Source organism: Shinella fusca, from assembly GCF_014203155.1.
In the GTDB taxonomy this organism is placed as follows: Bacteria; Pseudomonadota; Alphaproteobacteria; order Rhizobiales; family Rhizobiaceae; genus Shinella; species Shinella fusca.
Genome location: NZ_JACHIK010000004.1, coordinates 53,520 through 108,735 on the forward strand (window position 1 = coordinate 53,520; position 55,216 = coordinate 108,735).

Below are 55,216 nucleotides of genomic sequence, written 5' to 3' on the forward strand. Positions count from 1 at the left end.
AGACCGTTCCGTCCATTGTCCTGCCCGGCCCTTCCCGCCGACAATTTGTCAAATGCCAGTTTGAGGGAGGACATCATGCGCGTTCAGGTCGCGATCATCGGCTCGGGTCCGTCGGGCCTCCTGCTCGGCCAGTTGCTCGGCGATGCCGGCATCGAGACGATCATTCTCGACCGCGCGAGCCGCGAGCATATCCTTTCGCGCGTGCGCGCCGGGGTGCTGGAGGAAGGCATGGTCGGCCTGATGGACAAGGCCGGCGTCGGCACGCGCATGCATGCCGAGGGCCTGCCGCATGACGGCTTCTCGCTCGCCTTCGACGGCCGCGATCACCGCATCGACCTCTTCGGCCTCACCGACGGCAAGCGCGTGACCGTCTACGGCCAGACAGAGCTGACGCGCGACCTCATCGAAAAGCGCGAAGCGGACGGCCGCCCGACGGTCTACGAGGCGGCGAACGTGACGCCGCAGGGTTTTGACGGCGAAAGCCCCTTCGTCACCTACGAGAAGGACGGCATCACGCACCGCATCGACTGCGATTTCATCGCCGGCTGCGACGGCTTCCACGGGGCGAGCCGCAAGGCCGTGCCGGAAAACGCGATCCGCACCTTCGAGAAGGTCTATCCCTTCGGCTGGCTCGGCATCCTCGCCGACGTGCCCCCCGTCAGCCACGAGCTGGTCTATGCCAACCACCCGCGCGGCTTCGCGCTCTGTTCCATGCGCTCGCAAACCCGCAGCCGCTACTACATCCAGTGCGCGCTCGACGAGAAGGCGGAGGCGTGGTCGGACGGCCGCTTCTGGGACGAACTGCGCCGCCGCCTGCCCGCCCACCATGCCGAGGCGATGGTCACCGGCGCGAGCTTCGAGAAATCCATCGCGCCGCTGCGCTCCTTCGTCGCCGAGCCGATGCGCTTCGGCCGGCTCTTCCTCGTCGGCGACGCCGCCCATATCGTGCCGCCGACCGGCGCCAAGGGCCTGAACCTTGCGGCCAGCGACGTGCACTATCTCTTCGCCGGCCTGATGGAGCATTACAAGGACCGCTCGAATGCCGGAATCGAGGCCTATTCGGGCCGGGCGCTCGCCCGCGTCTGGAAGGCCGTGCGCTTTTCCTGGTGGATGACGACAATGCTGCACCGGTTTCCGGATACCGGCGATTTCGACCAGAAGATCCAGGAAGCCGAACTCGCCTATCTCACCCATTCGCGCGCGGCCGAAACGGTGCTGGCGGAAAACTACGTCGGCCTTCCCTACTAGACCCGGTCTTACGCGGCAGGCGACACCCTGCCCGCCACCTCGCGGATCGTCTGCATGAGGATGGAGAGCGGCATGGAGGGCACGGCGTCGGTGCGCATGGTGAGGCCCACCGGCCCCTTCGTCTCGCCCGTCCCGATGGGCAGCGCGGCGAGCTTGCCTTCCGCGATATCCGCCGCCACGACCCCTTCGGAGATGATCCAGATGGCATCGCTCTGGCGCACGAAGGCGCGGCCGAAGGCGTCGGAGACGGTCTCGATCTGGTTCGGCAGGCCGGCAACGCCGTTGGCGATGAGGAAACTGTCGACGAACGGCCGGATGATCGAGCCGTGCGTCGGCATCAGCACGGGATAGGCGTCGAACCCGGCGAAGGCCGCGCCGCCGAGCAGCGGATGGCCGGCGCGCACGCAGAAGACGACCTTCTCCGAATAGAGATGCTCGAAGGAGAAGCCCGTCATCTTTTCCGGCGCGGCCAGCCGCCCGACGACGAGGTCGAGGTCACCGATGCGCAGTTGCTCCAGCAGCACGGCATTCTCGCCCGTGACGATCTTGATCCGCGCGCCCGTCTCCTCCTTGAGGAACAGCATCATCGCCTGCGGCATGATGCGTGTGGAGACGGTCGGCAGCGCGCCGATACGGATCGGCGGGGCGTCGCCGGAGCGCGCCTGCGAGACGGAATCGAAGCCGTGGCGCAGCGCCGCCAGCGCCGCGCCGGCATGCTTGAGGAAGACCTCGCCGTAGCGGGTGATCTTGATGCCCCGGCCCTCGCGCTCGAAGACGGCGACGCCGAGGACTTCCTCCAGTTCACGGATCGTCTTGGTCACCGCCGGCTGGCTGACATGCAGCAATCCTGCCGCCTTCATCACGCTTCTCTGGCGCGCCACCTCGACAAAGGTCTGCAGATGGCGAAACTTGATCCGGCTGTCGATCATGGCTTTCATAACCCCACAGTTAACGGAACGGCATGAAATATCATTTTACCTAACCAGATCAAGGGATCAATCTCAGCGCACGGAGGAGAGAGACGTGCAATTCGCGACCGTCAACGACGTCATCCTGCATCATCAGCTGATCGGCGGACCGGCCGGCCGGCCGGTGATCGTGTTCGCCAATTCGCTCGGCACCGATTTCCGCATCTGGCGCGACGTCGTGGTGCGCCTTGCCGGCGATTTCCCGATCGTCACCTACGACAAGCGCGGTCACGGCCTCTCCGATCTCGGCCAGGTGCCCTATTCCATCGACGACCATGTGCTCGATCTCGCCGCCCTGCTCGACCGGCTGGACGTGAAGGACGCCGTCATCTGCGGCGTCTCCGTCGGCGGCATGATCGCGCAGGGGCTCGCCGCAAAGCGCCCCGACCTCGTGAAAGCCCTCGTCCTCTGCGACACGGCGCACAAGATCGGCACGGCCGAGATGTGGAACGCCCGCATCGAGGCCATCGAGGCGAAGGGCATCGAGAGCCTTGCGGACGCCGTGCTGGAGCGCTGGTTCACCCCCGCCTTCCGCCGGCCGGAGAACGCCGCCTATCACGGTTACCGCAACATGCTGACCCGCCAGTCGGCGACTGGCTATGCCGCGACCTGCGCGGCCCTGCGCGATGCCGACCTCACCGAGAGCACGAAACGCATTTCCGTGCCGGCGCTCTGCGTCGTCGGCGAGGAGGACGGCTCGACGCCGCCGGACCTCGTGCTCTCCATGGCAAGGCTCATCACCGGCGCGCGCTACGAGGTCATCAAGGGCGCCGGGCACATTCCCAGCATCGAGCAGCCGGAAATCCTCGCCGAGATGATCCGCGCCTTCCTCGCCACCCTACCTGCCGGAGACGAACCGCATGGCTGACGCCCATACCTTTTCCGACCACTACCGCCAGGGCATGGTGACCCGCCGCGCGGTGCTCGGCGACAGCCATGTCGACCGCGCCTCCTCCGCCGCCACCGCCTTCGACCAGCCCTTCCAGGAGTTGATCACCGAGGGCGCATGGGGCACGGTCTGGTCGCGGCCCGGCTGGACGAAGCGCGAGCGCTCCATGGTGACGATCGCCCTGCTCGCCGCCCTCGGCCACGACGAGGAGGTGGCCATGCATGTGCGCGCCACGGTCAACACCGGCGCGAGCCGCGACGATATCGCGGAGGCGCTTTTGCATGTGGCGATCTATGCCGGCGTGCCGGCGGCCAACCGGGCGATCAAGGTCGCCAAGCAGGTTTTCGAGGACATGGACGCCGAAAAGGCGGCCTGAGGCAGAGATGACAGATTTTTCCAACCGCAAGCCCGAAACGGGCGCTTTCTTCTCCCGCGACCGGCTCTGGCATCCGCCGGGCCTGACGCCCGGCTACAAGACCTCCGTGCTGCGCTCGCCGCAGAAGGCGCTGCTCTCCCTCGACGGCACGATGTCCGAGATCACCGGCCCGGTCTTCGGCCATTCCATGCTGGGCGAGCTCGACAACGACCTCATCCACAATTTCGCAAAGCCCGGCGAGAGCGCCATCGGCGAGCGCATCATCGTGCACGGCCGCGTGCTCGACGAGCGGGCGCGGCCCGTGCCGGGCGCGCTGCTCGAATTCTGGCAGGCCAATGCCGCCGGGCGCTACCGCCACAAGAAGGAAAGCTATCTCGCCCCGCTCGATCCGAATTTCGGCGGCTGCGGGCGCACCATCACCGACGAGGACGGCTATTACGCCTTTCGCACCGTCAAGCCCGGCCCCTATCCCTGGCCGAACGGCGTCAACGACTGGCGCCCGGCGCATATCCACTTCTCCGTCTTCGGCCACGGCTTTGCCCAGCGGCTCATCACGCAGATGTATTTCGAGGGCGACCCGATGATCTGGAAATGTCCCATCGTCCAGACGATCCCGGACAAGGCGGCCGTCGAGCAGCTCGTCGCCGCCCTCGACTGGGCCAACACGATCCCGATGGATGCGCGCGCCTACAAGTTCGACATCGTGCTGCGCGGGCGCCGCTCGACGCTCTTCGAGAACCGGATGGAGGGCAACTGATGGTGCAACCGCTCGGCTACCTCAAGGAAAGCCCCTCGCAGACGGCGGGGCCTTACGTCCACATCGGCCTGACGCCGAATTTTTCCGGCATCGGCGGCGTCTATGACGCCGATCTCGGCGCCACGATGGTGAACGAGAAGACGCTCGGCCGGCGCATCGCCGTCATCGGCCGCGTTCTGGACGGCACCGGCACGCCGCTGAAGGATGCCCTCATCGAGATCTGGCAGGCGGACGCCAGCGGCCTCTACAACAGCCCCTCGGAGCTGCGCGGCAGCGCCGATCCCAACTTTACCGGCTGGGGCCGCTGCGCGACGGACGGCACGACCGGCGAATACCGCTTCGAGACCGTCAAGCCCGGCCGCGTTCCTTTCAGGGACGGGCGCCCGATGGCGCCGCACATCTCCTTCTGGATCGTCGCCCGCGGCATCAATCTCGGCCTCAACACGCGGATGTATTTCGGCGACGAGGAGGCGGCCAACGCGGAAGACCCGATCCTCGCACGCATCGAGCACCGCGTGCGCGTGCCGACGCTGATCGCACCGGCGGACGGCGACACCTACCGCTTCGACATTCACCTGCAGGGGGAGAAGGAGACGGTGTTCTTCGACATCTGATGGCGTATGGTGAGCCTTCCGCTCATGGATCCTCGGGTCAAGCCCGAGGATGACGAAAGAAGAGAGGGCGAGGCTTTCCGGATGGCCCCGTTTGCCGGACCGTTCAAGAGACCGGCGACATATCCTCCCCTCCGTCATCCTCGGGCTCGACCCGAGGATCCACCTCCGCCCACCGTTCACCTCGAAAGCGCGCCCATGACCGTCTCGCCCTTCGATCACCCCTATCTTTCCGGTCTTCTCGGCGACGAGGAAGTGGCCGCGCTCTTCTCCGCCGCCGCAGAGATCGAAGCCATGCTCGCCTTCGAGGTGGCGCTGGCAAAGGCGGAAGTCGCCGAGGGCATCATCCCGGCCGCGGCGGCGCGCGCCATCGAAAGCACCGTCCGTCGTTTCTCGCCGGATATCGCAAGCCTGCGCAAGGCGACCGCGCGCGACGGCGTCGTCGTGCCCGACCTCGTGCGCCAGCTTCGCGCCGCCGTCGGCGAGCCGCATGGCCGGCATGTGCATTTCGGCGCGACCAGCCAGGACGTCATCGACACCGGCCTGATGCTGCGCCTCGCCCGGGCGCTGCCCATCTTCGAAGACCGGCTGAATGGGCTGATCGGCTATCTCGTCGGCCTCTCGGTGCGTTTCGACGGCCGGCAGGTGATGGGCCACACCCGCATGCAGCCGGCGATCCCGATTGCCGTGGCCGACCGCCTCCGGTCCTGGTGGGTTCCGCTGGAGCGCCACGTCGAGCGGCTGCAGGACCTCACTCTGGAAGGCCTCCCGGTGCAGTTCGGCGGCGCGGCCGGCACGCTGGAAAAACTCGCCGGCAAGGGCCGCGAGGTGCGCGCCACGCTGGCGGCCGAGCTCGACCTTGCCGACACGCCGCAATGGCAGAGCCAGCGGGGCGACCTGCTGGAGCTCGCCGGGCTCCTCGCCGCCATCACCGGCAGCCTCGGCAAGGCCGGCGGGGACATCGCCCTGATGGCCGACCGCGGCGGCGAGATCGCGCTTGCCGGCGGCGGCGGCTCCTCCGCCATGCCGCACAAGCAGAACCCCGTCGCCGCCGAGATGTTGGTGACGCTCGCCCGCTTCAACGCCGTGCAGCTCGGCGGCATGGCGCAGGCGATGGTGCACGAGCAGGAGCGCTCCGGCGCGGCCTGGACGCTGGAATGGATGATCCTGCCGCAGATGGTGGTGGCCTGCGGTGCATCGCTTCGCCTCGCCGACGAGCTCTTCTCCTCGATCGAGGAATTCGGCACGGGCTAGGTTAGTTTCATAATTTCTAAGTTATGAAATTGGCCGATTTTTTCATTTTACATCACCGTTTCATCTGGCAATCTGACAAAAGCTATTTTGGGGCGGCTCGAACGCCGGCGGGAGGCCGGTCTTTCAGGGAGGAAAACATGAAGAAACTTGCATTTGCCGCGCTGGCGGCTGCCCTCATGGGCGGCGTCGCCCACGCCGATACGATCAAGGTCGGCGTCATCGGGCCGTTCTCCGGTCCCTTCGCGCTCCAGGGCAAGAACTTCAAGGCCGGCATCGACGCCTATATGGCGCTGAACGGCAACACCGTAGGCGACGACACCGTCGAGATCATCTACCGCGACGTGCCGACCGCCGACCCGGCGCAGTCGAAAGCCCTGTCGCAGGAACTCGTCGTCAAGGAGGGTGTGCAGTATCTCGCCGGCTTCTACTTCACGCCGGACGCCATGGCCGCAACGCCGCTGCTCGAGCAGGCGAACGTGCCGATGATCGTGATGAACGCCGCGACCTCGGCCATCGTCACCAAGAGCCCCTATGTGGTGCGCACCTCCTTCACCACCTGGCAGACCTCGACGCCGATCGCCAAGGTCGCCTTCGACGGCGGCGCGAAGAAGATCATCTCCGTGGTCAGCGACTACGGCCCGGGCATCGACGCGGAAGCCGCCTTCAAGGCCGGCTTCGAGAAGGCCGGCGGCGAGGTCGTCGAGGCGATCCGCATGCCGCTCCAGACCAACGACTTCTCGCCGATCATGCAGCGCATCAAGGATTCGGGCGCCGACGGCGTCTTCGCCTTCCTGCCCTCCGGCCCGACGACCCTCGGCTTCGTCAAGGCCTTCAACGAGAACGGCCTGAAGGATGCCGGCATCAAGTTCTTCGCGCCCGGCGACCTCACGCAGGAATCCGACCTGCCGGCGCTCGGCGAGGCAGCCCTCGGCCTGACGACCACGTTCCACTACGCCGTCTCGCACGATTCGCCGGAGAACAAGAAGTTCGTGGAAGCCGCCGGCAAGGCGATCGGCAACCCCGCCGAACTCTCCTTCCCCGCGGTCGGCGCCTATGACGGCATGCATGTCATCTACAAGATGATCGAGGCGACGGGCGGCGAGCAGGACGCGGCCAAGGCCGTCGAAGCCGTCAAGGGCCTCGCCTGGGAAAGCCCGCGCGGCCCCGTCTCGATCGATCCCGAGACGCGCCACATCACGCAGAACATCTATCTGCGCGAAGTCGCCAAGGCGGCGGACGGGACCTATTACAACAAGGAAATCCAGACCTTCGAGAAGCAGGGCGACCCGGGGCTGGAAGCGGCGAAATAAGGGGCGGCTGGCGCAGGAGGCGGTGGATCCTCGGGTCCAGCCCGAGGATGACGGTGGGGAGGAAAGGTCGCGCGCTGCATCGAAGGTTGCGGCATGCGGCAACGCCGCCTCGATCCGCGGCCCTCTCTTCTTGCGTCATCCTCGGGCTCGACCCGAGGATCCACCCGCCCGGCTCGCCCTGCACGAACGAACGGCCGCAAGCCCGGCAATACAGGACAGGTCCATGCAAACGATCTTCAGCATCGGTGTCGACGCCCTTGCCTATGGCATGGTGCTCTTCGTCATCTCCATCGGCCTTTCGGTGACGATGGGGCTGATGCGGGTCGTCAACCTGGCGCATGGGGCCTTCGCGATGATCGGCGGCTATATCGCCTCCTATGCGGCGCGCGACCTCGGGCTTGCCTATGCGCTCGCGGTGCTGCTGGCCGTCGCCGGCACCATCCTCATCGCCATTCCCATCGAACGCTTCCTCTACCGCCGCATCTACGGCCAGCCGGAGCTGACGCAGGTGCTGATGACCATCGGCATCACATTCTGCGTCATCGGCATCGCCAACTACGTCTTCGGCCCGACGCTGAAGACCATTCCGACGCCGGATGCGCTGCGCGAGCCCGTCAGCCTCGGCTTCCGCACCGTCTCGGCCCACCGGCTCTTCGTCATCGGCTGCGGCGCCGCCGTGGCGCTCGGCCTCTGGTACTTCATCGAGCGCACCGCCTTCGGCGTGAAGCTGCGCGCGGCGGTCGACAATGCCGCCATGGCCGCGGCCCTCGGCGTCAGGACCGAGATCGTCTATGCCGTCAGCTTCGCCGTCGCCGTCGGCCTTGCCGCCTTCGGGGGCGTCGTCGGCGCCGAACTGCTGCCGATCGAGCCCTATTACGCGCTGCGCTACATGGTGACCTTCCTCGTCGTCGTCTCGGTCGGCGGGGCGGGCTCCATTCCGGGCGCGCTCGCCGCCTGCCTCCTCCTCGGCGCCATCGACACGACGGGACGCTACCTCATGCCGGAATTCGGCGAATTCTTCTTCTACCTCGCGGTCATCGCCATCGTCTGGCTCTTCCCGCGCGGCCTTGCCGGAAGGGCGAAGTAATGGCGCTGACCACCAATTCCGGCGCGGCCTCCCTCACCGGCGGACGGCTGACGCGCGACGCCATCGGCGTCCTCGCCATCCTCGCCGTCGCCGTCCTCGGCTATTTCCTCTTCCCCAACAACCTGGCGCTGCTGACCCGCATCACGGCCATCGCGCTGCTCGTTCTCTCGCTCGACCTCGTCACCGGCTATTGCGGCGTGGCGACGCTCGGCCATGCCGCCCTCTTCGGCGCGGGAGCCTACGGCGCGGGCATCGCGGCCGCGCATTTCGGCATCACCGACCCCATCGCCATGCTCGCCGCCGGCATTCTTGCCGGCGCGCTCGCCGGCCTCGTTTCCGGCGCGGTGGTGCTGCGCGCCCACGGCCTGCCGCAGCTCGTTCTGTCCATCGCCATCATCCACCTCGCCCACGAGGCGGCCAACAAGGCTTCCGGCTGGACCGGCGGCAGCGACGGGCTCGCCGGCATCACGCCGGACGCCCTCCTGGGCCACTGGCAATTCGACCTCTGGGGCCGCACGGCCTATGTCTTCGGCATCGTCCTGCTCGTCCTCGCCTTCGTCATCCTGCGCCAGATCGTCCGCTCGCCCTTCGGCATGCTGTGCCGCGGCATAAGGCAGGATCCCGTGCGCGTCCGCGCCATGGGTGGCTCGGTGCACGGCACGCTGGTGAAGATGTATGCCATCTCCGGCGCCGTCGCGGGGGCCGGCGGAGCACTCAACGCCATCTCCACCCAGGTCGTCGGCCTCGACAGCCTTTCCTTCACGCTTTCGGCCGAGGCGCTGGTCATGCTCGTTCTCGGCGGCACCGGCTCGCTCTACGGCGCGCTGATCGGCACGGCCGCCTTCATGTGGTTCGAGGACGTCGTCTCGGCGGCCAACCCGTTCCACTGGCTCACCATCGTCGGCGCGCTGCTGATCGCCGTGGTGCTCTTCGCGCCGAAGGGCCTCTACGGCTCGCTCGCGGCCGTCTTCGAACGCCGCGGGAGGAAAGCCCCATGAGTGCGATCTTCGACGTCCGCAACCTGAAGAAGATGTTCGGCGGCCTTGCCGTCACCAACGACGTCTCGCTCGCCATGGCGCCGGGCGACCGGGTGGCGCTGATCGGCCCGAACGGCGCGGGAAAGACCACCTTCGTCAACCTCGTCACCGGCAATCTTCTGCCCGATTCCGGCAGCGTGACGCTCGCCGGCGAGGACGTCACGCGTCTCGGCCCAACACCGCGCGTGCGCCGCGGCCTCGTGCGCTCCTTCCAGGTCACGCGCCTCTTTTCCGAGATGACGCCGGAGGAGCACGTCGCGCTCGCCATCCTCCAGCGGGAGGGCCGCTCCGGCGGCATGTTCTCAAGCCACCGCGCCATGCCGGAAGTGATGGACGAAACGCATGCGCTGCTGTCGCGGCTCGGCATCGCCCATCTTGCCCGCCACCCGGTCAGCGAGATCGCCTACGGCCAGCAGCGTCTTCTGGAACTGGCGCTGGCACTCGCCCTCAAACCCCGCGTGCTGCTGCTCGACGAGCCGGCCGCCGGCGTGCCGCAGAGCGATACGGCACGCATCGAACAGGCGATCGCCGACCTGCCGGCCGACCTCGCCGTCCTGATGATCGAGCACGACATGGACCTCGTCTTCCGTTTCGCGAAACGGGTCGTCGTGCTGGCGGCGGGCGAGATCATCTTCGACGGGTCGCCGGATGCCGTCACGAAGGACGCCCGCGTCCGCCAGGCCTATCTCGGGAGCTATGCCGATGCCCGCAGCGTCGCTTGAAATCTCCGGCCTCTCGGCCGGCTACGGCCCGACGCGGGTGCTGGAGGACATTTCCTTCTCCGCCCCCGCCGGCCGTCGCCTCGCCGTGCTCGGCCGCAACGGCATGGGCAAGTCGACGCTCTTCGCCACCCTCGCCGGCCAGACGAAGCGCTACGGCGGCGAGATCCGCCTCGGCGGCGCGGCCATCGAGGGCATCGACAGTGCGGCGCGTGCCCTCAGGGGCCTCGGCTACGTGCCGCAGTCGCGCGACGTCTTTCCCACGCTGACCGTCGAGGAGAACCTCTTCGTCGGCCTCAAGGCCCGGCCGCGCGCGGCCATCGAGGAGGCCTACGCCATGTTCCCGCGCCTCAAGGAGCGGCGGAAGAACCTCGGCTCGCAGCTTTCCGGCGGCGAGCAGCAGATGCTGACGACGGCGCGCACCATTCTCGGCCAGCCCTCCGTGCTGCTGCTCGACGAGCCGCTGGAGGGGCTCGCCCCCGTCATCTGCGAGGAGCTGATGGCCGCCTTCGGCACGCTGGCGGCATCCGGCGACATGACGATCCTGCTCGTCGAGCAGCGCATCCAGAGCGCGCTCGATTTCGCCGACGAGGTGATCGTCCTCGAGCGCGGCCGCATCGCCTGGACGGGCACGCCCGCGGCGCTCGCCGCCGACCAGCATGCGGTGGAAACCCTGCTCGGCGTCGGCGGCCTGCACTGAGTCCTAGGACCGGATATCGATCTCGCCCTGCAGGCGCACGAGCTCGAAATCGCTGATCAGCACGTCGACGCGCAATTGCCACCGGCCGGCGAGCGGAATGACGACGCCGGCGGCGCGCCAGCTCCCGTCCGCCTGCAGTTCGGTCTTCCGGCGCATCGGCTCGACGCCCGCCTGCGGGTTGGAGAGCACGAACGTCACCTCCTTCGCGGCCAGCGGTTCGAACTCCGCCGAGAGGATGACGGCGGAGATGTCCACCGGCCCGGCCCCGCCCGGCGTCACCGTGACCTCCGCCATCGCCTTGTCGGAATGGATATGGATCGAGGCAGGCTCGGCGGCCGCGACGGCGAGCGCGCGCGGCGGCGGCGTGAAGCGCCATGTCGCCGCGACGGCGAAGACCGCAAGGACGATCAGGCTCTCGACGGCGATAGCCCGGCAAAGCCGGCGCACCGCTTTGGCCTCCCCTTTCGCGGCCGGGCCCGTGAGCCTCCAGCGATTGACGGCAACGAGGGCGAACAGGAGGAACAGCAGGGCGATCTTCGCCAGGAGCACATTGCCGTAGGCCGTCGAAAGAAGGGCGGCCGGCTTTCCGACCTGGACGACCGCGAGCACGATGCCGGCGAGGACGAGCAGGCCGACGCAAAGCGGGATCAACCTGGAGAAGCGGCCGAGCGCCTTGCGGCCAGCCTCCCCATCGCGCCGCAGCGCGGAGGCGAGCGGCAGGAGCGCGCCGATCCAGATCGCGATCGTCAGCGCATGCACGAAGACCGCCGGCCGCATCAGCCATTGGGGCGCGGCGGCGCTGGCATGGCCGCTCAGCGCCAGCGCGCCGCTTCCCGCAAGAAGGGCGACCATCGAAGCGCCGCGCCGCATTGCCGGCGAGCGGGATCGTGTTGCGAGGACGGCAAGGCAGAAGGCCGCGGCCAGCACCACGACGGTCGCGCCGAAGCTCGTCGCAAGGCCGGCCTTCCACGCAGCGAGATCGAGAAGGCCGGAAAGCGGCGCACCGAGGGCGTCGAGGCCTTGCAGGCCGAGGGAAAGGACGGTCGCGAGAAGACCGAGCAGCGTGGCCGCCCTTACCGGCGCGGGACCATCGCCGTCATCGGCGATCAGCCAGCGCACGGCGAAAACGCCGCCGATGCCGAAGAAGAGGCCCGCATAGAGCGCGATCCTCGCCAGCCACAGCGCGCCGCGCACCGGCCAGTCGACGGCGTTCGCGGCCGCCTGCGGCGCGCCGCTCGGCGCGCCGATGGAAAAGATCGTGGACCCGCCGACCGGATGCCCGTCCTCCGACACGACGCGCCAGGTCAGCACATGGGTTCCCGTGCCGAGATCGGCGGGAGGCGTGATCTCGAGGGTCCGGTCGCGCAGCACGAAGGTGTCGAGCGCCCGCGCCCGCCCGTCCGGCAGGACGAGCTTCAGAACGAGGGGTGAAACCGGCTCGCTGAAGGAGAGCGACAGGGTCTTCGGCGGCGCCGCGACGACGGCGCCGTCCGAGGGCACCGCGCCCGTCAGCGCGGCATGGGCCATCGCCGCCGCCGTCAGGCAGCACCACAGGATGCCGGTAAGGGCGGCCAGAATGCCGGATCGGCCAGGATTGCGGTTCCGCACGAACACTCTCCTCATCGCGAAGGCTTGGCCGGCGCCAGACGGCGCCGGCCGGAACGGCCTCAGTGGCCGCTCGTGGCTTCGAGCAGCTTCACACCCGGCGCGGGAAGTTCAAGGTCGTCCGCCGACTGGCCTGCGGCCGGAAGCTCGATCCAGCGTTCGGCAACGCCATCCGGGCATTCCTGCACGACGGGGAAATAGAGCGTGTCGCCCGCCTTCAGGTCCTTGGTGAGGTAGACCCGGAGCACGAACTCGTCATATTCGTCGTCGCCGAGAGTGCCGCCGCTCCAGACGATCTCCTTCACGCCTTCGCTGGTCGGCGTGCCGTAGTAGTCGTAGGACTTCGCATAGGCGCCCCTGACCTTTTCGAGCGTCCAGCCGGCCTTGGGCTGCGGCTTGACGGCGATCACGCCTTCCGGGATCTGCACGCGGACCACGTTGGTGGGCTTGCCTTCGCAGCCGTGCGGCACCTGGAAGATCGCCCGGTAGGACGAGCCGACCGGCGCCTCCTTCACCTGCAGCGAAACATGGGCGAAGGCGGTTCCTGCGCCGAGCACGAGGGCGGCGGCGGTGACGAGGGTTCTTTTCAGCATAGTTGTCTCCGATGAAGCCGGTCATCTGCCGGCATGGTTCGGTTGGAATGGAAAAATCGCAAAGGGGGATGCGCGGGGCGCTGCCGGCGGCGCGAGGAGCGGCGTTTGGGGTGAGACCCGCCCTGCCCTGCGCATAGGCGCGGCGGCAGGATCCGTCCGTCATGCCGGCGGCAAGGCCGGTCCGCGGTCAGGCGATTGCCGGAGGCCCGCGCGGGTGGCCGGGAAGATCGTCATGCACCGGCCCGACAGGGGCGGCGTAGCCGTCGGGCATCCGCTGCGACGGCTGGGCAAGCGGATTGAAGAGGATCGCGACCGCCCGCTCGGTGGAAACGAAGCCCGCCGCCATGCCGCAGGCCAGCGTGCAGCAATCGGGCGCGTGGGCACGATCCTCCTTGCCGGGCGCGGGCGGCTCCTGCCGTTCGACGATATGGGTGATGCAGAGCGGATTGCCGAAGGCATCGACCGGCGAAGGGGCGGCGGCGGTTGCGAGCGACAGCGTGCCGAAAAGCGCCTGCAACGCCATCAGGACGGCGACGACAAAGGCCACCCTTCCGATCCCGCGCTGGTGCAATTGCTTTTTCATCGAACCCTCTCGGCAGGAGGCTTACCAATCAAGCCCGGGCGTGACCAGCCTCCCGCCCCAGCCTAATTGTCGCATTGTTTGTCCTGCGGCAATGAGGAGCGGCAAAACATCGGGCGTCCCGATGGCCGCGTTACGCGCTCGTCGAATATCCGTTCCGTTTCGGGAGATATAATTAAGCGAAATCTAACCATATCCATGTTTCATGGGCCACCCACCACAACAGGCCTCTTCCATGCGCAACATCCCGGTTATCGGCAAATTCCTCGTCATCCTCTGTGTCTTCGGCCTCTTCGTGGCCGGCGTGGCCGGCTTCAGCACGTCCCGCATCTCCTTCATCAACACGTCCTATTCGACGCTGCTGGATGAGGATTCCGAGGCGACCCTGATGCTGGCCCGCGCCAGCCGCAGCCTCGTTTCCATCCGCTCCGCGATCGCCGACATCCTGATCGCGCGCACGCAGGAGGCCAAGGACGCGGCATCCGCCGACATGAAGCTGAGCGAGGGTTTCTTCGGCAGCCAGATGGATACCGCCATCGCCGCCGCGCCGTCCAATGCGCGGATCGGGGCCATCAAGGCCGCCGCCCTCAGCGCGCTCAACAACAATTGCGGCGCGCTGATCGCAGACGCCAAGACCGCGCTCGACGAGGCGAACATCGCCCGCACGCAAGCCGATTTCGCCGCCACCTGCATGCCGGCCTTCACCGCGGTGATCGCCGACATCACGGACGAGATCGGCAAGATCACCGAAGCGGCCGAAGCCCACCAGGCCGCCCTGCAGGAAACCGCGCGCAGCACGATCGTGACGACCGTGCTCGCCGTGGTGATCGGCCTTGCCGTCATCCTCGTCGCCGGCTTCCTTGCCGTCCGTGCCTGGATCGCCCGGCCGCTGAACGGCCTTTCCGCAACCATGGCGACGCTCGCCGGCGGCGACCTCGACACCACCGTCGCAGGGACGGAGCGCCGCGACGAGATCGGCGGCATGGCGCGCGCCGTGCAGGTCTTCAAGGACAACGGCCTGCGCACCCGCGCCCTCGAAGCCTCCACCGAGGCCGAGCGCACGGCGGCGGACGCCGAGCGCGAGCGCAACCAGGAGGTCGAGCGCACCCGCGCCGCCGCCATGGCACAGGCGACCGGCGGGCTTGCCGAAGGCCTGAAGCGCATGGCGGGCGGCGACCTCGGCTTCGAGCTGACGCAGTCCTTCTCGCCGGAATTCGAAAGCCTGCGCCAGGATTTCAATGCCGCCATCGGCCAGCTTCGCAGCACCCTGCAGGCGGTCTCGCAGGCGACGGGCTCCATCGACAGCGGCTCGCGCGAACTGAGCCAGGCCGCCAACGACCTGTCGCGCCGCACGGAGCAGCAGGCCGCGGCGCTCGAAGAGACCGCCGCCGCGCTGGACGAGATCACCGCGAACGTCTCCCAGTCCACCAAGCGCGCGGAGGAAGCCCGCAGCAGGGCGCTGGAAGCCAACGGCTCGGCCGATCACTCTTCGAAGGTCGTTTCCGACGCCATCGCGGCCATGCAGCGCATCGAGGCCTCCTCCAGCCAGATCTCCAACATCATCGGCGTGATCGACGAGATTGCCTTCCAGACGAACCTCCTGGCGCTGAACGCCGGCGTGGAAGCGGCGCGCGCCGGGGAAGCCGGCAAGGGCTTTGCCGTCGTCGCCCAGGAAGTGCGCGAGCTCGCCCAGCGCTCGGCGCAGGCGGCAAAGGAGATCAAGGAGCTGATCCGCAATTCGGCCGGCGAGGTCGAGGGGGGCGTGCGCCTCGTGACCGAGACCGGAGAGGCGCTGAAGGTCATCGGCCAGCACGTCAACGACATCAACACCCAGCTCGACGCCATCGCCACCTCGGCGCGCGAGCAGTCGGTCGGCCTTGCCGAAGTCAACGCCGCCGTGAACCAGATGGACCAGACGACGCAGCAGAACGCCGCGATGGTCGAGCAGTCGACGGCCGCCAGCACCTCTCTTGCGGCGGATGCCGACAGGCTGCGCCAGCTCGTCGGCCGGTTCCAGGTCGGAGCAGCTTCCGCCGCGCCGCCCGTCAGGGCGGCACATGCGGCCTCGCCCAGCGTCGCCTCGCCGGCAAGGCGCATGATGGGCAAGCTCGCCACCGCCTTTGGCGGCGGCGCCGCGGCCCCGGCCGCGCAAGCCGGCTGGGACGAGTTCTGAGACACGCGTGCCGGGGTGCTCCCGCGCCCCGGCAAACCCTATCGCCAGGACAACTGGTCCTTCGGCAGCCGCCCGCTCGGGTCGATGACGGTCACCTTGTGGGGCGGCTCCGGCCCCCAGTCCCAGAGCACGAGATTGCGGTCGTCGCTTTCCGCGCCGGGCGCAAAGCTCGGAACGAGGATGCCGGCAATCCCTCCCGCGCGCAGCCGGTCGTATATGGACCAGGAGGCGGGCCGTTCCCCCTCCGCAAGCGCCAGGGCCCAGGCACAGGCCATGTCGTCGAACGCGACGGAATGGGCCTGCCTGCCCTCCCGCGTCGTCAGGTCGGCGATGTCCTCGCAATCGATCTCGTAGGCGCAGAGCACGCAGGGGTCGATACGGTGCGCAAAGCCCTGGTTGGCCTCCTTCACCGCCGTCATGATGCTGAGGGCGAGATAGAGCGCGGGAACGGATTTCGGGTTGAAACGGGCGCCGCGGATCGCCGCTCCGTCACCGGAGACCGGCTTGAAGGACCAGCGCGGATCGTGCGCCCGATAGCAGGTTCCGGCGAACCTCAAGCAAAACCGCCGAGCGCCATGTGGTCGAGATAGTCGCGGACGGCGGCGGCCTTGCCTTCCTTCACCAGCGCCTCTGCGGTGCGCCCGCCGAATGCGGGAAGCGGCTGGGCCCGGTACCAGGCCATGGCCTGCTCCTTGCCGCCCGCCCAGTCGGTGACGCGGCTGATGATCTCCAGCATCTCGCGCAGGCGGCCCTGCGTCTTCGCCGTGCGGCTGCGCTCGGCCCGGTAGAGCGTTTCGCGCGCCAGCCCTGCCGTCTCGGCAAGCTGGGTCTTGGACATGCCGAACCCGTCGGCGAGCGCGTTCACCGCGATCCGGCCCGAGCGATCCATATAGGAAAGGATCAGCGGTCCGTTCTGCGCTTCGATCTTCAATGCTCCGGCGGATGCCCGACTTGCCATATCCAATGCCTCTTTTTACAGGCAGAATATACGACGCCGGCCGGCAAAGTTCAATCCTCGGCTTCGGCTCAGGTCTCCCGCACCCGCATCAGCCGGAAGACCGCGGCCGCGCCGGCGACCACGGTAAGCACGCGCACGAGATGATGCACCACAACGAAAGGCACTTCCACATCGAGGAAGAGCGCGATGAGGCTCATCTCGGCGACGCCGCCGGGCGAATAGGCGAGCACATAGGCAATGAACCTGTCGCCGCCGGCCAGCGACAGGAGCGAGGAGAACAGGAGCGTCGACAGCAGCATGAGGACCGTCGCGCCCGCTGAAAGCACCATGGCCCGCAGCACCATGCGCGGCGAGGCGCCGGCAAAGCGGCAGCCGATCGTCGCGCCGATCACCACCTGCGCGACGGCAAGGGCCGCCGCCGGGAGCTCGAAATCCGTCACGCCGGCAAGATGAAGCGCGGCGCTGACCAGCATCGGCCCCAGGAGGAAGCGGGCCGGCAGCCTGAGGAGCACCCCGAGCACGGCGCCGCCGGCCACGGCTCCGAGGAACCAGGCGGCATCGTCCATCGAAACCGCGGCTGTGCCTGCCGAAACAACGCCGGAGCGGTCGATGTCGAGGCCGGTGAAGGTCTCGATCAGGAAAGGAAGCGTCAGGACCACGAGGAAGATCCGCGCGGCATGGATGAGCGCGATCATGCGCTCGTCGCCGCCTTTTTCCGAGCCGAGCGTGATCATCTCGACGAGGCCGCCGGGCATGGCGGAGAAATAGGCGGTCACCGGATCGAGCCCGGCGATGCGCCGGAAATAGGTGAAAGCCAGCCAGCCGGTGAGCGCGATGAAGACGACGAGGCCGAGGAGCGAGACGATCCAGGCCCCGGCATGGCTGAAGACCTGCGGCGAGAAGGACGTTCCGAGCATGGCGCCGATCACCGCCGTCATCGGCGGGCGGGCATGCCGGGGAAGCGACACGGGAACATGCAGGAAGGTGCAGAGCGCCGTCGCCAGCATCGCGCCGAGCAGCCAGGCGAGCGGCATGTGCACCAGCCACATCAGCAAGCCGCCCGCAGCGGCGATGGCGAGCGTCAGCGCGAACCGCCCCGCCGACCGGGCCGTCGTCATCCGCCTCACGGATGCGCGCCCTTCGACGCCCCCTCATGCTCGGCATCGATGGAGCGCTCCTCGCCGGTGGCGATCATGGTGCGCGTCGCATCGATGGAGGCATAGACCCAGAAGATGCGCATCGGCCTGTCGGTGGGGTTGATGAAGCGGTGCGGCACGTTCGCCGGGATCCACGTTGTGTCGTTCGTGCCGAGACGGTGCTGCACCCCGTCGATCTCGGCGATGGCCTCGCCCTCGATGACCATCACGCTCTCTTCGCAATTGTGCTTGTGGAGGCCGATGGCGGCGCCCGGATCGAAGGCGGTGATGCCGTTGATCATGCTGGTGGAGCCGCATTTGCGGGTGACGAGCGGCGTGGTGCGGGCGCCGTTGCCGCGGTCGTTCGTCGTCAGTTCCCCCGGGCGGAGGATGGCGGGCTGCGCTGTCATGGTCTTTCCTCGCTTTCCGGGCGGGCCTCAGCGGGCCGGGCCGACCCATACCGTCTTGATGTTCACGAATTCGCGGATGCCGTAGACGCCGAGCTCGCGGCCGTAGCCCGAGCGCTTGATGCCGCCGAAGGGATAGCGCGGATCGGAGGCGACCATGCCGTTGATGAAGACGGCGCCCGCCTCGATCTGGCGCGCAAGCCCGTGGGCGCGGCCGGTATCCCGCGTCCAGAGCGCCGCGCCGAGGCCGAATTCCGTCTGGTTGGCAAGCGTCACCGCCTCCGCAGCGTCCTTCACGCGGATGATCGCGGCGACCGGGCCGAAGGTCTCCTCGCAGAAGGCGGCCATGTCCGGCGTCACGTTGTCGAGCACGGTCGGCGGATAGTAGAAGCCGGCGCCGCCGAGCGGCTTTCCGCCGGCCTTCAGCGTGGCGCCTGCCGCAAGCGTGCGCTCGACCTGCCCGTGCAGGCCGGTCATCAGGTTCTCGCGGGCCATCGGGCCGATATCGGTGTCGCGCTCCATCGGATCGCCGATCTTCAGCGCCGCCACGCCTTCGAGGAAGAGGTCGACGAAGCGGTCGGCGACGGCCTCCTCGACGATGAAGCGCTTGGCGTTGACGCAGGACTGGCCGACATTGACGTAGCGGGCCTTGACCGCGACCTTCGCCGCCGCCTCGAGGTCGGCATCGGCCAGCACGATGAAGGGATCGGAACCGCCGAGTTCGAGCACCTGTTTCTTCAGCGCCTTGCCCGCCTGCGCGGCCACGATGGCGCCGACCTCCGTCGACCCGGTCAGCGTGACGGCGGCGATGCGCTCGTCGGCGATGATGCCGGCGACCTTCGACGGCTCGATCAGGAGCGCGGCGAAAAGGCCCTCGGGGCAGCCCGCCTCCTTCATGACCTCCTCGATGGCGAGCGCGCATTGCGGAACGTTGTTGGCATGCTTCAGGATCGCGCCGTTGCCCGCGGCGAGCGCCGGCGCGGCAAAGCGGAAGAACTGCCAGAACGGATAGTTCCACGGCATGATCGCCAGCACGACGCCGAGCGGATCGAAGACCACAAGGCTCTCGCTGGCATTGGAGGCGACGGGCTCGTCCGCCAGGAATTTTGCGGCGTTTTCGGCGTAGAAGTCGCAGTTATAGGCGCATTTCTCGATCTCGGCCTCCGCCTCGGCGATCGGCTTTCCCATCTCGCGGGTGATCATTGCCGCATAGCGGGCCTTGCCGGCGCGCAGCACGCGGGCCATCGCGGTCAGCAGACTGCAGCGCCCGGCGACCGGCACCTTCCTCCAGGCGGCCTGCGCCGCCTTCGCCGCGCCGAGCGCGCGGTCGACATGGGCATCGTCGTGCAGCGCATGGCGTGCAAGCTCCCGGCCGTCGGCCGGATTGATGGAAACGATCATGCTCTTCTCCTGGTGTAGTCCTGCTGCGCACACCAGGCCTGCAGGAAGCCGAGGCTTCCCGCGGTGGCGGCGGACGAGGGAACGAATTCGAAGCCGATGGCGCCATCGAAACCCTGCGCGTCGAGCGCGGCGAGGACGGCCGTGAAATCGATGGCGCCGGTGCCCGGCTCGTGGCGTCCGGGATGATCGGCGATATGGACATGCCCCAGCCGGTAGCCGTTTGCTGCGATCCAGGCGGCCGGGTCGACGCCGGATGCAGCCGCATGGAACGTGTCGAGCAGCAGGGAAACGTTGCCGGGGCCGAAGACATCCTGCACCCGGCAGGCCGCTTCCAGCGTGGAAAGCGCGTAGCCGGGAACGGCCGCCGCGCTGATGGCCTCGATGAGGATCTTCACCGGCGTCCCGGCCGTCCGTTCGACGGCATGATGCAGGTTGGCGAGATAGACGCCCTCGGCCTCGCGCGCATCCTCCGGGCGCGGAATGCCGGCCATCGGATGCAGGTAGGGCACGCCGGCCGCGACGGCGAAATCGAGCGCCCTGTCGAACGCCGCCCGGAACTCTTCCTGCCTGCCGGGAAGGGCGGCAAGCCCCTTCTCGCCTTTTGCCGCGTCTGCGAATGCGAAGGGCATCTGCGCAAGGCGCAGGCCGTGCGCCGCCAGCAGGCCGGCGAGCACCACCGGGTCGAGGGTATCGTCGTGAGGATGCTCGACGGCATCGAACCCGGCGGCGGCGGCCGCGGCGAAACGCTCGGCAAAGGGCAGTTCCCGGAAGAGATAGCCGATATGCGCGGAAAAGGAATTGCGCTTCCCGTGCCTGCCGTCCAGCCTCGCCGTCCGCATGGGTCTCTCCTTCGATCAATAGCCGCCGAAGACGGCGTTCAGTTCGGCGACGTTCTCCGCCGTCAGCAGGCGCTTCGGCGCATCGCGCAGCAGGACCAGCAGCTTTGCGGTCTCCTCCAGTTCCTCGGCGGCATAGACCGCCGAGGCGATGTCCCAGCCGCTGACGACCGGGCCGTGATTGGCAAGCAACACGGCGGCATGGCGGCCGCCGAGCGCCCGGATCATGTCACCCATCCGCTCGTCGCCCGGCTTGACGTAAGGCAGCAGCTTCACCTTGCCGACGCGCATGACGACATAGGGCGTCAGCGGCGGGACGCAGTCGTCCGGATCGGTATCGGCAAGGCACGACAGCGCCGTCGCGAAGGTCGAATGCAGATGGACCACCGCGCCCGCCTGCGGCCGCGTCTCGTAGAAGGCCCGGTGCAGGAAGACTTCCTTGGAGGGCTTGTCGCCCGACACATGGTTGCCGGCGCGGTCGAGCTTGGAGATGCGGGCCGGGTCGAGAAAGCCGAGGCACGAATTCGTCGGCGTCATCAGGATCCCGTCCTCGACTGCGGCGCTGATATTGCCGGCCGAGCCGACCGAGAAGCCGCGGTCGAACAGCGATTTCGACAGGCGGGCGATCTCCTCGCGCAGCTTGTTTTCCGCGCTCATCGTCCAGCCAGCCTTTCCAGCGCCTTGGCGAAGAAATCGGGGGCGCCGAAATTGCCGGACTTCAGCGCAAGCGCCACGGGCCTTTCCCCGCCGGAGAGGAGCACCGGCACGCCCGGATCGATCTCCGCCCCGATGGCGAGCGCGCCGAGATCGAGCGCCGAGACCACCGCGCCGGAGGTTTCCCCGCCGGCAACGACCAGCCGCCGGATACCGGCCGCAACCAGCATGCAGGCCGTCTCGGCAAAGAGGGCATCGAGCGACGCGGCGACGCGCTCGCGCCCGAACCGCACCTGCAGGGCCTCCACCTCCTCCGGCGTTCCCGAGGAATAGGCAAGCGGCGCCCTGCCCCCGTTTGTGAGAAGGAAGGACGCCACGTCCGTGGCGCGCACCGTTCCCGCGACGACGCCGGCAACGTCGATGGCGAGCGTCGGATGATCCCGGCGATGGATCTCGACCTGTTGCCGCGTCGCGCCGGAGCAGCTTCCGGCAAGAATGGCCTCCGGCCCGTCGAGGCCGGCGGCATTCGCGCCCGTGCCGCCCGCAAGGCCGCTCTCGATGAAGTTCGCGGCAAGGCCGATCGCGATGCTCGAGCCGCCGGTGACGAGAGGATGCCCGGCCGCCGCACGGCCGATGGCGGTAAGGTCCCCGTCCGTGATCGCATCGACGATGACGAGCGTGCGGCCCTTAGCGCCGTTCTCCCGCAGGGCCGCCTCGATTGCGACGGGGCCGCGCTGGACGGTCGCCATATCGACATGGCCGACCTCGGTTTGCGTCTGGAGGCGCAGCCAGCGGCGGATATCCGCATCCGTCATCGGGTTCAGCGGATGGTTCTCAAGGCCGGATTCATCGAGGAGCCGGTCCTTCACGAAAAGATGGCCCTGGTAGACCGTCCGGCCGGCACCCGGAAAGGCCGGGCAGGCAATCACGCCCCTGACGCCGAGCGCCTCCGCCAGCGCTTCGGCGACCGGGCCGATATTGCCGGCCGGCGTGGAATCAAAGGTCGAGCAATATTTGAAGACGACCTGCCGGCAGCCCTGGTCCAGCAGCCAGCGAAGCGCGGCAAGCGATTGCTCGACGGCAAGTGCCGCAGCGATGGACCGGCTCTTCAGCGCGATAACGCCGGCCTCGACGGCCGGATCGGCCTCCACCTTCGGAATGCCGAGATATTGCACGGTGCGAAGACCGTCCCCGCCGGTGAGCCCCTTGGCGAGCGTGTTGGCGATGTCGCTCGCCCCGGTGAAGTCGTCCGCAATGACGCCTAGCAGCATTGAATGGTCACTCCCGAAAGAAGGTCAGGCCGCGCCGAGAAGGCGCTTCAGCTTGTCGATGGCCGCGCCCGGGCTCGACAGGACGGGGATGTCCGTCACCGCCCTGACGGCCGGCACCGCGCGCGCGGTGGAGAAATGGGCAAGGGCGATGCTGTCGAAGCCCCCGAGCCGGGCGGCGGCTTCGGCGACAAGCCGGTTGTGCGTTTCGGCGTCGCCGGCGCGCACCGCATCGATGGCGCCCGCGACAAGGACGCTCTCGATGACCGCGGCCGGGTCGATCCGCGCCGCCTCCTCCCGGAATTCCGCCTCCATCCCCTCGCGTGCCGGCGGGAAGGTGTAGAGCATCGCCGTCCGCCCGCCCTTGCGGATCGCCGCCTCGAACATCGCCTCGTTCGGCTTCAGAACCGGGATGTCGAGGGTCGCCGCCGCCGCCTCGATCGCCCGACCGAAGGCCGAGCAGGTGAAGAGCACGGCATCGCTGCCGATCTGCTTGCCGTAGTGCGCGAGCGCCGCGATCCGGGCGGCCAGCGCCTCGGTGATGTCGGCGCTCTTCGCCCGGTCGGGCGAAAGGCTGTCTTCGAGCAGGTTGACGACATCCGCATCCGGCCAGGCATCCGCAAAGGCCAGCCTGATCGGCTCCATGGCGATCGGCGTCGCATGGATGAGGGTTATCCGGGGCTGTTTCGACATGTCAGTACCCTTGAAAGGGGCGACCGCCGGGAGGAGCGGCGGCCGCCGGCGGCGGCTCTAGTGCTGGCCTGCCGAGAACACCCAGACGCTTTCCGAAGGAATGCGCGCCCAGACCGTGCCGGTCGAAAGCTGCCGGGCGCCATGGGCCCTGGCGACGAAATCGCCGCGGCTGAGGCGATATTCCCAGCGGTCGCCGAGATAGATGCTGTCGTCGAGGGTCATCTCCAGCCCGCCGGCTTCCGGCCGATCGCTGACGCTGATCTGCTCGACGCGGATCACCGCCCGCGCATCCTCGGAGGCGGCAAGGCCAGCGGCCTCGCGCACCGTGCCGTCGAGGCTCCAGTTGTCGCCGCCGATGACGGTGCGGCTGCCATCGACGGACCTGACCTTCGCCCTGACGATGTTGTTCGCCCCGAGGAAATCGGCCGAATAGAAGCTGTTCGGGTTGGAGTAGATCTCCTGCGGCCCGCCCTGCTGGACGATCCGGCCGTCCTGCAGGAGAAGGATGTTGTCGGCGGCGGCGAGCGCCTCGCTCTGGTCGTGCGTCACGAGGATGGCGCAGATTTCGAGGTCGAGGATCAGCTTGCGGATCCAGTAGCGCGCCTCCTCGCGCAGCTTCGCGTCGAGGTTGGACAGCGGCTCGTCGAGGAGGAGGACGCGCGGCTCGTAGACGAGCGCGCGGCAGATCGCGACGCGCTGCTGCTGGCCGCCGGAAAGCTGCGAGGGGAAGCGGTCTGCAAGGTGGCCGAGGCCCATGCGCTCCAGGATCGCCTGCACGCGCTTTTCGATGTCGGCGGCCGTGACGCCGCGCAGCTTGAGGCCGTAGCCGACATTCTCCTTCACCGTCCGGTGCGGCCAGAGCGCGTAGGACTGGAAGACGAGGCCGATATTGCGCTGCTCGGGCGGCAGCGCGATCTTCTTCGCGCCGTCGAGCACCGTCTTGCCGCCGATGACGATCTCGCCGATTTCCGGCTGTTCGAGGCCGGCGACGCAGCGCAGCAGCGTGGTCTTGCCGCTGCCCGAGGCGCCGAGCAGGGCGACGATGGAACCGCGCTCCGCGGTGAAGGACGCCCCTTTCAGTATCTGAAGACCGCCCAGCCACTTCTGGACATTGCTGACGACGAGTTCAGTCATGGATTTTTGCTCCCAAACGGAGGGCGAGTGCGAGGCCTGCGCCCGTCAAGACGATGCTGATGAGGGAAAGGGCGGCAATCGTGTTCATGGCGCCGGTCTGCAGCAGCGAGACCATAAGCGAGCCGATGACTTCCGTGCCCGCGCCCATGAGGTAGACGCCCGTGGCGTATTCGCGCAGGAAGATGATCATGATCAGCGCCCAGGCGCCGGCAAGGCCGGGCCGGATGATCGGGATCACCACGTCCTTCCAGGTGCGCCCGATGGTGGCGCCCGTGGTGCGGGCGGATTCCTCCAGTTCCGGCGCCACCTGGATGAGCGTGCCCTGGAGAAGCCGGAGACCGTAGGAAAGGCCGACGACGAGATAGGCGACGAAGAGGCTGACCAGCGTCGGGCGCAGCGGCGTGAGCAACGGCACGAAGAGGAACACCCAGAAGAAGGCAAGGCCGACGACGAGGCCCGGAAGGGCTCGCGGCAGGAGGACGATATAGTCCAGCACCGTGTTCGACAGGCCCCAGTTGCGGTGCCCGGCAAGGCCGACCATCAGGTAGATGGCAACCGCCGCGGCCCCGCCGACGACGGACAGGAGCACGGTGTTGACGATGCCGCGCACCAGACTCGGCACTTCGAGCATCCGGTCGAAATTCGTGAAGGTGAGCTGGTCGAGAAGATTGACGCCCTCGCCCCAGGCATCGACGAACGCCCGGACCGCGATGCCGCCGATGGGCAGGGCGACCGAGACGAAGAGCCAGAAGCCGATGATGGAAAGCGCGATGACCTGGCCGCTCGTGCCGAGCTTCAGCGTCGCCACGCGCGCCCCCTTGCCGCCCATCGCGGCGTATTTGCGGGCGTTGCGCAGCAGCTTGCGCTGCATCCAGACGAGCGGCAGCGTGATGAGGATGAGCACCACGGCGACGACGGCCATGAGCTGGTAGGTCGGCGTGCCGAACAGCGTGGTGAGCTTGTAGATATAGGTGGTGAGCACCATGATGCCGTTCGGATCGCCGAGCACCAGCGGAATGCCGAAGGTCTCGAAGCCGAGCAGGATGTTGAGGGCGGCGGCGAAGATGAGCGCCGGCAGCACCATGGGCAGCGTCACGTCGCGCGAGACCTGCCAGATGGAGGCGCCGGTGGTGCGCGCGGCTTCCTCGAGATCCGACGGCAGGTTGCGCATGGCCGCCGAGACGTAGAGATAGACGTGCGGCACATGGCTGAGGCCGGCGATCAGGATCATGCCGGGCAGGCTGTAGATGTTCCACGGCACGAAGCCGACGAGGCCGCGGATGAAGAGCGAGACGAAACCCGTCGGGCCGACCGAGACCGTGTAGCCGAAGGCGAGCACGATGGAGGAGATGAACATCGGCACCAGCACGAGGATTTCGAGCAGGCGCTTGCCCTTGATGTCCGTGCGCGTGATCAGGAAGGCGAGCAGGCCGCCGAGCGGCACCGAAATGGCCACCATGCCGAAGGAGAAGATCGCCGTCGTGCCGAGCGCGCGGTAGAAGTTCTTGTCGGTGAAGACGTACTGGTACGCATCGAAGCCGAACTTTGCGCGGGGGCTGAAGAACGCTGCCGTCAGGAAGCTCTGGTAGACGATGAGGCCGACGGGGGCGAGCACGGCGAGCGCGAGCAGGCCGATGACGATGCGCCGGTAGGCGCCGGCATTGCCGTGCCGCGGCATCTTCGCCGGATACTTCTTTTCGGCCGCCGCCTTGCTGAGCGCAATGGCAGCCGGTGCTTGGGTGTGGGTAGACATTCTTGCCTCTCGCAAACGGTGGCGGGATCGCGGCGCCGCGGGGACGCCGCGACCGGCTGGACATCAGCGGCCGAGGGCGGCTTTCCAATCGTTGAGGAACTGGACGCGCTTCATCTGGTCCATGTATTCCAGAACGCCCTCATCGACCGCGATCGGCTTCAGGCCGCCGCCGACGCGCTCGTTCAGCGTCTTGACGTTGAGACCGGCGGTCACGTCCTCGCGCACGGACGGCAGGCCGCCTTCGGCGAGAAGCGACTGGCCTTCCTTCGACAGCATGAAGTCGACGAAGAGCTTGGCGGCGTTGGGGTGCGGCGCGTCCTTGGTGATCAGCGCGAGGCGCGAGAAGGCCGGCGTGTAGTCGGTGGCGAAGTGGACGCCGAGGTTCGGGCTTTCCTTCACCCAGTCGAGCGCATAGGAGCCGATGATGTTGATGGCAATGACGTTCTCGCCCGAGACCACCGTTTCCTTCATGCCGCCGGAGCTGGAATAGATCTTCGCGCCGTCATCGCCCATGGCCTTCGCCAGATCCCAGAAGTCGGAACGGTTGCGGGCGTCGTTCGAGTGATGCAGGAAGCCCGAGCCGCTCTTTTCCGGGTCGAAGGTCGCGACCTTGCCCTGAAGCTCGGCCTTGTTGTCCTTCAGGAAGGCGATCATGTCGGCATAGGTCTTCGGAAGCTTGTCCTCGGACAGCGCCTTGGTGTTGTAGATCACGCCGATCGGCTCGACGGTCGTGGCATAGAGCGTGTCCTTGTAGTTCGCCCAGGCCGGCAGGTTGGCGATTTCGGGCGAGGCGTATTCGCTCGCATAGCCGTCCTGGACCAGCGTCATCTGCAGGTCCATGGCCGAGCTCCAGACGACGTCGGCCGTGGTCTGGCCGGCGGCGGCTTCCGAGATCACCTGGTTATAGGCGCCGTTCGTGCCGAGGTCGTTGTAGGCGATGGAAACGCCGTATTTCTTGGTGAAGGCATCCTGCAGCCTCTGCGACTGCGCGGCGTCCGTCGAGGTATAGATGGAAACGGTGCCCTCCTTCTTGGCCGCCGCGATCAGGTCGGCATAGCCGTCCGGATAGCCGGCGGGAGCCTCCTGTGCGAAGGCCTGAGCCGCGAAGGTCGTCATGATCGCGGTGGTGACCGCAAAGGCCATCGAGCGGCCGGAAACATGCTTGTTCATCTTCTCATCTCCCAAAATGTGCCCGGCTCCAAAGCTCCTCCGGGCGGTTCCGCGAGGGCCACTCCTGCCCTCGCGCCTCCATGCCTGTACTTTGGCTTTTATTGTTCCAAAGTACAAACCATTCATCAGGCGCTGGCGCGCTCGCGTGCGCCGTCGCCGCTGCGCACGGCCTTCGCGACGAGCGAGCCGAACGCATCCGTATTGGTGGTGCCGCCGAGGTCGCGCGTGCGCGTGGCGGGGTTGGCCAGAACCTCGTCCACCGCCCGCTCGATCTCCGCCCCGGCCGCCTCGAACTGCGGCAAGCCACGCTGCTCGCCGAGCCAGCTCAACATCATCGCCGCCGACAGGATCAGCGACGTCGGGTTGGCGATGTTGCGGTTCTCGATGTCCGGCGCAGAACCGTGCTGCGCCTGGGCGCAGACGAGGCCGGTCTCGGCATTGGCGTTGATCGAGCCGGCAAGGCCGAGACTGCCGGAAAGCTCGCTGGCAAGGTCCGACAGGATGTCGGAGTAGAAGTTCGTCGCCACGATCACGTCGAAGCGGGACGGGTCGCGCACCAGATGGGCGGCCATCGCATCGATGATGAATTCGTTGAGCGTGACGTCGGGGAATTCGGCGGCGACCTTGCGCACTTCCTGCAGGAACAGGCCGTCCGTCAGGATGAAATTGTTGGCCTTGTGGACCGCCGTCACCTTCCTGCCGCGCTTCATGGCGAGCAGGAAGGCCTGCCGCGCGATGCGTTCGCAGGCCGATGCCGTGATCTTGCGCACGGAGAGCGCGACGTCCGGCGTCGGCATGAATTCGCCCGTGCCGGCATACATGTTGCGGTCGGGATAGAAGCCTTCCGTCGCCTCGCGCATGATGACGAGGTCCATCGTCTTGGCATCGTTGAGGAACGGGCGCGAGCGCGCCGGACGGACGTTCGCGTAGAGGTCGAGCTTCACGCGGAAGCCGGCGGAGACGTTCACGCCGCCCTTGTCGCGGGCGGGGTAATCCATGTGGGACTGCGGCCCGAGGATGATGCCGTCGAAGGTGCGGGCCCGCTCGATCGTCTCGTCGCGCAGCGTCGTGCCGAACTTTGCAAGGCTCGTGAAGCCGGTGTCCTCGAAATGGTATTCGAGGCCCAGACCGAAGGCCGCATCCGCGGCTTTCAGAACCTCCATGGTTGCCGCGGTGATCTCCGGGCCGATCCCGTCACACGGCGTCACGAATATTTTCATCAGATAATCTCCCATGAGGCGGCAAGCGATGTCGCCGCTCTGCGTCACAGGCGGATTATTGGCTTTTTAAATCTGAAAATGCAATCACTATTTTTCGAGACCGTCTTTTTCATGCGCCTGGTGCGACCAGGACCAGGTCACGGGCGACTTCTTGGAGAGCGCTCCGCCGAGGTGGCGGCGCATCGCATAGGAGGCCTCGACGACCTCGCCGCGTTCAAGAAGATCAAGGATTTCGAGATGTTCCTGGCATTGCCGGACGGTGCGGCTGCGGTCGACGCGGGAGCGGTATTCCAGAAGGCGCCGCATGCGGTTCACCCGGACGAGGGAGATGTGGAAAAACGGGTTGTTCGACATCTTGATGAGCTCCTCGTGGAAGAGCGCGCCATTGTGCAGGAGGCGTTCGGCCGGCAGGCGCTCGATATCCGTGTCCAACATCCGCAACTGCGTGCGGCGCTGCTCCTCGATGATCTTGCGGTCGAGCGCGAATTCCGGCTCCAGCATCGCGGCGGGCTCGATCAGCATGCGGAAACGATAGATCTGCTCGAAGGCCTGCGGCGTCTTGGCAACCGGCAGGAAGCGCCAGCCGTAGCCCTGCTTGCGCTCGGCCCAGCCTTCGCGCGAGGCGCGCATGAGCACGTCGTTGACCTGCGACTTGGTCAGCCCGTAGCGCTCGCGCAGCGTCTGCTCGGTCACCTCCGCCGGAATGCGGTCGGTCAGCCAGTCCTCGGCAAGGCGCTGGTAGTCGTTGGCGACCTCGAAGGGCTCGGCATCCTCGCGCACCCGCTCGACGATGGCGCCCGGCGCTTCCTTGACGAAGAAGCCGCGGTTCTCCTTCTGCTCCAGAAGCCCCTGCCCGGCCAGCATGTCCATCGCCTCGCGCACGGGAGAGCGCGAGACGCCGAAGCGGTCGGCGAGCTGCTGCGTCTTCAGGTGCTCGCCGACGCCGAGCTCCCCGGAGGTCACGAGCAACGTGATTTCATTGGCGATGGTCTGTGCCAGTTGGCTGGAACGCATGTCGGTTCATCCCGGATCGTGAGGCTGGTCGGCGCGCGACGATATTTCACGCGGCGGGCGAAGGAAACCTTCCCTCCGCCATTTTTGCATATCGATCCAGCAAAAAAGCCAATTACCGGGTCGAAATGGATTGACTTCCGTATAAATGTGGATTTTTAGATTTAAAAAAGCAATATGGAGCGACCGACATGGCCTTGCGCATCCCGACGGAAGACGGAGCATTGAACGCGGTCGATCTCGAAGCGGACTTCGGGGCCGACTACCGGCGCCTTCCCTGGGTGCTGCGCATCCTCCTCGAAAACGTTTCGCGCAGGGACCCGGCCCGGCTGGAGGCGACCGCGGCCGCCCTGCGCGCATGGCTCGATAGCGGCACGAGCGAGGCGGAGATCGCCTTCCACCCCTCCCGCGTGCTGATGCACGACACGACCTGCGTGCCCGCCCTCGTCGACATCGCCGCCATGCGCGACGCGATTGCCGAGGCGGGGGGCGATCCGTCCGGCCTCAGCCCGGTCCTTCCCGTCGACGTCTCGGTCGACCATAGCGTGGCGGTCGACCGCTATGGCGGATCGGACGCCCGCAGCTACAACATGCGCCGCGAGATGGACCGCAACAGCGAGCGCTACCGCCTGATGAAATGGGCGACGACGGCGCTGCCGGGCGTGAAGGTCCATCCGCCGGGCACCGGCATCATGCACACGATCAACCTCGAACAGCTCGCGACCGTCATCACCATCGAGGAGCGCGACGGCGAGAGATGGGCCGTTCCCGACACGCTGATCGGCACCGACAGCCATACGCCGATGATCAACGGCATCGGCGTCCTTGCCTGGGGTGTCGGCGGCCTGGAAGCCGAAAGCGTGTTCTTCGGCTTTCCGGTCACGCTGCGCATTCCCGACGTCGTCGGCGTGCGCCTGACGGGCCGGCTTGCGCCGGGCGTCCTTTCGACCGACCTTGCGCTGGAGGTCACCCATCTCCTGCGCCACCACGGCATATCCGGGGAATTCGTCGAATTCTTCGGCGACGGCGTTTCGACGCTGACGGGCGGCGACCGGGCGGTCGTCGCCAACATGGCGCCGGAATACGGCGCCTCGACCGGCTATTTCCCCATCGATGCGCAGACGATCGCCTATCTTCGTCAGACGGGCCGGCCGGAAAGCCATTGCCGGTTCGTCGAGACGGCGGCCCGGCGGATCGGCCTCTGGTTCGATCCGGCCGCAGCGCCGCGCTACAGCCGCATCGTCGATCTCGATCTTTCCGCCGTCGATCCGCTGATGGCCGGTCCGCGCCGGCCGCAGGACAAGCTGCCGCTGCGCGCGGCCGCACGGGCGCTTCAAGAGGCCTGCGGCCATGCGTTCGGGGAGAACGGCGCGGCGATCCCTCACGGGGCGATCGCCATTGCCGCCGTCACGAGCTGCACCAACACCTCCGACCGCCGGCTTCTGGCCGCGGCCGGCCTCGTCGCACGCAAGGCGGTAAAACTCGGCCTGCGGCCGCCCTTCTGGGTGAAGACATCGCTTGCCCCCGGCTCGCCGTCGGCCGCGCTCTTTCTGGAACGGAGCGGATTGCTTGCGGACCTGGAGGCGGTCGGCTTCGGCATCGTCGGGAACGGCTGCACCACCTGCATCGGAAATTCGGGGCCCCTCCAGCCCGACATGGCCGCGGCGATTGCGGAAGGCACGGTCGCGGCCGCGCTGCTCTCCGGCAACCGCAACTTTCCCGGCCGGGTGCATCCGAGCCTCCAGTTCGGCTTCCTGACCTCGCCGCCGCATGTCGTCGCGCTCTCCCTTCTCGGGAAATTCGTGCCTGACCCGATGGATACCGAGGTCGCGCGAACGGCGGAGGGAAAGGTCGTGCGCCTATGCGACCTGATGCCAGCGGGTGAAGAGATCGACGCCATGCTGCGGCAATATTCCGACCCTGCGGATTTCAAGAGCGCCTTCCGCGAGGCTGCAGGGAACGCGGCCTGGCACGCCCTTTCCGCACCCTCCGCGCCGACATTCCCATGGGACGAGGCCTCGACCTATCTCCGGCGCCCGCCCTTCGCCGTGGCCGGCCTGCCGAGCCGCCTGGGGCGCTATACCGCCCATCCCCTGCTCGTGCTCGGCGACGACATGACCACCGACCATATTTCCCCGGCCGGCCAGATCGCGGCGGAAAGCCATGCCGGCCGCCATCTCGTTGCCGCCGGCGACCCGGCGAACGACCTCAACGTCTTCGCCGCCCGCCGCGGCAACTGGCGGGCCATGGTGCACGGCCTCTTCGACAACCGCACGGCGGCCAATCTCCTGTGCGGCGGGCGCCCGGCCTCCACGACGGTTCACGCCCCGACGCTTCAAGAGGCCCCGCTCTGGGAGGTCGCCGAGCGCTATCGTGCGGAAGGCCGGTCGGTCGTGATCCTCGCCGGCGAGCGCTACGGCACCGGCTCGTCGCGCGACTGGGCCGCCAAGGGCGTGGCGCTGCTCGGCGTGCGGGCCGTCATCGCCGCGAGTTTCGAGCGGATCCACCGCACCAATCTCATCGGCATGGGCATCCTGCCCGTCGTCCTCGATCCGCGCCTGAGACAGGCCCTCTCGGCGCAGGACCGCATCGAGATCGACGCCACGGATATCCGTCCCCGCTGCGACGTGCCGCTCATCCTGCACCGCGCCTCCGGCGAGACCATAGCCATGACCGGCCGGGCGGCCGTGGAGACCGAGCAGGAGGTGGAGACGCTTCTGGCGGGCGGCATGATCCCGCAGATCCTCGCCCGCCATCTCCCGGGCAAGGCCCCGGAACGGAAAACGGCGGCCCGCCCGTAGGAGGCCACCGCTTTCCTTCGTCGTCCGCCGTCAGATCGCGCGGGTTATCCCGCCGTCGACGCGGATGTTCTGCCCCGTGATGTAGGCGGCACCGTCGGACGCGAGAAACGAGACGGTCGCGGCGATCTCCTCGCTCGTGCCGTAGCGCTTCATCGGCACGCCATCGCGCCGTTCCTCCGTCGCCGGCAGGCTGTCGATCCAGCCCGGCAGCACGTTGTTCATGCGGATATTGTCGGCCGCATAGGTATCCGCGAAGATCTTCGTGAAGGCGGCAAGCCCCGCACGCGCGACGGCCGAGGTCGGGAACATCGAGCTCGGCTCGAAGGCCCAGGCGGTCGAGATGTTGATGACGACGCCGGACTTCTGCTTCTGCATGACCGGCGTCACGAGACGCGTCGGGCGCACGGCATTGAGGAAATAGACTTCGATGCCCATGTGCCAGTCCTCGTCCGTCAGGTCGAGGATCGGCTTGCGCGGGCCGTGCCCGGCGCTGTTGACGAGCACGTCGATGCGGCCCCAGCGGTCGAGCGCGCCGTCGACGAGCCGCTTCAGGTCGTCGTTGGACTGGTTGGAGCCGGTGACGCCGAAGCCGCCGGTCTCGGCCGCCAGAGCCTCGCCCTTGCCGGAGGAGGAGAGGACCGCGATCCTGAAGCCGTCCGCCGCCAGCCGCCGTGCGGCCGCCGCGCCCATGCCGCTGCCGCCCGCGGTGATCAATGCGACCTTCTGCCCTGTCATGGAATATCCTTTCACTCTCTGATTGGCTGGCGCCATTCTGGCACGGCCGGGTCCCTCGCGGCCATACAGAAATGCACGCCTCTCCCCTTGGAAAGCGATCGGATATCGGCACCCTTCGCGCCGTGGCCTATGCCTCGACAGTCAGGCCCTTGGCCTTCAGCACGGCTTCGAGCTTGCTGACCTCGACGACCGACTTGCCCTCCTTGTAGGCGGCGATGTAGCCGGCTTCGGCATCTTCGCGGGCCTGCGAGAGCGCGGCCACCTCGAGCGCCTCCTCCCGCCGCACGACGACGAGGCCGTCGGCATCGCCGACGATGATGTCGCCGGGATGGACGAGTTCGCCGCCGATGACGATCGGGTCGTTGGTGGAGGTCAGCGTCTCCTTGACGGTGCCCTTGATCGAGACGCTGAGCGAGAAGACGGGAAAGCCGAGTTCGCGCAGCTGCATCGTGTCGCGCACGCCGCTGTCGGTCACGAGGCCGCCGATGCCCTTGGCAAGGCAGGCATTGGCGAGCACGTCGCCGAAGGAGCCGGCCTCCTCGTATTCGCCGGCCGAGACGACGATGATGTCGCCGGGCTCGGCATAATTGATCGCAAGCTGCAGCATGATGTTGTCGCGCGGTGCGCAGCGCACCGTGAAGGCCGGGCCGCACAGCTTCATGCGGTAGTCGACCGGCTTGATGCGCGAGGAGAGCGCACCGCGGCGGCCCTGCGCCTCATGGATGGTCGCCGGCGAGAATTTGGCAAGCGCCTCGACCTCGGCGGCGGAGGGGCGGACGGGCATTTTCTTGATATGCGTCATGATTTTTCCCACGGGTGATCGTTGCGGCGGACATGCCGCCCGCCGCTCTTGTGTTCGGTCCATTGCGGAAAGGGGCCGCCCGGCCCCGGGGCTCAGGGGATTTCGTCGAACTTCAGTTCCGACAGCGGCACGACCTTGTCGGTGCGGCTCATGTTGTATTCGGTGTTCGGGCCGAGCCACTTGTCCCAGATCTTGTTGAGCTCGCCGCTTTCGTCGAGCTGGCGCAGCACCTCGTTGATCTTGGCCGTCAGCTTCGGCTGGTCCTTCGCCATGCCGACGCCGATCGGCTGGAACAGCATGGGCTCGGGGATCATCCGCATCTCGCGGCCGCGGGTCTTGGATTCGTTGACCAGCTTGGTCGTCGTCATCGTGTTGGCGACCATGCCGCGGGCCTTGCCCTGCTGGGCGGCGAGATAGGCCGAGGCCGTATCCTGGAAGGTCAGCGGCTCGGACTTGTTGAGCTTGATCGACATTTCCGAGGTCGAGCCCTTGGTGGAGGCGATGCGCTGGCCGACATAATCGGCCTTCGACTTGCCGGGATCGTCGGCCGGCACGATCAGCATTTCCTTGGCGAGATAGTAGGGATCGCTGAACTGGATCTGTTCGGCGCGGCTCTTCGTATAGGCAAGGTTGGCGACGGTGATGTCGACGCGGCCGAGCTTGACCTCCGGCACGCGGGCCTCGACGGATACCGGCTTGATCTCCGCCTTGACGCCGAGGGCATTGGCGATGGCGCCGCACAGGTCGACGTCGAAGCCGACCATTTCACGCGTCTGCGGATCGGGCGCGGCGAACGGCGGCACGTCCGCGAAGGTCGCGCAGCGCAGCGTCTTGTTGGCGATGATGTCGTCGAGCTGATCGGCCCATGCCGGCCCGGCAAGGGCGACGGTGGCGACGCTCGCCGCGAGGATGAGATGATGGCACTTCATTGGCTGTTCTCCTTCGTTGCTTGGTATTAGTGGCGCAGGTCCGACAGGAAGCGCTGCGCGCGGGGATGCCTCGGGTTCGTGAAGAATTCCTCGGGCGTCGCCGTTTCGATGATCTCGCCGCCGTCGATGAACCAGATGCGGTCGGCCACATCGCGGGCAAAGCCCATTTCGTGCGTGACGCACATCATGGTCATGCCCTCGGCGGCCAGGGACTTCATGACGCTCAGCACCTCGCCGACCATTTCCGGGTCGAGCGCGCTGGTCGGCTCGTCGAAGAGCATGACGGGCGGCTCCATGGCGAGCGCGCGGGCGATCGCCACGCGCTGCTGCTGGCCGCCGGAAAGCTGGGCGGGATAGGAATTGGCCTTTTCGCGAAGGCCGACCCGGTCGAGCAGCTTCAGCGCCTTCTCGTGCGCCTCGGCGGCCGGAACGCCCTTCACCCGGATCGGCGACATGGCGACGTTCTCCACCGCCGACAGGTGCGGGAAGAGGTTGAAGCTCTGGAAGACGAAGCCGATGCGGCTGCGCAGGAGGTTCAGCTCCCGGCCGCTCATCGCGGCGTGGACGTCCTGGCCCTCGAAGAAGATCGAGCCGCTGTTGATCTCCTCCAGCCGATTGACGGTGCGGATGAGGGTGGACTTGCCGGAGCCCGACGGGCCGCAGATGACGACGACCTCGCCGCGCGAGACCGTGGCGTCGATGCCCTTGAGGACGGCGAATTCGCCGTAGCTCTTGCGGACGTCGGCAAGCCGGATCGTCTGATCCTGCGCGGGGGCGGATGCTGAAGCGGTCATGGCTGCTCCGTGGCGTTGCGTGTCAGGGAAACCGGAAGCGGGCGCTTCGGGGCGAGGAGGCCGGCACGGCGGCGGGTGATGCGCCGTTCGACGACATTGGTGAGCGCGGTCAGCGACCAGCAGATCACGTAGTAGGTGAGCGCCAGGATGAGGAAGACCTGGAAGGGCTGGGTGAGGAGCTGGTTGTTGACCTGGCTCGCCGCGAAGGTGAGGTCCGGCACGTTGATGACATAGCCGAGCGTCGTGTCCTTGATGGTCGCGACGAAGGTCGACAGCATGCTCGGGATCATGTTGTAGAGCGCCTGCGGCAGGATGACGTAGCGCATGGCGCCGAACCAGCCGTGGCCGAGCGCCCGTGCCGCATCCATCTGCCCCTGCCCGAGCGCCACGATGCCGGCGCGGATGATCTCGCTGAGGAACGCCCCCTGGTAGACGACGAGGGTGGCGAGCATGGTGAAGAAGCTCGGCACGTCGGCGCCCGTCAGGAGCGGCACGAGGAAATAGCTCCACAGCACGAGCATCAGGAGCGGCACGCCGCGCGTCACATAGACCAGCACCGTCACCGGCCAGCGCAGCGCCCGGTATTTCGAAAGGCGCGCGAAGGCGAGCAGGATGGCGAAGGGAAAGGCGATCGCGATGCTGAGCGCCGACAGGATCAGCGTGTTGGCAAGGCCGCCGAGCGGGCCGTTCGGATATTGCCCGATGAGCAGCAGCAGCCAGTATTCGCGGACGATGTCGATCATGTCGTGGATCATCGGCCCGCTCCGTTCACCGGATCGGCGCGCCAGGTGAGCCAGGCGCCGGCGCCCATGATCATCAGCGAGAAGACGAGGTAGAGCACCGTGCCGACCAGATATATCTCGAAGGTGCGGAAGGAGAGATTCTCGATCTCCTTGATCGCATGGCTGAGCTCCGGCGCGCCGATGACGATGGCAAGGCTCGAATTCTTGAACAGCGAGACGGAATGGTTGACGAGCGCCGGCAGCGCATTGCGCACGCCCTGCGGCACCAGCACGAAGCGCATGGCCGAGATATAGCCGTGGCCGAGCGCCCGCGCCGCCTCGAGCTGGCCCGGATTGACGGAGCGGAGGCCCGAGCGCAGGTCCTCGCTGAAATAGGCCGCCTGGCAGAGGCCGAGGCCGAGGACGGCGAAGATCATCTCCGCCGAATGGGCCGAGAGCCAGTCGGAAACGCCCATGGGCAGGATCGTGTAGATGCCGAAATACCAGAGCATCAACTGCACGAGGGTCGGCACGTTGCGGTGATAGGAGACATAGGCCGCCACGACCGGATTGCCGATGCGCCCCGGCGAGAAGCGGATGGCGAGCAAGAGCACCGCAAGGCTCATCGCCAGCAGCCAGGAGCAGATCGCGATGACGAAGGTCATCTCGATGCCGTGGACCAGCATGGCCATATATTCGGGATTGCCGAGGATGGCAGTGAGGTCGAAGCCCTTCACGGCTGCCGCTCCTGCGGGCGGGCCGTCTGGAGCCCGCCCATCACCTGGAGCGTCGGGGTGATTTCCATGTGGCCGATATTGACGGCGACGGGCGCGGCGATGGCAAACGCGATGGCATCGGCGATGTCGGAGGCCTGCGGCAGCTCGAAACCGTCGATGAAGCGCTCGCGGATCGACGGATCGTCGCCGTGGACATGGTTGAAGATGTCGGTCGCGACCCGGCCGGGGCAGACTTCCGTCACACGCACGCGCTTGCCGAACGTATCGATGCGCAGCTGGTTGGAGAGCATGGCGACGCCGGCCTTGGTGGCGTGGTAGGTGGAGTTGCCGCCGAAATTGTAGTTGCCGGCGATCGAGGTGATGTTGATCACATGGCCGCGGTCGCGCGCCGCCATGCCGGGCACGACGAGCCGGCAGAGGTGGAGGACGGCGCGCAGGTTGACGTCGACGAGGAGGTCGATGTCGCCATCCTCCGCCTCCAGGAATTTCTTCGGCCGGTCGACGCCGGCATTGTTGATAAGGATGTCGAACGCCACCTCGCCGCAAAGCCTTGCGAGCGCGGCGCGGTCGGTGACGTCGATGGCGTGGGCAATGCAGCCCGTGCGCTTCGCAAGCGCGTCGAGCGCCCCGGCGCTGCGGGCGACGGCATGGACCTCGAGGCCCTCGCGGCAAAGCCGCTCGACGACCGCAGCACCGATCCCGGAGGATGCGCCCGTCACGAGGGCGGTTCTGTAATCGGAAAAGGACATTGAGGTTCCCCTGTTGTTGAAAGAGAGAGTAGCGAAGGTTTCCGGCTCTGGATAAGACCGTTTGAATCTGGATGGATAAGGATGCCTTATGGGGTTGCCGCCGCCTGCCCGCCCTGTAACATGCCGTTCGAAAAGGGCAGGCTGGGCATATGGATATCAGGCGTCTCAAATCCTTCATCGTCATCGTCGACACCGGCAGCATCACCCGCGCCGCGGACGTGCTGCACATCGCCCAGCCGGCGCTCAGCCAGCAGCTTGCCGCGCTGGAGGATCATTTCCGGCAGAAGCTCCTGATCCGCAGCCAGCAGGGCGTCTCGATGACGGAGGCGGGCAAGGCTGTCTACCGCCACGCCCAGATCATCCTGCGCCAGATGGAGCAGGCGCAGGCCGACGTGACGGCCGCGGGCTCCACGCTGGTCGGGCGCGTCTCGGTCGGCCTCGTGCCCTTTTCGAGCGCGGCGACGCTTTCCGTCGATCTTCTCACCGAAACGCGCAAGCGTCATCCCGGCATCCTCCTCCACCTCACCGAAAGCGTCGGCCAGACCTATAGCCAGATGATCATGAATGGCCGGCTGGAAATGGCGTTGATCCACGGCACCGGGCCGATCAAGGGCGTGCGCTTCGAGCCCGTCTTCACGGAAGAATTCCACCTCGTCGCGCACCGGGACTTCGGCATCGAGCCGGGCGATGCGCCGCTGCCGGTCGGCGCGCTCAACGACCTGCCGCTCCTCCTGCCGCCGCCCTACAATTTCGTGCGCCGCGCCATCGACCTCGCCTTCACGCGCGGCCGGCTCTCGCTGAACGTCGTGGCCGAGGTCGAGATCGTCCGCACGCTCGGGCGGGCCGTCAGCCGCGGCGTCGGCGCGACTATCATGCCCCGCGCCATCGCGGAGCGCATCGTCGCGGAGACCTCGGAACCCATCGTCTCGCGCGTCGTCACGCCGCGCATCGAGGAGACGCTGTCGCTGTGCGTTTCCGACCAGAGCGAGCTTTCCGAGCCTGCGCTGGCGGTGCGGTCGATCCTGATGGAACTGACCGCCCGCCTCAAGGGCGAGGCTTAACGCAGCCCCGCGCAGAACTCGGCGATGCGCCCGCAGGCCTCGTCGAGCTGTTCCATGCTCGTCGCATAGGAGATGCGGAAGAACGGGCTCATGCCGTAGGCCGCGCCCTGCACGGTCGTGACATGATGCTCGTCGAGCAGCGCCAGGACGAAATCCGTGTCGGTCTCGATCTTCCGCCCGCCCCTGCTGGTCCGGCCGATGAGCCCGGCGATATTCGGGAAGACATAGAAGGCGCCTTCCGGCTTGTGGCAGCGGATGCCCTCGATCTCGCCGAGCCGATCCACGACGAAATCGCGCCGCTTGCGGTAGATCGCCGCCCGCTCCTTCAGGAGGTCCTGCGGCCCGTCGAGCACGGCGGCGACGGCGGCCTGGGTGATGGTCGAGGTGCCGCCGCTGTTCTGGCCGTTGACGTTGCTGATCGCCTTGACGAGGTCCTTCGGCCCGCCGCAGAAACCGAGGCGCCAGCCGGTCATCGCATAGGCCTTGGAGGCGCCGTTGACGGTCAGCACCCGGTCCTTCAGGCGCGGCTCCACCTCGGCGATGGTGCAGAACTCGAAGCCGTCGTAGATCAGGTGCTCGTACATGTCGTCGGTCATGATCCAGACATGCGGATGCTTCAGCATCACCTCGGCGATGGCCTTCATCTCGGCGCGCGAGCAGGCCGCGCCCGTCGGGTTGTTCGGGAAATTGAGGAAGAGCCATCTGGTGCGCGGGGTGATCGCCGCATCGAGGTCTTCCGCACGCAGCTTGAAGCCGTTCTGCTGCGGGCAGGCGACCGGCACCGGCACGGCGCCGGCGAACTTCACGATATCCGCATAGCTGATCCAGGATGGAGCGGGGATGACGACCTCGTCGCCCGGATTGCAGGTGGCGAGCACGGCATCGAAGATGATCTGCTTGCCGCCGCCGGCAACGATGATCTCGGACGGATCGTAGTCGAGATTGTTGTCGCGCTTGAATTTGCGGGAAATGGCCTGCCGCAGGGCCGGCGTGCCGTCGAGCGGCGGATATTTCGTGTCGCCGGCAAGGGCGGCGGCATGGGCCGCCTCGATGGCGTTGGCGGGGGTCGCGAAATCCGGCTCGCCGGAGGAAAGGCTGATGACCCTGATGCCTTTGGCCGCAAGGTCGCGGGCACGCTGGGTCATGGCGGCGGAGGCGGAGACGGAGACGTTCTTCAGGCGGTCGGCAATGGCGGGCATGGTCGTTGCTTTCGATAGGGCGGAGACAAGGTTCATCGCGGGAGTTTCGAGACGGGCGTGACCGCGCCGCCGGCCGCCTCGATCTCGCTGCGCACGGTGCGGGCGAGGTCGAGCGAACCGGGCGTATCGCTGTGCACGAGGATGGAGCGGGCGCGCATGGGGACGACGGTGCCATCGATGGCGGTCACGGTGCCGTCGAGGAGGAATTTTCGCACGCGGGCGCGCACCGAGGCCTCGTCCTTGACGAGCGCGCCCGGCTGGCCGCGCGGCACGAGCGCGCCCCTGGCGTCATAGGCGCGGTCGGCGAGGAAGAGCGTCAGCGTCTTCAGGCCGGTCTCGATGGCGGCGCGCTCGATGACGCTACCGGCCGTGGCAAAGACGATGAGGCCGGGATCGACGGCGCGGATCGCCTCCATCATGGCGGCGGCGAGCGCCGGATCGCGGTTGACCATGTTGCCCATGGCCGCATGGAAGCTGAGATGGGAGACCATAGCACCCTCGGCTTTGGCGATGGCCGTCAGCGCGCCGAGCTGGTAAAGCATCTGCTGGCGCAGCTCGTCCGGCCCGAAGGGAAGTTCGCGGCGGCCGAAGCCCTGCCGGTCCGGCAGGCCGGGATGGGCGCCGATATCGACGCCCCTTGCCCTGGCGAGGCGCACCATGCGCACCATCGTGTCGGGATCGCCGGCATGGAAGCCGCAGGCGATGTTGGCGGAGGTGACGACGTCCATCATCGCCTCGTCGTCGCAGAGCCTGTAGGGGCCGAAGCCCTCGCCCATGTCGGAATTGAGATCCACCTGCATGAAACGCTCCTTTTCTTACGCGAAGGCCGCAAGCGCCCCGGCGACCAGCCGGGCGGTCCGCCGCACGTCCTCGACATAGGCGGCAAGCGCCTTCTCGACGGCCTTGGCCTCGCCGTGCGTTGCCGGCACGAAGCGCAGCAGCGAGCCGATGCGCGCCTGCCCGAGCCGCCACAGATCGGCCTCGATGACGCCGGCGATCTTGGGATAGCCGCCCGCCGTGTTGGCATCGCTCATCTGCACGATGGGCTCGCCCGCCGGCGGCACCTGCACGACGCCCGGCACGACGCCGTGCGAGCGCATCTCCACCGTCTCTATCGGATGGATCGGATCGCCGCTCAGCCGGTAGCCGGTGCGGTCGCTACGCGCGGAAATCTTCCACGGCTGGGTCCAGAAACGCTCGGCATCGGCGCCGAACAGGTCGTGCTCGCCGGCCGGCAGGGCGCGGATGACCAGCGCCCCGCCGTCGGCGGAAGAAAAGACGTCCTTCAGGGCGATTGAAGGCGGCACGACGCCGTACCCGTCCTTCGGCAGGAAGAGCGGGGTAGCGGCACCCGTTTCGAGACGGTCGCCCGCCGCGAGCACCCGCCCGTCCAGCCCGCCGAAGCCGCCGCGCAGCGAGGTGCTGCGCGAACCCATGACCGGGGCGACATCCACGCCGCCGGCAAGGCTGAAATAGGTGCGTGCATCCTTGAGCGGCGGGAAGAGCTCCAGCACCTGACCCGCCTCTGCTTCGGCGGCCCACCAGGGCGGCAGATCGACGCCGTCGAGCTTCGCCCGGCAGTCCGCGCCGGTGACGGCGAAGGCCGAGCGCTCCGAAAAGCGCAGGCGGAAGGGGAAGGTCTGCACCTCGATCCCGGCGGCCTCCGGCGCGTTACCGACGAGGATATTGCCGATGGTGAGCGCCAGCGGGTCCATGGCCCCGCAGCCCGTCACCCCGACATTGCGGTAGCCGGGGCGGCCGAGGTCCTGGATGGTGTTCAGCGGGCCGGTCGCGGCGATCTCGATCACAGCTCGATCCTTTCGGGGCGGAAGCGCACGGTATCGCCGGGAGCCATCACGGCCGGGGCGGCGGCGAGCGGGTCGAACATCTGCAGCTCGGCAAAGCCGATGGAATTCCAGCCGTTCGGGCCCGTCAGCACGGCAACGCCCGTCTGCATGCCGCCGATGGTTACGCAGCCGCGCACCATGTTCAGCGAGGGCACGGTCTTGCGCGGCATGTGGATGCGCGGATCGAGCCCGTGCAGGTAGCCGAAGCCCGGCGCGCTGCCGAGCGCGAAGACCCGGTAGGTGCCTTCATGATGGATGCGCACCACCTCCCGGTCGGAAAGGCCCGACAGGTCGCAGAGCGCCGGCAGGTCGCTTGCGTGCTCGCCGCCATAGGTAACGGCGATCTCGATCTCGCGGCCGGCAAGGTCGACACCCTGCGCACGCCGCCATTCTTCCTGCAGCAGATGGGTGATGCCCTCCGGCCCGTCCGGCGTCTCCTTCAGGATCACCAGGAGGTTCGTCATGCCCGGGACGATCTCGGCGATCTCCCCGCGCGCCTCCAGCGCATGGGAGAGCGCCCAGATGCGCCGCTGGTTCGGCAGGTCGAAGGCGCCGGGCGCCTCGACGAGGAAGGCGCGCGTGCCGATGGCGGAGATCTTCGCCAGCCCGTCCGTATCGGGAACGACGGCGGAGGGCGACGGGAAGGCCGCCGTTTGCAGGACGCTCATCGGGCAGCCTCCGTCAGCAGGATGGTATCGCCGTAGCCGACGAGATCGCCGGCCCGGGCCCGGACCTCGATAACCACGCCCGCCTCCCTCGCCCGCACCGGCAGGAGAACGGGGCCGACCTCGACGAAGCCGGCAAGAGCGCCCGCCGTGAGCGAAAGCCCCTCTTCGGCAAGCGGCCCGGCGGCGGCCGGATGCCTGTCCTGGAAGATGCCGGCAAGCGGCGCCTTGACGGCATGGGCCTCGGGGCCGCCCGCCGGCTGTTCCGGTGCGGCTTCGGACAGTTTTGCGACGGGCCGGCCGGCGGCGAGCACGATCTTCAGCGCCCGGCCGTCCGCGGTGGTGATTTCCAGTTCGCGCGCGCCGGAGGCTTCCAGCCAGCCGGTGAGCGTGGAGATGAGGACCGGATCGGAGAAATCGCCGATCGCCTCTCCGCCTGTCGCGCGGTCACGCTTCGCCACGGGGTTCCTCCCTCAGACGCTTTTCGAGATGATGGATGTCGACGCAGCCGCGCACGAAATCGGGATCGGCGAAGATCCGTTCGTGCAGCGGAAGATTGGTGGCGATGCCCTCGATGCGCGTTTGCGCCAGCGCGACCTGCATGCGGCCGATCGCTTCGGCCCGCGTCGGGGCGTGGACGATCAGCTTGGCGATCAGCGAGTCGTAATAGGGCGAGACGCGGTATCCGGCCGAGACATGGCTGTCGACGCGAACGCCCGGCCCGGACGGGAAATGCACGTCGGTGATGAGGCCCGGCGAGGCGACGAAGGTGGCGGGGTCCTCCGCATTGATGCGGCACTCGAAGGCATGGCCCTGCGCCGTGCCGGCAAAGCGGCCCGTCTCCAGCACCTCCCCCTGCGCCACGCGCAACTGCTCGTGCACGAGGTCGACGCCGGCCGTCATTTCCGTGACGGGGTGCTCGACCTGCAGGCGCGTGTTCATCTCTATGAAATAGAACTCGCCGTTCTCGTAGAGGAACTCGAACGTGCCGACACCGCGATAGCCGATCTGCCGGCAGGCCTCGGCGCAGCGCGCGCCGATCCGCTCGGCGAGCTCCGGCGCGATGCCGGGCGCGGGCGCCTCTTCCACCACCTTCTGGTGCCGGCGCTGCACGGAGCAGTCGCGGTGCCCGACCCAGACGGCATTGCCGTGATTGTCGCAAAGCACCTGGAATTCCACATGGCGCGGATGCTCCAGGAATTTCTCCATGTAGAGCTCCGGCTTGCCGAAGGCGCGGCGCGCCTCCTCGCGGGTGATGGCGATGGCATCGGCCACCTCGGCGCTCTCGCGCACGACGCGCATGCCGCGCCCGCCTCCGCCGCCGGCCGCCTTGACGATGACCGGATAGCCGATCTCCTCCGCGATGGCGCGCACCGCCCCGGCGTCTTCCGGCAGGGGCTCGCCCGGGCCCGGCACGCAGGGCACGCCCGCCGCCATCATCGCCCGCTTGGCGGCGATCTTGTCGCCCATGGTGCGGATCGCGGATGCCGGCGGACCGATGAAGACGAGGCCCGCCTCCTCCACCGCCTCGGCGAAATCGGCGTTCTCCGACAAGAACCCGTAGCCCGGATGCACCGCCTCGGCGCCCGTCACGCGCGCCGCCAGCAGGAGCGCCGCCTGGTTGAGGTAGCTGCGCCCCGGCGCCGAAGGCCCGATGGAAAGCGGACCGCCCGCGGCGGGCGATGGGCGCCCGGCCCGGTCCGCCTCGGAGGCGATGAGGACCGGCCGCAGCCCGAGTTCCAGGCAGGCGCGCTCGATGCGCACGGCGATCTCGCCGCGATTGGCGATCAGCACGGAGGTGAAGGGCGAGGCCATCAGCCGATCTCCGCCAGCGGATCGCCGAAGCCCACTTCCTGCCCGTCCTCGAAGAAGATGCGCTTGATCACGCCGGCAACGGGGGCCGATACCGTGGTGAAGACCTTCATCGCTTCGATGATGCAGAGCGCCTGCCCGGCCTCGACCCGGTCGCCGGCCGCAACCAGGGGCGCCGCACCGGGGCTCTGCGCGCAATGCAGGACGCCGGACATGGCCGAGCGCACGATCCGGCCCTCCGCCGCCTCATCCTCGCCGGCCGCCGCTGCCGCGACGGGCGCCTGCGGCTCAGCGGCAGCGAGTGCGGGAGCACTGGTCGTCGCCTCGCGCGGGGGATTGCGGATGACGACCGTCGTGCCCGCCTCGCTGACCGTCAGTTCCGAGACGTGCGAGCGCCCGACGAAATCGAGAAGCGTCTTGATCTTTTGCAGATCCATGGTTTTCCCCAAGGGCATGAAGAAGCCGGCACACGGCCTTCGCGGCCAAGCCTCCGGCTCGATTGGGAAAACCTTACACAGCATCCGGACCAATGGGGGCAGACAAACTTTGTATACCGTCCGCCCTCCCCTTCGGCGCGCATCGATGTTGCCGTTTCGGTAACAATCTGCCGATCCGGCCATGTTTCGGAACATTTTTGACAATTTTATCCCGATCTGGCTGAAATATTCTTGACATAATTCCGTTTCGGAAACTTACTGGCTTCATTGAGGCTGAAATGGAACCGCCGCATGAGCCAGCGCTACATCGTCGACGACCTGGACCGCGAGATCATCCGCTACCTGTCGGAGGACGGGCGCCTTTCGGCGGCCGAGATCGCCGGCCGGATCGGCAGCGTCTCGGAACGCACGATCCGCAACCGCATCGCAGGCCTGCTACAGGCGAAGATGATCGTGATCGGCGCCATTCCCGATCCCGTGGCGCTCGGGCGCGACGTGCAGGTGGAGCTTCTGATCGAGGTCGAGCCGGGCAAGCTGGAGGACGTCGCCATCCAGCTCGGCGAATATGAGGAAATCGGCTATCTCGCCGCCACCAGCGGCACGGCGAACCTCAGCGCCTCGCTCTTCGTCGCCGACCATGCGGCGCTGCTCGAATTCATCGACCAGGAGCTGGGCAAGCTGCCCGGCGTCAAGCGCGTGACGAGTTCGGTGGTCCTCAGGCTCTACAAGGTATTCGGCACGAGGACGACCGCGATCAGCCGCGGCACGGACCTCGGCGGCAAGAAGAAAGGATGACCCATGCTTCGCATCGGGGTTGATGTGGGCGGAACCAACACGGATGCGGCGCTGCTGCGCGGCACGGAGGTTCTGGCGACGGTGAAGTCCTCGACCACGGCGGACGTGACCTCGGGCGTCGCTGCGGCCATCCGCACCGTGCTCGCCGAGGCGGGCGTTGCCGCCGGCTCGGTCGATGCCGTCATGATCGGCACCACGCATTTCCTCAATGCCGTCGTCGAAGGCCGGCATCTCGAAAAGGTCGGCATCCTGCGCCTGTGCGGCGCCTCGACCCGCTCGCTGCCGCCGATGATCGACTGGCCGGAGACGCTGCGTCCCATCGTGGACGGCGGCGCGGCGCTGGTCGGCGGCGGCGTCAACTACGACGGCTCGGAAATCGCCCCGCTCGACGGCGATGCGATCCGCACGGCCTGCCGCGACTGGCACGCGCGCGGCATCTCCGCCGTCGCCATCTGCTCCGTCTTCGCGCTGGTCGACCCGCGCATGGAGAACGAGGCAGCCGAGATCGTCGCGGACGAAATGCCGGGCGTAGCGATCAGCCTGTCGCACCGCATCGGCCGCACGGGCCTCCTGCCGCGCGAGAGCGCGACGATCCTCAACGCCAGCCTCCACACGCTCGGCCGCGAGACGGTCGGCGCCTTCCGCTCGGCGTTCTCCGCGCTCGGCCTTGATTGCCCGCTCTACCTCACGCAGAACGACGGCACGCTGATGGCCGCCGAGTTCGCCGAACGCTACCCGGTCTTCACCATCGCCTCCGGCCCGACCAATTCCATGCGGGGCGCCGCCTTCCTGACAGGGCTTTCCGATGCGGCCGTCATCGATATCGGCGGCACGACCACCGATATCGGCATGCTGGTCGCCGGCTTCCCGCGCACCCGCAGCGAAGGCGCGATGATCGGCGGCGTGCCGACGAACTTCCGCGTGCCGGACGTCTATTCCTTCGGCCTCGGCGGCGGCAGCATCGTGCGCCCCGGCGACAGGCCCACGGTCGGCCCGGATTCGGTCGGCTTCCGCCTGCCGGAAAAGGCGCTTTGCTTCGGCGGCGATACCCTGACGGCGACCGATATCGCCGTTGCCGCCGGCCTCGTCGACCTCGGCGACCGCAGCCGCCTTTCCCACATCACGCCCGAATTCGCCCGAAAGATGCTGGCGCAGATGAAGGCCAGCATCGAGACGGTGCTGGACCGCATGAAGCCGAGCGCGGAGCCGATCCCGGCCATCCTCGTCGGCGGCGGCTCGGTGCTCGTCGACGGGCTGCTGGAGGGCACCACCGTCTCATTGAAGCCTGAGCATTTCGGCTCGGCCAACGCCATCGGCGCGGCCATCGCGCAGGTCTCCGGCGAGGTGGACAGCGTCGTCTCGCTGGAAGGCACGACGCGCGAGATCGCGCTGGAATCCGTCGTCGCCGAGGCGCGCGCGCGCGCCGTCGAGGCGGGCGCCGCGGCAGAGACGGTCACGCTCGCCGAAATCGAGGAAACGCCGCTCGCCTACCTGCCCGGCAATGCCGTGCGCGTCGCGGCGAAGGTCATCGGGGAACTCAGGGCATGAAATACTGGACGCTCACCGAAGCGGATATCGACCGCATCGCCGTCGGCTGCGGCATTCTCGGCACCGGCGGCGGCGGCAGCACCTATCACGGCTCGCTGCGCGCCAAGGCGCTTTTGCGCGAGGGCAAGCGCATCCGCATGGTGCGCCCGGCCGACATGGACCCGGACGCACAGATCATCGGCATCGGCGGCATCGGCGCGCCGACCGTCGGCATCGAGAAGATCGCCGAGGGCGCCGAGGGCGTGCGCCTCATGCGGGCGCTCGAGCATCACATGGGCCGCAAGGTCGATGCGCTGCTTGGCGACGAGGTGGGCGGGGGCAACGGCATCGCGCCGATGCTGACGGCGGCCATGGTCGACCTGCCGGTGGTGGATGCAGACGGCATGGGCCGCGCCTTCCCGGAAGTGCAGATGACGACCTTCTTCATCCACGGCCAGGCCGTGCAGCCGGCAGCGCTCGCCGATGCCGACGGGAACGTCCTGATCGTCACCGAGGCGACGACGCCGAAGATGCTGGAAAAGCTGCTGCGCGCCAGCACCATCGCCATGGGCTGCACGGCGCTGATGACGACGGCCCCCATGTCCGGCGATTTCGTGCGCCGCTTCGGCGTGCCGCACACGACGAGCCAGGCCTGGAGCCTCGGCAACGCCGTGCTGAACGCACGCGCCGCCAAGGAAGACCCGGTCGAGGCGATCCTGAAGCAGTCCGGCGGCGTCCGGCTGATGCGCGGCAAGGTCACCGACATCGCCCGGCGCATCGCCGCCGGCTTCAACCGCGGCACGCTGACCGTCGCCGGCCTCGACGAGGATGCCGGCCGCTCGATCGCCATCGAGATCCAGAACGAATATCTCATCGCGCGCGAGGGCGAGAGGATCATCACCATGGTGCCGGACCTCATCTGCATCGTGGATTCGGAGACCGGCCGCGCCATCGGCACGGAGGAGCTGCGCTACGGCCTGCGCATCGACGTGCTCTCCATGCCCGCGCCGGTGCTGCTGCGCAGCGAGATCGCGCTCGAATCCGTCGGCCCGCGGGCCTTCGGCTACGATTTCGACTTCGTGCCGATGGGCGTCTCCGCCGACGCGCCAGCCGTGCCGCAATATGAAGAAGACGCCTGACCGTCCGACCCCAGCCAACCTCCAAGGGAGACCGACATGAACCGCCGCAATTTCCTGAAGACGACTGCCCTTGCCGCGCTCGCGGCCACCACCGCACGCTGGAATTTCGCCATGGCGCAAGGCAGCGGCATCTTCACCCTCGCCTGCCCGACCAGCTTCCCCGACCTCGACCCGGCCACGTCCTTCTCCAATGACGGCGCGGTGCTCGCCAATGTCTACGAGAGCCTTGCCCGCTATATCCCGGCGACCGAGACGAGCGAGGCGAAGATCGAACCGCTGCTCGCCGCCTCCTGGGAGGTGAGCGAGGACGGCAAGACCTGGACCTTCACCCTGCGCGACGGCGTCAAGTTCCACGACGGCAGCCCGCTGACCTCGGAAGCCGTCAAGGGCTCCATCGAGCGCACGCGCAAGATCGGCGGCGGCGCCTCCTTCATCTGGGGGCCGGTCGCCTCCATCGAGACGCCCGAGCCGCTGAAGGTCGTCTTCACGCTCTCCGAGCCGCAGCCGCTCGACCTTATCGCCTCGGCGGGCTTTGCCGCCTGGATCTACGCCCCCTCCTCGCTCGACAAGGACAATGCCTGGTTCAACGCCGGCAACGACGCGGGCACCGGTCCGTTCAAGATCTCGCGCTACGAGCCCGGCCAGCGCGCCGTGCTGGAACGCGCGGAAGGCTACTGGGGCACGGTGCCGGAAGGCGCGTTCCAGACCGTCTCGTTCGAGATCGTCGAGGATGCGACGCTCGCCCAGAACATGATCGAGAGCGGCCAGGCCGACTGGACCTACAGCCTTCCTTACGAGAACCTGGAGGCGCTGAAATCCAATCCGGACCTCAACGTCGTGGTCAATCCCTCCTTCGAGACGCTGTTCGGCCTCTACAACGTCAAGCGCGCCCCGCTCGACAAGCCGAAGGTGCGCCAGGCGCTGTCGCTCGCCTTCCCCTATGACGACGTGATCGCCGCCGGCACCAGCGGCTTCGGCACGCGCGCCAAGGGCGTCGTGCCGGCCGGCATATGGGGCCATGACGCCGACGCGCCGATCCCGAAGACGGACCTTGAAGCCGCCAAGGCGCTGCTCGCCGAGGAAGGCATCGAGCCGGGCCTCGAACTCACCATGACCTATTCCACCTCGCAGGCGCTCGAAGCCGTCGCCGGCGAACTCTGGAAAGCCAATCTCGAAACACTCGGCATCACGCTGACGCTCCAGCCGATGGCCTGGGAAGCCCAGTGGCAGCTCGGCAAGTCCGACCCCAAGGCCGCGCAGGACATCTTCGTCATGTTCTGGTGGCCGACCTTCGTGACGCCCTACGACTATCTCTTCAACCTGTTCCACAGCGAGGAGAAGCCCAACTTCAATCTCGGCTACTATTCGAACCCTGAGGTCGATGCGAAGATCGACGAGGCGGCCAAGCTCTCCGGCACCGACCGCGCCCGCGCCGAAGCCCTCTTCATCGAGGCGCAGCGCACGATCATCGAGGATGCGGCGGCCATCTTCATGCTGGACCAGCCCAACATCCATGTGGTCCGCTCCGACGTGAAGGGCTACGCCGACAACCCGGCCTACGGCCACGTCGCCTTCGTCAACGAACTGAGCCGGTAACCGCCGATGACGCTCCCGCACCCCCCTCTGGCCTGCCGGCCATCTTCCCCTCAAGGGGGGAGACTGGATGGGGGTGCGTGCCGCGTCGCCCATGGACTGAAGACCCCTCCCCAACCCCTCCCCACAAGGGGGAGGGACTTAACGCGCGGCACTCTCGGCATTCAAGAATTGAGGGAAAAGCGTGCTGCCAGCCCTTCTCCCCCCTTGTGGGGGAGATGCCGGCAGGCAGAGAGGGTCTTCATCTGCGATTTCAGGCCAGAAGGGGGTATTCTCCACGCTGACCGCGCATCCTTGTCCTGTCCAAGATCGGCCCGCTGATGGAACTTCTCCGCTACATTCTGCGCCGCATGATCCTCTCCGCCTTCGTGGTGGTGGGCGTGACCTTTCTGGTCTTCATCGTGGCGCAGGTGGTTCCCTCGGACCCGGCGGCCCTTTATGCCGGCCCGCGCCCGACGGCCGAGCAGATCGAGAAGGCGCGGCAGGAACTCAATCTCGACGCGCCGCTGCCCGCGCGCTTCGCCACCTTCGCCGGGGCCATGGCGTCGGGCGATTTCGGCATCTCCTACAAGTCGCGCCGGCTGATCGCCGAGGACCTGCGGGCCTATCTTCCCGCAACGCTGGAGCTTGCGGTCTTCTCCACCGGCCTTGCGCTCCTCATCGGCATACCGCTCGGCGTCGTCGCGGCCGCGCGGCAGGGGCGGTGGCCGGACAGGCTGGGCAGCCTCGGCTCCATCGCCGCCGTCGCCATGCCGACCTTCTTCCTCGCCATGCTGCTGCAGCTCGTCTTCGCGCAATGGCTCGGCATCCTGCCGCTTTCCGGGCGCCTGTCGCGCGAGATTTCGATCGCCGCGCCGCTGCCCGTCGTCACCAACTTCGCCATGATCGACGCGCTGCTTGCAGGGCGGCTCGACGCCTTCGTCGACGCGGTGAAGCACCTCATCCTGCCGGCCCTCACCCTCGCCTCCTATCCGGCCGGCGTCGCCATGCGGCTGACGCGCTCGGCGATGATCGAGATCCTCGAGCGCCGCCATGTGGTGGCCGCCCGCGCGCTCGGCCTTTCCGAGCCGCGCATCCTCTTCGGCCACGCGCTGCCGAACGCCATGGGCCCGGCGCTGACGGTGATCGGCCTTTCCTTCGCTTATGCGCTCACCGGCGCGGTGCTGGTCGAGATCATCTTCGCCTGGCCGGGCCTCGGCCGCTACGTCTCCGAGGCGATCCTCGCCAAGGACTTCCCGGTCATCGCCGCCGTCACCATGGTCGTGACGATCTGCTACGTCGCGATGAACCTCCTCATCGACATCGCCCAGGCGCTGGTCGATCCGCGGGTGGCGCTGTCATGACGAAACTCGTCCACCGCCTCGGCTGGCCCGGCACCCTCGCCCTCGGCATCGTCGTGCTCTTCGTCCTCGTCGCCATCCTCGCGCCGTGGATCGCGCCCTATCCGGCGCAGGGCGCCGGCGCGCCGAACGTCATCGCCAAGCTCCGGCCGCCATCGGCGGACTACTGGCTCGGCACGGACCATCTCGGCCGCGATATCCTCAGCCGCATCATCTACGGCACCCGCGTCTCGCTGACGAACGGCGTCCTCATCGTCGCCTTCTCGCTGCTCATCGGCCTGCCGGTCGGCCTTGCCGCCGGCTATTTCGGCGGCTGGGTGGACGAGGCGCTGATGCGCGGCACGGACGTCTTCCTCGCCTTCCCCGCGCTGCTGCTCGCCGTACTGATGGCCGCGGCGCTCGGCCCCGGCTTCCTCAACAGCATCATCGCCGTCGCCGTGACCTGGTGGCCCTGGTATGCCCGCCTTGCCCGCGCGGAAGTGCTGGTGCTGCGCGGCCAGCCCTATGTGGAGGCGGCCCGCCTTGCCGGCGTCTCGCATCCGCGCATCATCCTGCGCCACATCCTGCCGGCGACGGGCCGGCCGCTCACCGTGCAGGCCGCGCTCGACGTCGGCCCGGCGCTTTTGACGGCCGCCGCCCTCTCGTTCCTCGGCCTCGGCGTGCTGCCGCCCACCGCCGACTGGGGCCAGATGGTCGATGCGGGGCGCAAGTTCTTCCCGGCGCGCTGGTGGTATTCGGCCATGCCCGGCCTGACGATCTTCATCGTGGCGCTCGCCTTCTCCGTGCTGGGCGACGCGCTTCGCGAGCGCAAGGGAGGTGCCGCCCGTGCCTCTCATTGATATCCGCGACCTATCCGTCTCCATCCCGACGCCGGACGGCGACGTCCATGCCGTGCGCTCGGTCAGCCTCGAAATCGAGCGCGGCGAGATCCACGGCGTCATCGGCGAATCGGGCTGCGGCAAGACCATGACCGGCATGGCGGTGCTCGGCCTCGTGCCGAAGGGCGCGCGCATCACCGCCGAGCGCTTCCATTTCGATGGCGAGGACCTGCGCGAGAAGGCACAGAGCCTGCGCGGCCGGCACATCGGCCTCATCTCGCAGGACCCCGCCGCCGCGCTCAACCCCGTTCTCTCCATCGCCCGCCAGATGGACGACGTGATCCGCGCCCACCGCGACCTTCCCCGCAAGGCGCGGCGCGCGGAGGCGGCCTCGCTCCTTGCCGCGACCGGCCTTCCCGATCCCGAGCGGGTGCTGAAAAGCTACCCGCACCAGCTTTCCGGCGGCATGCAGCAGCGCGTCGTCATCGCGCAGGCACTGGCGACCGGCGCCGATTTCCTCATCGCCGACGAGCCGACCACGGCGCTCGACGTCTCCGTCGGCGCACAGGTGCTGGCGCTTCTGCGCCGGCTCGTCGCGGAACGCGGCCTCACCGTGCTGATGATCACCCACGACATGGACGTGATCGCCGAGGCCTGCGACCGGGCGACGGTGCTCTATGCCGGCCGCTCGGTGGAGACAGGCCCCGTCGAGGCGGTGCTGAACCGCCCCGGCCATCCCTATACGCGTGCGCTTCTCGCCGCCCTTCCCGATGCCGCGCCGCACGGCGCGCGGCTTGCCGCCATCGAGGGCTCCATTCCGCCGCCGCGCTCGGCCATTGCCGGCTGCGCCTTCGCCCCGCGCTGTCCGCAGGCCATGCCGGTCTGCGCCGCCGAGCCGCCGCCGGAGCGCGTGCGCGGCACCCATCGCTGGCTCTGCCACCTGCCGGAGGATGCGGCATGAGCGCGACCCCGATGCTCGATATCGACAATCTCGTCATCCGCTACCGCGCCGGCCTCTTCGCCCCGCGCTTAAAGCCGGCCGTCAACGGCGCGAGCTTCCGCCTCGTCCGAGGGGAAACCCTCGGCATCGTCGGGGAAAGCGGCTCGGGCAAGACCAGCCTGCTGCGCGCCGTCCTGCGGCTGCTGCCGGTCGAAAGCGGCGCGATCCGCCTCGACGGCGAGGACTGGCTGGCGCTGAAGGGCGATGCGCTGCGCCGCGCGCGCCAGAAGATCGGCGTCGTCTCGCAGAACCCGTTCCTGTCGCTGAGCCCGCGCCTCACCATCGCCGAGATCGTCGCCGAGCCCATGCTGGCGCAGGGCGAACGGCAGGGGCCGGCGATGCGCGAGAAGATCGCCGGGCTTCTTGCCGATTGCGGCCTGCCGGCCGATTTCCTCGACCGCCGTGCGCGCGAGCTTTCCGGCGGCCAGGCCCAGCGCGTCGCCATCGCCCGCGCGCTCTCGCTCGAACCCGGCCTGATGATCCTCGACGAGCCGACCTCCGCCCTCGACGTCTCCGTGCAGGCGCAAATCCTCAACCTCCTTGCCGATCTCAAGGAGAGCCGCGGCCTGTCGATGCTGTTCGTGACGCACAACCTGAAGGTCGTCGCGCATATCTCCGACACGCTCCTCGTCATGCGCCGCGGCGACGTCGTGGAATTCGGCCGGACGGAAGAGGTGATCCGCGCGCCCGCCGAGGCCTATACCCGCGAGCTCCTGTCCTTCGGGCGCCGCTAGCCCGCTGTCACCGTGACAAGAATGGGCGTTCCCAAGCATGGGGCGCCCTTTTATGTATCGGTCGTCCCACCAGCCGAAAGTCCGCCCATGACCTCCATCGAAATGATCGTCGCCGCCCGTGCCCGCCTGCGCGGTGAGGCGCGCCGCACGCCGCTCCTCTCCTCGCCCTTCCTCGACGAGATGGCCGGACGGCGGGTCCTCGTGAAGGCGGAATGCCTGCAGCATACGGGCTCGTTCAAGTTCCGCGGCGGCTGGTCTGCCGTCTCCGGGCTTGCGCCGGAGGTCCGCAAACGCGGCGTGATCGCCTTTTCTTCGGGGAACCACGCGCAAGGCGTCGCGCTCGCGGCCCTTCGCCACGACGTTCCCTCCGTCATCGTCATGCCTTCCGACGCCCCGCGGCTGAAGATCGAGAACACCCGCGCCCTCGGCGCCGAGGTCGTCCTCTACGACCGCGCGAAGGAGGACCGCGACGCAATCGGCGCGCGGATCGCCGGGGAACGGGGCCTTACGCTCGTCAAACCCTTCGACGACGCCCTCGTCATCGCCGGCCAGGGGACGGTCGGGCTGGAGCTTGCCGAACAGGCGGAGGAGGAAGGCGTGCAGGCTGCGGAGGTGCTGGTGCCCTGCGGCGGCGGCGGGCTGAGCGCGGGCATTGCGCTCGCGCTCGAAGCCAGCGCACCAAGCCTGACGCTGCGCACCTGCGAGCCGGAAGGCTTCGACGACACGGCACGTTCGCTGGCGGCGGGCAAGGTCGTGCGCAACGCGGCGCTGTCGGGCTCGATCTGCGATGCCATCGTCACGCCGGAGCCGGGCAAGATCACCTTCCCGATCCTGACGCGGCTTGCCGGCGCGGGCATCGCGGTCTCCGACGACGAAGCCCTTCGCGCCATGGCGCTCGCCTTCAAGCGGCTGAAGATCGTCGTCGAGCCCGGCGGGGCGGTGGCGCTCGCCGCCGCGCTCTTCCACGGCAAGGCGCTGGAGAGCGACACGGTCATCGCCGTCGCCTCCGGCGGCAATGTCGATACGGATGTCTTCACGGCGGCGCTTCAGCGCTTCGGCTGAAGCGCCCCTTCTCAGGGGCGCGCGGCGATGACCTCGATCTCCACGAGGAAGCCGGGGCCGGCAAGCCCCGCGACCTGGAAGACGGAGCGCGCGGGAAGGTTCGGCTGGTCCTTCGTGCCGAAGAACTGCGTATAGCCCTCCATGAAGCCCTTGAAGTCCATCTTGCCGTCCTTGCCGGGGTCCCCGACGAGGAAGACCTGCATCTTCACCACGTCGCTCATCTTGAGGTCCATGCCGCCAAGCGTCTTCTCGATCGATTGCAGCGCGGAGACGGTCTGCGTCCTGGTATCGCCGTAGGCCTCCACCGAACCCTTCGGCGCCTTCTCGTCGGCGACGGAGGCGAGCGCCCCGCTGACATAGACCGTCGTCA

56 protein-coding genes (1 of these 56 running past the window's edge) are annotated in these 55,216 nt (G+C 67.8%); 23 read left to right on the forward strand and 33 right to left on the reverse strand.

Annotated features, from left to right (window positions below):
• The first annotated feature begins 75 nt into the window (after positions 1-75).
• Positions 76-1,248 carry a 4-hydroxybenzoate 3-monooxygenase gene (gene pobA, locus HNQ66_RS07285; RefSeq protein ID WP_184142376.1) on the forward strand — a complete coding sequence of 391 codons (1,173 nt, stop codon included), beginning with the start codon at positions 76-78 and terminating at the stop codon, positions 1,246-1,248.
• Between the two features lie 8 nt (positions 1,249-1,256).
• On the opposite strand, the gene pcaQ is transcribed toward pobA, so the two are convergent.
• On the reverse strand, positions 1,257-2,177 hold the full coding sequence (gene pcaQ / locus HNQ66_RS07290) for a pca operon transcription factor PcaQ (protein ID WP_184142378.1): 921 nt from the start codon (positions 2,175-2,177) through the stop codon (positions 1,257-1,259).
• Positions 2,178-2,271: 94 nt separating this feature from the next.
• On the opposite strand from pcaQ, the gene pcaD reads away from it, so the two are divergent.
• From pcaD to HNQ66_RS07340, 10 genes are all read left to right on the forward strand, one after another.
• Positions 2,272-3,084: a 3-oxoadipate enol-lactonase gene (gene pcaD / locus HNQ66_RS07295; RefSeq protein ID WP_184142380.1), complete on the forward strand. Its 813-nt coding sequence runs from the start codon at positions 2,272-2,274 to the stop codon at positions 3,082-3,084.
• Positions 3,077-3,481, forward strand: a complete 405-nt coding sequence (pcaC, locus tag HNQ66_RS07300; protein WP_184142382.1) for a 4-carboxymuconolactone decarboxylase — start codon at positions 3,077-3,079, stop codon at positions 3,479-3,481. Before pcaD ends, pcaC begins: the two co-directional genes overlap by 8 nt.
• 7 nt (positions 3,482-3,488) lie before the next feature.
• On the forward strand, positions 3,489-4,238 hold the full coding sequence (gene pcaH / locus HNQ66_RS07305) for a protocatechuate 3,4-dioxygenase subunit beta (protein WP_184142384.1): 750 nt from the start codon (positions 3,489-3,491) through the stop codon (positions 4,236-4,238).
• A complete protein-coding gene (gene pcaG, locus HNQ66_RS07310) occupies positions 4,238-4,852 on the forward strand; it encodes a protocatechuate 3,4-dioxygenase subunit alpha (protein WP_184142386.1) in 615 nt (204 codons plus the stop codon). Before pcaH ends, pcaG begins: the two co-directional genes overlap by 1 nt.
• A 195-nt stretch (positions 4,853-5,047) precedes the next feature.
• On the forward strand, positions 5,048-6,103 hold the full coding sequence (locus HNQ66_RS07315) for a 3-carboxy-cis,cis-muconate cycloisomerase (protein WP_184142388.1): 1,056 nt from the start codon (positions 5,048-5,050) through the stop codon (positions 6,101-6,103).
• 137 nt (positions 6,104-6,240) lie between these two features.
• A complete protein-coding gene (locus HNQ66_RS07320; protein WP_184142390.1) occupies positions 6,241-7,413 on the forward strand; it encodes an ABC transporter substrate-binding protein in 1,173 nt (390 codons plus the stop codon).
• 223 nt (positions 7,414-7,636) lie between these two features.
• Positions 7,637-8,500, forward strand: a complete 864-nt coding sequence (locus HNQ66_RS07325; RefSeq protein WP_184142392.1) for a branched-chain amino acid ABC transporter permease — start codon at positions 7,637-7,639, stop codon at positions 8,498-8,500.
• The gene (locus HNQ66_RS07330) at positions 8,500-9,498 is read left to right on the forward strand and encodes a branched-chain amino acid ABC transporter permease (RefSeq protein WP_184142394.1); all 999 of its coding nucleotides are present in this window, start codon (positions 8,500-8,502) and stop codon (positions 9,496-9,498) included. Before HNQ66_RS07325 ends, HNQ66_RS07330 begins: the two co-directional genes overlap by 1 nt.
• The gene (locus HNQ66_RS07335; protein ID WP_184142396.1) at positions 9,495-10,259 is read left to right on the forward strand and encodes an ABC transporter ATP-binding protein; all 765 of its coding nucleotides are present in this window, start codon (positions 9,495-9,497) and stop codon (positions 10,257-10,259) included. The genes HNQ66_RS07330 and HNQ66_RS07335 overlap by 4 nt, the downstream gene beginning before the upstream one ends.
• Entirely contained in the window at positions 10,240-10,956 is a 717-nt protein-coding gene (locus HNQ66_RS07340; protein WP_184142398.1) for an ABC transporter ATP-binding protein, read from the forward strand. Before HNQ66_RS07335 ends, HNQ66_RS07340 begins: the two co-directional genes overlap by 20 nt.
• A gap of 3 nt (positions 10,957-10,959) precedes the next feature.
• On the opposite strand, the gene HNQ66_RS07345 is transcribed toward HNQ66_RS07340, so the two are convergent.
• From HNQ66_RS07345 to HNQ66_RS07355, 3 genes are all read right to left on the reverse strand, one after another.
• Positions 10,960-12,564 carry a copper resistance CopC/CopD family protein gene (locus HNQ66_RS07345; RefSeq protein ID WP_343059453.1) on the reverse strand — a complete coding sequence of 535 codons (1,605 nt, stop codon included), beginning with the start codon at positions 12,562-12,564 and terminating at the stop codon, positions 10,960-10,962.
• Positions 12,565-12,623: 59 nt separating this feature from the next.
• The gene (locus HNQ66_RS07350; protein ID WP_184142401.1) at positions 12,624-13,154 is read right to left on the reverse strand and encodes a YcnI family copper-binding membrane protein; all 531 of its coding nucleotides are present in this window, start codon (positions 13,152-13,154) and stop codon (positions 12,624-12,626) included.
• 187 nt (positions 13,155-13,341) lie between these two features.
• Positions 13,342-13,701 (reverse strand): hypothetical protein, encoded by a 360-nt coding sequence (locus HNQ66_RS07355; protein ID WP_184142403.1) that lies wholly within the window; start codon positions 13,699-13,701, stop codon positions 13,342-13,344.
• Between the two features lie 268 nt (positions 13,702-13,969).
• Between HNQ66_RS07355 and HNQ66_RS07360 the strand changes: the two genes are divergently transcribed.
• The gene (locus tag HNQ66_RS07360; RefSeq protein WP_184142405.1) at positions 13,970-15,907 is read left to right on the forward strand and encodes a methyl-accepting chemotaxis protein; all 1,938 of its coding nucleotides are present in this window, start codon (positions 13,970-13,972) and stop codon (positions 15,905-15,907) included.
• A gap of 38 nt (positions 15,908-15,945) precedes the next feature.
• On the opposite strand, the gene HNQ66_RS07365 is transcribed toward HNQ66_RS07360, so the two are convergent.
• The 14 genes from HNQ66_RS07365 to HNQ66_RS07430 form a co-directional block, all read right to left on the reverse strand.
• Entirely contained in the window at positions 15,946-16,464 is a 519-nt protein-coding gene (locus tag HNQ66_RS07365; RefSeq protein WP_184142407.1) for an RES family NAD+ phosphorylase, read from the reverse strand.
• A complete protein-coding gene (locus tag HNQ66_RS07370) occupies positions 16,461-16,865 on the reverse strand; it encodes an MbcA/ParS/Xre antitoxin family protein (RefSeq protein ID WP_246434230.1) in 405 nt (134 codons plus the stop codon). Before HNQ66_RS07370 ends, HNQ66_RS07365 begins: the two co-directional genes overlap by 4 nt.
• Positions 16,866-16,933: 68 nt before the next feature.
• The gene (locus HNQ66_RS07375; protein ID WP_184142409.1) at positions 16,934-17,983 is read right to left on the reverse strand and encodes an AbrB family transcriptional regulator; all 1,050 of its coding nucleotides are present in this window, start codon (positions 17,981-17,983) and stop codon (positions 16,934-16,936) included.
• Positions 17,984-17,988: 5 nt separating this feature from the next.
• Complete coding sequence (locus HNQ66_RS07380) at positions 17,989-18,411, reverse strand: cupin domain-containing protein (RefSeq protein WP_184142411.1); 423 nt, start codon at positions 18,409-18,411, stop codon at positions 17,989-17,991.
• A 27-nt stretch (positions 18,412-18,438) separates the two neighbouring features.
• A complete protein-coding gene (locus HNQ66_RS07385; RefSeq protein WP_184142413.1) occupies positions 18,439-19,809 on the reverse strand; it encodes an NAD-dependent succinate-semialdehyde dehydrogenase in 1,371 nt (456 codons plus the stop codon).
• Entirely contained in the window at positions 19,806-20,648 is an 843-nt protein-coding gene (locus HNQ66_RS07390; protein ID WP_184142415.1) for a TIM barrel protein, read from the reverse strand. The genes HNQ66_RS07385 and HNQ66_RS07390 overlap by 4 nt, the downstream gene beginning before the upstream one ends.
• Before the next feature lie 15 nt (positions 20,649-20,663).
• Entirely contained in the window at positions 20,664-21,302 is a 639-nt protein-coding gene (gene otnC / locus HNQ66_RS07395; protein ID WP_184142417.1) for a 3-oxo-tetronate 4-phosphate decarboxylase, read from the reverse strand.
• A complete protein-coding gene (gene otnK, locus HNQ66_RS07400; RefSeq protein ID WP_184142419.1) occupies positions 21,299-22,570 on the reverse strand; it encodes a 3-oxo-tetronate kinase in 1,272 nt (423 codons plus the stop codon). Before otnK ends, otnC begins: the two co-directional genes overlap by 4 nt.
• Before the next feature lie 24 nt (positions 22,571-22,594).
• Entirely contained in the window at positions 22,595-23,260 is a 666-nt protein-coding gene (locus HNQ66_RS07405) for an aspartate/glutamate racemase family protein (protein WP_184142421.1), read from the reverse strand.
• Positions 23,261-23,317: 57 nt separating this feature from the next.
• The gene (locus tag HNQ66_RS07410) at positions 23,318-24,394 is read right to left on the reverse strand and encodes an ABC transporter ATP-binding protein (protein ID WP_184142423.1); all 1,077 of its coding nucleotides are present in this window, start codon (positions 24,392-24,394) and stop codon (positions 23,318-23,320) included.
• Entirely contained in the window at positions 24,387-26,147 is a 1,761-nt protein-coding gene (locus HNQ66_RS07415) for an ABC transporter permease (protein ID WP_184142426.1), read from the reverse strand. The genes HNQ66_RS07410 and HNQ66_RS07415 overlap by 8 nt, the downstream gene beginning before the upstream one ends.
• 63 nt (positions 26,148-26,210) lie before the next feature.
• Positions 26,211-27,317 carry an ABC transporter substrate-binding protein gene (locus tag HNQ66_RS07420; RefSeq protein ID WP_184142430.1) on the reverse strand — a complete coding sequence of 369 codons (1,107 nt, stop codon included), beginning with the start codon at positions 27,315-27,317 and terminating at the stop codon, positions 26,211-26,213.
• Positions 27,318-27,442: 125 nt separating this feature from the next.
• Complete coding sequence (locus tag HNQ66_RS07425; RefSeq protein WP_184142434.1) at positions 27,443-28,537, reverse strand: isocitrate/isopropylmalate dehydrogenase family protein; 1,095 nt, start codon at positions 28,535-28,537, stop codon at positions 27,443-27,445.
• An 87-nt stretch (positions 28,538-28,624) separates the two neighbouring features.
• Positions 28,625-29,551, reverse strand: a complete 927-nt coding sequence (locus HNQ66_RS07430) for a GntR family transcriptional regulator (protein WP_184142437.1) — start codon at positions 29,549-29,551, stop codon at positions 28,625-28,627.
• A 188-nt stretch (positions 29,552-29,739) separates the two neighbouring features.
• Here HNQ66_RS07430 and acnA point away from each other — a divergent pair, with 188 nt between their 5' ends.
• Positions 29,740-32,349 carry an aconitate hydratase AcnA gene (gene acnA, locus HNQ66_RS07435; protein ID WP_184142440.1) on the forward strand — a complete coding sequence of 870 codons (2,610 nt, stop codon included), beginning with the start codon at positions 29,740-29,742 and terminating at the stop codon, positions 32,347-32,349.
• Positions 32,350-32,379: 30 nt separating this feature from the next.
• Here acnA and HNQ66_RS07440 read toward each other — a convergent pair whose 3' ends face one another.
• From HNQ66_RS07440 to HNQ66_RS07470, 7 genes are all read right to left on the reverse strand, one after another.
• Positions 32,380-33,084: an SDR family oxidoreductase gene (locus HNQ66_RS07440; protein WP_184142443.1), complete on the reverse strand. Its 705-nt coding sequence runs from the start codon at positions 33,082-33,084 to the stop codon at positions 32,380-32,382.
• A gap of 127 nt (positions 33,085-33,211) precedes the next feature.
• Positions 33,212-33,886, reverse strand: a complete 675-nt coding sequence (locus HNQ66_RS07445) for a 4-carboxy-4-hydroxy-2-oxoadipate aldolase/oxaloacetate decarboxylase (protein ID WP_184142447.1) — start codon at positions 33,884-33,886, stop codon at positions 33,212-33,214.
• A gap of 92 nt (positions 33,887-33,978) precedes the next feature.
• A complete protein-coding gene (locus HNQ66_RS07450; protein ID WP_184142450.1) occupies positions 33,979-34,815 on the reverse strand; it encodes an ABC transporter substrate-binding protein in 837 nt (278 codons plus the stop codon).
• 26 nt (positions 34,816-34,841) lie between these two features.
• Positions 34,842-35,609, reverse strand: coding sequence for an amino acid ABC transporter ATP-binding protein (locus tag HNQ66_RS07455; protein WP_184142453.1), 768 nt, complete (start codon positions 35,607-35,609; stop codon positions 34,842-34,844).
• A complete protein-coding gene (locus HNQ66_RS07460) occupies positions 35,606-36,364 on the reverse strand; it encodes an amino acid ABC transporter permease (RefSeq protein ID WP_184142456.1) in 759 nt (252 codons plus the stop codon). The genes HNQ66_RS07455 and HNQ66_RS07460 overlap by 4 nt, the downstream gene beginning before the upstream one ends.
• Entirely contained in the window at positions 36,361-37,068 is a 708-nt protein-coding gene (locus tag HNQ66_RS07465; protein ID WP_184142459.1) for an ABC transporter permease subunit, read from the reverse strand. Before HNQ66_RS07465 ends, HNQ66_RS07460 begins: the two co-directional genes overlap by 4 nt.
• On the reverse strand, positions 37,065-37,817 hold the full coding sequence (locus HNQ66_RS07470) for an SDR family oxidoreductase (RefSeq protein WP_184142462.1): 753 nt from the start codon (positions 37,815-37,817) through the stop codon (positions 37,065-37,067). The genes HNQ66_RS07465 and HNQ66_RS07470 overlap by 4 nt, the downstream gene beginning before the upstream one ends.
• 149 nt (positions 37,818-37,966) lie before the next feature.
• On the opposite strand from HNQ66_RS07470, the gene nac reads away from it, so the two are divergent.
• Entirely contained in the window at positions 37,967-38,878 is a 912-nt protein-coding gene (gene nac, locus HNQ66_RS07475) for a nitrogen assimilation transcriptional regulator NAC (RefSeq protein ID WP_184142465.1), read from the forward strand.
• Here nac and HNQ66_RS07480 read toward each other — a convergent pair.
• Genes HNQ66_RS07480 through HNQ66_RS07510 form a run of 7 tightly spaced genes read right to left on the reverse strand, consistent with a single transcriptional unit; the run spans position 38,875 to position 44,838 of the window.
• Positions 38,875-40,077 carry a pyridoxal phosphate-dependent aminotransferase gene (locus HNQ66_RS07480; RefSeq protein ID WP_184142467.1) on the reverse strand — a complete coding sequence of 401 codons (1,203 nt, stop codon included), beginning with the start codon at positions 40,075-40,077 and terminating at the stop codon, positions 38,875-38,877. The two genes, nac and HNQ66_RS07480, sit on opposite strands and share 4 nt — an antisense overlap.
• 32 nt (positions 40,078-40,109) lie before the next feature.
• Positions 40,110-40,877: a LamB/YcsF family protein gene (locus HNQ66_RS07485; protein ID WP_184142470.1), complete on the reverse strand. Its 768-nt coding sequence runs from the start codon at positions 40,875-40,877 to the stop codon at positions 40,110-40,112.
• Positions 40,878-40,892: 15 nt separating this feature from the next.
• Positions 40,893-41,885, reverse strand: coding sequence for a 5-oxoprolinase/urea amidolyase family protein (locus tag HNQ66_RS07490; protein ID WP_184142473.1), 993 nt, complete (start codon positions 41,883-41,885; stop codon positions 40,893-40,895).
• A complete protein-coding gene (gene pxpB / locus HNQ66_RS07495) occupies positions 41,882-42,592 on the reverse strand; it encodes a 5-oxoprolinase subunit PxpB (RefSeq protein ID WP_184142486.1) in 711 nt (236 codons plus the stop codon). Before pxpB ends, HNQ66_RS07490 begins: the two co-directional genes overlap by 4 nt.
• Positions 42,589-43,050, reverse strand: coding sequence for an acetyl-CoA carboxylase biotin carboxyl carrier protein (locus tag HNQ66_RS07500; RefSeq protein ID WP_184142489.1), 462 nt, complete (start codon positions 43,048-43,050; stop codon positions 42,589-42,591). The genes pxpB and HNQ66_RS07500 overlap by 4 nt, the downstream gene beginning before the upstream one ends.
• Complete coding sequence (locus HNQ66_RS07505; protein ID WP_184142492.1) at positions 43,037-44,404, reverse strand: acetyl-CoA carboxylase biotin carboxylase subunit; 1,368 nt, start codon at positions 44,402-44,404, stop codon at positions 43,037-43,039. Before HNQ66_RS07505 ends, HNQ66_RS07500 begins: the two co-directional genes overlap by 14 nt.
• A complete protein-coding gene (locus tag HNQ66_RS07510) occupies positions 44,404-44,838 on the reverse strand; it encodes an acetyl-CoA carboxylase biotin carboxyl carrier protein (RefSeq protein ID WP_184142495.1) in 435 nt (144 codons plus the stop codon). Before HNQ66_RS07510 ends, HNQ66_RS07505 begins: the two co-directional genes overlap by 1 nt.
• A gap of 291 nt (positions 44,839-45,129) precedes the next feature.
• Between HNQ66_RS07510 and HNQ66_RS07515 the strand changes: the two genes are divergently transcribed.
• From HNQ66_RS07515 to HNQ66_RS07555, 9 genes are all read left to right on the forward strand, one after another.
• The gene (locus HNQ66_RS07515; RefSeq protein WP_184142498.1) at positions 45,130-45,633 is read left to right on the forward strand and encodes an Lrp/AsnC family transcriptional regulator; all 504 of its coding nucleotides are present in this window, start codon (positions 45,130-45,132) and stop codon (positions 45,631-45,633) included.
• 3 nt (positions 45,634-45,636) lie between these two features.
• Entirely contained in the window at positions 45,637-47,181 is a 1,545-nt protein-coding gene (locus HNQ66_RS07520; RefSeq protein ID WP_184142501.1) for a hydantoinase/oxoprolinase N-terminal domain-containing protein, read from the forward strand.
• Positions 47,178-48,299 carry a DUF917 domain-containing protein gene (locus HNQ66_RS07525; protein WP_184142503.1) on the forward strand — a complete coding sequence of 374 codons (1,122 nt, stop codon included), beginning with the start codon at positions 47,178-47,180 and terminating at the stop codon, positions 48,297-48,299. The genes HNQ66_RS07520 and HNQ66_RS07525 overlap by 4 nt, the downstream gene beginning before the upstream one ends.
• Positions 48,300-48,335: 36 nt before the next feature.
• A complete protein-coding gene (locus tag HNQ66_RS07530) occupies positions 48,336-49,895 on the forward strand; it encodes an ABC transporter substrate-binding protein (RefSeq protein ID WP_184143271.1) in 1,560 nt (519 codons plus the stop codon).
• Positions 49,896-50,212: 317 nt separating this feature from the next.
• Positions 50,213-51,235, forward strand: coding sequence for an ABC transporter permease (locus HNQ66_RS07535; RefSeq protein WP_184142506.1), 1,023 nt, complete (start codon positions 50,213-50,215; stop codon positions 51,233-51,235).
• Positions 51,232-52,071, forward strand: a complete 840-nt coding sequence (locus tag HNQ66_RS07540) for an ABC transporter permease (protein ID WP_184142509.1) — start codon at positions 51,232-51,234, stop codon at positions 52,069-52,071. Before HNQ66_RS07535 ends, HNQ66_RS07540 begins: the two co-directional genes overlap by 4 nt.
• The gene (locus HNQ66_RS23760; RefSeq protein WP_184142512.1) at positions 52,058-53,011 is read left to right on the forward strand and encodes an oligopeptide/dipeptide ABC transporter ATP-binding protein; all 954 of its coding nucleotides are present in this window, start codon (positions 52,058-52,060) and stop codon (positions 53,009-53,011) included. The genes HNQ66_RS07540 and HNQ66_RS23760 overlap by 14 nt, the downstream gene beginning before the upstream one ends.
• Positions 53,008-53,784, forward strand: coding sequence for an ABC transporter ATP-binding protein (locus tag HNQ66_RS07550; protein WP_184142515.1), 777 nt, complete (start codon positions 53,008-53,010; stop codon positions 53,782-53,784). The genes HNQ66_RS23760 and HNQ66_RS07550 overlap by 4 nt, the downstream gene beginning before the upstream one ends.
• Positions 53,785-53,871: 87 nt before the next feature.
• Positions 53,872-54,846, forward strand: a complete 975-nt coding sequence (locus tag HNQ66_RS07555) for a threonine ammonia-lyase (protein WP_184142518.1) — start codon at positions 53,872-53,874, stop codon at positions 54,844-54,846.
• 11 nt (positions 54,847-54,857) lie between these two features.
• Here the strand turns inward: HNQ66_RS07555 and HNQ66_RS07560 are convergent, their stop codons facing one another.
• Positions 54,858-55,216 carry the 3' portion of a RidA family protein gene (locus tag HNQ66_RS07560; protein WP_210308706.1) on the reverse strand. Its footprint extends 139 nt past the window's final position, so the window shows 359 of its 498 coding nt (coding positions 140-498); its start codon lies off the right edge, out of view — the gene reads right to left on this strand; it ends in the stop codon at positions 54,858-54,860.

Bases quoted from the DNA above. Each gene is read 5' to 3' on its own strand.
- pcaH (WP_184142384.1), top strand. From the start codon at position 3,489: ATGACAGATTTTTCCAACCGCAAGCCCGAAACGGGCGCTTTCTTCTCC.
- HNQ66_RS07420 (WP_184142430.1), bottom strand. From the start codon at position 27,317: ATGAACAAGCATGTTTCCGGCCGCTCGATGGCCTTTGCGGTCACCACC.
- HNQ66_RS07535 (WP_184142506.1), top strand. From the start codon at position 50,213: ATGGAACTTCTCCGCTACATTCTGCGCCGCATGATCCTCTCCGCCTTC.
- HNQ66_RS07410 (WP_184142423.1), bottom strand. From the start codon at position 24,394: ATGACTGAACTCGTCGTCAGCAATGTCCAGAAGTGGCTGGGCGGTCTT.
- acnA (WP_184142440.1), top strand. From the start codon at position 29,740: ATGGCCTTGCGCATCCCGACGGAAGACGGAGCATTGAACGCGGTCGAT.
- HNQ66_RS07370 (WP_246434230.1), bottom strand. From the start codon at position 16,865: ATGGCAAGTCGGGCATCCGCCGGAGCATTGAAGATCGAAGCGCAGAAC.
- HNQ66_RS07380 (WP_184142411.1), bottom strand. From the start codon at position 18,411: ATGACAGCGCAGCCCGCCATCCTCCGCCCGGGGGAACTGACGACGAAC.
- HNQ66_RS07550 (WP_184142515.1), top strand. From the start codon at position 53,008: ATGAGCGCGACCCCGATGCTCGATATCGACAATCTCGTCATCCGCTAC.
- pxpB (WP_184142486.1), bottom strand. From the start codon at position 42,592: ATGAGCGTCCTGCAAACGGCGGCCTTCCCGTCGCCCTCCGCCGTCGTT.
- HNQ66_RS07325 (WP_184142392.1), top strand. From the start codon at position 7,637: ATGCAAACGATCTTCAGCATCGGTGTCGACGCCCTTGCCTATGGCATG.
- HNQ66_RS07360 (WP_184142405.1), top strand. From the start codon at position 13,970: ATGCGCAACATCCCGGTTATCGGCAAATTCCTCGTCATCCTCTGTGTC.
- HNQ66_RS07450 (WP_184142450.1), bottom strand. From the start codon at position 34,815: ATGAAGTGCCATCATCTCATCCTCGCGGCGAGCGTCGCCACCGTCGCC.
- HNQ66_RS07455 (WP_184142453.1), bottom strand. From the start codon at position 35,609: ATGACCGCTTCAGCATCCGCCCCCGCGCAGGATCAGACGATCCGGCTT.
- HNQ66_RS07405 (WP_184142421.1), bottom strand. From the start codon at position 23,260: ATGTCGAAACAGCCCCGGATAACCCTCATCCATGCGACGCCGATCGCC.
- pcaQ (WP_184142378.1), bottom strand. From the start codon at position 2,177: ATGATCGACAGCCGGATCAAGTTTCGCCATCTGCAGACCTTTGTCGAG.
- HNQ66_RS07510 (WP_184142495.1), bottom strand. From the start codon at position 44,838: ATGGATCTGCAAAAGATCAAGACGCTTCTCGATTTCGTCGGGCGCTCG.
- HNQ66_RS07440 (WP_184142443.1), bottom strand. From the start codon at position 33,084: ATGACAGGGCAGAAGGTCGCATTGATCACCGCGGGCGGCAGCGGCATG.
- HNQ66_RS07515 (WP_184142498.1), top strand. From the start codon at position 45,130: ATGAGCCAGCGCTACATCGTCGACGACCTGGACCGCGAGATCATCCGC.
- nac (WP_184142465.1), top strand. From the start codon at position 37,967: ATGGATATCAGGCGTCTCAAATCCTTCATCGTCATCGTCGACACCGGC.
- HNQ66_RS07480 (WP_184142467.1), bottom strand. From the start codon at position 40,077: ATGCCCGCCATTGCCGACCGCCTGAAGAACGTCTCCGTCTCCGCCTCC.
- HNQ66_RS07555 (WP_184142518.1), top strand. From the start codon at position 53,872: ATGACCTCCATCGAAATGATCGTCGCCGCCCGTGCCCGCCTGCGCGGT.
- pcaC (WP_184142382.1), top strand. From the start codon at position 3,077: ATGGCTGACGCCCATACCTTTTCCGACCACTACCGCCAGGGCATGGTG.
- HNQ66_RS07415 (WP_184142426.1), bottom strand. From the start codon at position 26,147: ATGTCTACCCACACCCAAGCACCGGCTGCCATTGCGCTCAGCAAGGCG.
- pobA (WP_184142376.1), top strand. From the start codon at position 76: ATGCGCGTTCAGGTCGCGATCATCGGCTCGGGTCCGTCGGGCCTCCTG.
- HNQ66_RS07425 (WP_184142434.1), bottom strand. From the start codon at position 28,537: ATGAAAATATTCGTGACGCCGTGTGACGGGATCGGCCCGGAGATCACC.
- HNQ66_RS07525 (WP_184142503.1), top strand. From the start codon at position 47,178: ATGAAATACTGGACGCTCACCGAAGCGGATATCGACCGCATCGCCGTC.
- HNQ66_RS07470 (WP_184142462.1), bottom strand. From the start codon at position 37,817: ATGTCCTTTTCCGATTACAGAACCGCCCTCGTGACGGGCGCATCCTCC.
- HNQ66_RS07335 (WP_184142396.1), top strand. From the start codon at position 9,495: ATGAGTGCGATCTTCGACGTCCGCAACCTGAAGAAGATGTTCGGCGGC.
- HNQ66_RS07385 (WP_184142413.1), bottom strand. From the start codon at position 19,809: ATGATCGTTTCCATCAATCCGGCCGACGGCCGGGAGCTTGCACGCCAT.
- HNQ66_RS07540 (WP_184142509.1), top strand. From the start codon at position 51,232: ATGACGAAACTCGTCCACCGCCTCGGCTGGCCCGGCACCCTCGCCCTC.
- HNQ66_RS07390 (WP_184142415.1), bottom strand. From the start codon at position 20,648: ATGCGGACGGCGAGGCTGGACGGCAGGCACGGGAAGCGCAATTCCTTT.
- HNQ66_RS07530 (WP_184143271.1), top strand. From the start codon at position 48,336: ATGAACCGCCGCAATTTCCTGAAGACGACTGCCCTTGCCGCGCTCGCG.
- HNQ66_RS07520 (WP_184142501.1), top strand. From the start codon at position 45,637: ATGCTTCGCATCGGGGTTGATGTGGGCGGAACCAACACGGATGCGGCG.
- HNQ66_RS07460 (WP_184142456.1), bottom strand. From the start codon at position 36,364: ATGATCCACGACATGATCGACATCGTCCGCGAATACTGGCTGCTGCTG.
- otnK (WP_184142419.1), bottom strand. From the start codon at position 22,570: ATGCTGCTAGGCGTCATTGCGGACGACTTCACCGGGGCGAGCGACATC.
- HNQ66_RS07315 (WP_184142388.1), top strand. From the start codon at position 5,048: ATGACCGTCTCGCCCTTCGATCACCCCTATCTTTCCGGTCTTCTCGGC.
- HNQ66_RS07350 (WP_184142401.1), bottom strand. From the start codon at position 13,154: ATGCTGAAAAGAACCCTCGTCACCGCCGCCGCCCTCGTGCTCGGCGCA.
- HNQ66_RS07375 (WP_184142409.1), bottom strand. From the start codon at position 17,983: ATGACGACGGCCCGGTCGGCGGGGCGGTTCGCGCTGACGCTCGCCATC.
- pcaG (WP_184142386.1), top strand. From the start codon at position 4,238: ATGGTGCAACCGCTCGGCTACCTCAAGGAAAGCCCCTCGCAGACGGCG.
- otnC (WP_184142417.1), bottom strand. From the start codon at position 21,302: ATGAGCGCGGAAAACAAGCTGCGCGAGGAGATCGCCCGCCTGTCGAAA.
- HNQ66_RS07485 (WP_184142470.1), bottom strand. From the start codon at position 40,877: ATGCAGGTGGATCTCAATTCCGACATGGGCGAGGGCTTCGGCCCCTAC.
- HNQ66_RS07445 (WP_184142447.1), bottom strand. From the start codon at position 33,886: ATGACGCATATCAAGAAAATGCCCGTCCGCCCCTCCGCCGCCGAGGTC.
- HNQ66_RS07340 (WP_184142398.1), top strand. From the start codon at position 10,240: ATGCCCGCAGCGTCGCTTGAAATCTCCGGCCTCTCGGCCGGCTACGGC.
- HNQ66_RS07330 (WP_184142394.1), top strand. From the start codon at position 8,500: ATGGCGCTGACCACCAATTCCGGCGCGGCCTCCCTCACCGGCGGACGG.
- HNQ66_RS07505 (WP_184142492.1), bottom strand. From the start codon at position 44,404: ATGGCCTCGCCCTTCACCTCCGTGCTGATCGCCAATCGCGGCGAGATC.
- HNQ66_RS07430 (WP_184142437.1), bottom strand. From the start codon at position 29,551: ATGCGTTCCAGCCAACTGGCACAGACCATCGCCAATGAAATCACGTTG.
- HNQ66_RS07320 (WP_184142390.1), top strand. From the start codon at position 6,241: ATGAAGAAACTTGCATTTGCCGCGCTGGCGGCTGCCCTCATGGGCGGC.